Origin of the sequence: Dinoroseobacter shibae DFL 12 = DSM 16493, from assembly GCF_000018145.1 — a bacterium.
GTDB lineage: Bacteria > Pseudomonadota > Alphaproteobacteria > Rhodobacterales > Rhodobacteraceae > Dinoroseobacter > Dinoroseobacter shibae.
The window spans coordinates 544,802-601,512 of the sequence record NC_009952.1 but is presented as its reverse complement, the minus strand read 5'-3'; the positions used below and the strand labels follow the sequence as shown (position 1 = coordinate 601,512).

Sequence of the window (56,711 nt, the reverse complement as noted above, 5' to 3'; positions counted from 1 at the left end):
TTCGCAGGTACTAATCTGGTGATGATGTTCATTGACCGGATGCTGCACCAAAACGCAGAAGGAGACCCGAAGAATGGCGGCGCTTACCGGATGATGGCGCTTATAGTTCCGGGCAAAGATGCCGCAACTGGGGAAAAATCGACCTTTATCGCACGTTTATATAGCCCGGGCGAGGGGGCGGACCCCTATAAGACGGCTGTGCAATCAACCATCCGTCATGACGTCAGTCTGCGCGGCACTGGCACGGAACCGCTTTCTGGCCGCCACGTCTGGCAGGTCGAACAAGGCGGCGGAATGCTTGAAATTTCCTTTGACTATGCAGGCGGCGTGCCCTCGCGAAAGGTTGGGGAGAGTGTCCTTTCAACCCCGTTGGATCCGACAGTGAAACGGATCTACCGCTACGATCAACTTACAGACGTTGTGTTGAGCGGATCCAAAGGCATCGACCGAGTGAACAACGTGACGGTCCGGGTCGAAATTCCTGAGTTGGCGGAGATGTTTGACCGCTCGGAGGCGCTTATCGGCCTCGCGGATCGGCCTTTCTACACCCGCACGACGTGGAAGCCATAAGCTAAAATGCATTCTGGCGGGCTTAAATTGTTGATTCTGGCCCTCGTTGAGAGGCCAGATTGATTTCACACTTCAATCATCGATTAGGGAGAAGACAATGAAACTGAAACACACACTCGCGGCCGTCTGTGCGGCAACGTGCCTGACCACTGCACCAGCGTTTGCGGACGGGCATGGCAACATCCAGGAAATGAAACTCGAAGTGGTGGGCACCTGGGGCTTCCTTGAGAACTGGAAGGTGTTCGAAGAACGCTTCTGGACCGAAGTGATCCCCGAGGCCTCCGGCGGCAAGATCACCGCGAACGCCAAACCCTATACCGAGCTGGGCCTGAAGGGTTACGAGGTCATGGCCGGCGTTCGTAAGGGCGCCTATGATGTGGTGCATGCGCTGACCAGTTATTCCAGCCAGGCCAGCCCTGCGCTGGAAGGCATCGACCTGTCGGGCATCATTCAAGACTGGGACACGTATCGCCAGGCGGTCGAGGCCTATCGCCCGATCATTGAGCGCGAAGTGCGCGAGAAATACAACGCGCAGATCGTCAACATCTATCCGTTTCCGACCCAGCAGCTCTGGTGCAATCTCGGCGACCGGTCGATCACCAATGTCTCTCTGGCCGACCTCGCGGGAAAAAAGATCCGCACCTACAGCCGGACTCAGGGCGACTTCGTAGAAGGCCTGGGCGCCTCGTCGATCACGCTGGCACTGGCGGAGGTGGTGCCAGCACTGGAGAAGGGCGTCGCCGACTGTGGCGTGACTGGCACGATGCCTGCCTATAACGGCAAGTGGTCGCAAGTGGTTACGCACAACGTACGCGTTCGCCTTGGCTTTGCCGCGACCTTCACGGCGATCAATCTCGACACCTGGGAGAGCATGAACGCGGACACCCAGAACCTCATTCTCACCGAGGCTAAAAAATTCGAGGACGAGATTTGGGAGTTCGAGCAGACACTTGACCAGGCGGGTATGGACTGCAACGCACAAGGCCCCTGCGATCGCGGTCAGCCCGGCAACATGACACCGATCGAGCCTGATGCCGAAGATCAGGCTCTTCTGAAGAAGATCGCGGCTGAAACGGTTGTCCCCCGATGGGCCGAACGGTGCGGAAGCGCGTGCGCAGCTGAGTGGAACGCCACAGTCGGCAAGCTGATCGGCATCACCGCACCCACAGACGGCTCGTAATCAGAGACAGGACCGCGGCGGGAACACCTCGCCGCGGTTCCGATTGGCATTAGGGAGGAACGCCATGCTCGACCGTATTCAATCCGGACTGGAAGGCACCGCGCGAGGGGCAGCGATCATCGGCGGAGCCGCCATGTGTGCCGCCGCTTTCATGGTCACGATGGATGTGATTTCGCGCAAGGTCTTTGGTGTGACAATGCGCGGCTCAGACGAGATCACCGGCTATATCTTCGCCGCCTCGACCACTTGGGCCTATGCCTATGCGATGCTGACACGCTCTAACATCCGGATAGACGTGGCCTATGTCGCGCTGAACACGAAGGCACGGGCCTTGCTCGATCTACTCGCGCTCGGCCTTCTGACCCTTTACATCTTCCTGCTGGCCCGCAGCGCCTGGAGCGTGGTCGAGGAAAGCTGGACGTTCAATTACACAGCACAGACACCGCTTGCGACGCCGCTCTGGCTCCCGCAAAGCTTCTGGTTCGCCGGCCTCGCCTTCATGCTGCTGTGCTTAGCGTTTCTCAGTTTGCGATGCCTCTGGTGTCTGGCCAAAGCCGACTGGCAGGGCATCGGCGCCCTCGCGGGGGTGAAAAGCCTCGATCAGGAAATCGAAGAAGAGACCCACGTCTAACGGGCGCTTTGGGGAGGACACAGCCATGCAAACACTTATCTTGATCATTCTCGTTGGCCTCGTCGTTGCCGCCGTTCCGATTGCCGCCGTTCTTGGCATCCTCGGTCTTGCGCTGGATGAGGTCTTTACGAACGGGCGCCGCGCCCTGATGATGGGCGATTTCATCTGGGAGCAGAGCATCGAATACATTCTGGTCGCGGTTCCGATGTTCATCCTGCTGGGGGAAATTATCCTGCGTGCCGGGATAGCCACGCGGATGTACACTGCGGTCGCCAAATGGCTTAGCTGGCTTCCTGGCGGGCTGATGCACGCCAATGTTGGTTCGTGCGCGGTGTTCGCCGCAACATCCGGTTCCAGTGTGGCCACCGTGGCCACAGTTGGCACGGTCGCCTATCCCGAAATCGAGAAGCGGCAATACAATGAGCCGCTGTTTCTGGGAACCCTTGCCGCCGGGGGCACCCTCGGCATCCTGATCCCGCCTTCGATCGCGCTGATCCTTTATGGTCTCCTGACCGATACCTCCGTACCGGAACTGTACCTCGCTGGCGTCATCCCAGGAGCGATGCTGGCCTTGTTTTTCATGCTGGTTGTTATCTTTGCCTGTTTTATGCGGCCCGGGTGGGGGGGATCACCGGTCGAGACGAGTTGGCGCGACAGGCTTGAGGCGTTGCCAGATCTCCTGCCGCCTCTTGTTTTGTTTGCCGTGGTGGTAGGGTCGATCTATACCGGTCTCGCAACGCCGACCGAGGCGGCCTCCATTGGCGTCGTCTGCGCCATCGGTATTGCGGCCTGGTTCAGGGCGCTCAGTGTGCGCATGCTGATCGAAGCGTTCGAGAGCACAATGTGCTCGACTGCAATGGTGATGATAATCATCCTCGCGGCAGTCTTCCTGAACTTCGTTCTCGGATTCATGGGCGTTACGCAAGCGATCATCGACGGGATCGACGCGCTTGGTTGGACGCCGATGCAGACGATGATGGTCATCATCGTGTTCTACCTCCTTCTGGGCATGTTCATGGAAACGCTGTCCATGATGCTCACGACGATCCCGGTGGTCTTTCCCATCGTGGCGCATATGGGATTTGACCCAGTCTGGTTTGGGATCATGATCACCGTTTTGATGGAGGCTGCGCTGATTACGCCACCTATCGGGCTCAATCTCTACGTGGTCCACGGCACACGAACTCGTGGCGGCAAGTTCAACGACGTGAGCTACGGCGCGCTGCCCTTCCTAATTGCCATGCTCGCATTGATCGGCTTCTTACTGACCTTCCCCGATTTGGCCACCTGGCTGCCGAACCAAGTCTACTAATCCCATAAAAGGCCTGACCCATGACGCAAGCTTGTCTCGCCCATCTCCAAGATCCCTCGCCACCGAAACGACCTCTCCCCCCAGGTGCCACGGATTGCCATTCCCACGTCATCGTGCCCGAAGCCGACCATCCATTTGTCGCCAACCGGTCCTACACACCGCCACCCGCAACATTAGCGCAATACAAAGCCCTGCATGCACGCCTCGGGATTGAGCGCGCCGTAATCGTCCAGCCGTCAGTTTATGGCACGGACAACAGCGTGACGCTTGAAGCTATCGCGGGCTATGGTCCCGGATGCCGCGGCATCGCCGTCGTTGACGCCGATGTTTCGATGCGGGACCTTCAGGCGATGAACGCCGCCGGGATTCGTGGCGCTCGGATCAACATGCTCTTTTCCGGGGGGATCGGCCTGGACGATCTAGAACCATTGGCCCGTCGCATCGCCGATCTCGACTGGCACTTCCAGCTCCTGATCGATGGGCCGACCTTAGCCGATCTCGAAGCGCGGCTCGCCAATCTGCCAGTGCCTGTCGTGATCGACCACATGGGTCATATGCAGACCCACGACGGCCTCGACCAACCGGGATTTCGTGCGCTGCGCCGGTTGGTGGTCCGTGGGAACACTTGGGTCAAACTTTCGGGAAACTACCGAATGTCATCGCAAAGGCCACGATTCGAAGACGTCGTGCCTTTTGCCCAAGCGCTGATTTCCGACAATTCCGAACATATGGTGTGGGGCACCGATTGGCCGCATCCTGCCATGCTGGATTTCATGCCCGACGATGGGTCATTAGTTGATGCGTTGGACGCCTACGTCACATCTCAAGATCAGAAACAACGCATTCTGGTGGATAATCCTGCGACACTTTATGGGTTTTGATCGCGTTCCGCGATTAACATCGAGGGCTTTTATCCTTGCAAGTGGAAGAAGAAAGCAACCTTGATCGCGCACAGAAGCGCGTCAAACATGGTAGGCAACAGGATGATGGAGTCCTGGTGATCCGCACAGTCGCCATGCCGGCCGACACAAACCCGGCTGGCGACATTTTCGGTGGCTGGTTGATGTCGCAGATGGACCTGGCCGCCGGAAACATGGCGGGGCGCGTATCGCAGGGTCGTGGGGCGACGGTCGCAGTTGAAGCCATGCAATTCTCGCGTCCTGTCAATGTGGGCGACGAAGTCACTATCTATGCGAGCCTCGTTCGTATGGGGCGCACGTCGATGCGCATACACGTGGATGTCTGGGCCAGACCTCGTTTCAGCAATGCTTCGGTAAAGGTCACCAGTGCGGATTTCGTTTTCGTGGCGCTGGACGAGGATGGAAAGCCGCGCGATATCCCTACGTGAGTACGAGCTTGGCTGAGAGTGTTAATTTGCCTTTGGCTTGGTTACTGCGACAACCATGCGGGCGTTGTCTTCATGTAGATCTGAAAAAGCGCGCCGAGTAAAATTCCAAATCATAGTTCTTTCTGTTGGGAGCAAACTTGATTTGAGTGGACCCGCCCAAAACCCTGTTCGTTCGGACTGCCTGTAGAGTGCTAGGTTGCCGAGCATGGCTGAAAACCTGACTATTGATGGCATCGAATATGTCCCCTGGAGGATTGGACAGACTGTTCCGGCCAACCGAGGTTGTAGCTGCTGGAGCTGAGCAATCCGTGTGCAATCCAAGTCGAAGGTCCGCAACACGCACCAAAGCGGTCTCTTGCGCGGCCTCAGCGAAGTGTCACTTTGTCCGCAGTTCAGACATCCAACACCGCACATACCGAGCACGCGCAGCGAACGTTTCCTTCGAGGGGCCGCAGCGCAGCACCGTGAAGCGGTGGTCAACCGCAGGTCCGGCCCACCCCCTCCCCCCTTCCCCCTCCCCCACCGGCCTGCCATAGAAGGCCCATGTCCGCGTCCCAGCTTTCTCCCGGTCTTGAGGCCTTCCTCACCATGGCGCGCGCGACCGTGGCCGAGTTTCCCGCGCCCTTCGCAGCCCTGGCGGCGGAGGTGGCCATCGTCGTCGAGGACTGGCCGCAGGACTGGATGCTGGACGATCTCGGCATCGACGATCCGCTGGACCTGACGGGGCTCTATGAGGGCATTCCGCTCACCGAGAAGTCGAGTTTCGATCAGCCGATGCAGCCCGACACGGTCTGGCTCTTTCGCGAGCCGATCCTCGCCGAATGGCGGGAGCGGGACGGGGTCAGCCTGCGCGACCTCGTGGCCCATGTCACTGTGCACGAGTTCGCCCATCATTTCGGCTGGTCCGACGACGACATCGCCGCCATCGACCGCTGGTGGGAGTAGCCCCGGCGCGCGTGGCTCCGGGCCGCCAGGCAGGGCCGGGACCGGGCGCCCGTTGCGTCCGGCCCGTTGCGACCGTGCGAAGGTGCCCGACACTTGCCCGACACATGGCAGACAGCTATCCGACACGGGGCCGACCGGGGTCGGGCGGCCTTCCGGCGGGCCTCTCCGGCCCCGCGCGGGGCCTCAGTGGTTGCGGGTCGCCGAGGTGTCGCGCCAGCGGTTCACGATGGGATAGCGCCGGTCGAGCCAGAACGCCCGCTTGGTCAGACGCGCCCCGGGGGCAGACTGGAACCTCTTGTATTCGCTGATGAAAATCAGATGCTCGATCTTCTTGACGGTGTCCAGGTCGAACCCGTCGGCGACCAGTTCGGCCACCGATGCCTCCCGGTCGATCAGCCCTTCGAGGATCGCGTCCAGCACGCCGTAGGGCGGCAGGCTGTCCTCGTCCTTCTGGTCCGCGCGCAACTCCGCCGAGGGGGGCTTTTCGATCACACGATCTGGTATCAGCTCCCCCTCCGGCCCCAACATCCAGGGGCGGTGGGTCTCGTTGCGCCAGCGGCACGTCTCGAACACCCGGGTCTTGTAGAGATCCTTGATCGGGTTGTAACCCCCTGCCATATCACCATAAATCGTGGCATACCCCACGGCGACCTCGGACTTGTTGCCCGTGGTCAGCAGCATCTCGCCGAACTTGTTGCTCAGCGCCATCAAAAGCACGCCGCGCAACCGCGATTGCACATTTTCCTCGGCAATCCCCGACGGTGTTCCATTGAAAAACGGGGCCAGCACTTCGGTCACGGCCGCCCGCGGACCAGTGATCGGCAGGGTGTCGATCCGGCAGCCGAGGTTGCGGGCTACGGCCTCGGCATCTTCCAGCGACTCCTGCGAGGTGTATTCCGACGGCAGCATGACACAGCGCACGTTTTGCGGACCGATCGCATCCGCCGCGATCGCCGCGACGATCGCACTGTCGATTCCGCCGGAGAGCCCCAGGAGCACCTTGCCGAACCCCGATTTGCGCAGGTAATCGCGCAGGGATTCCACCATGACACGGTAGTCCGCCTCCCACTCGTCGGGGAGCGGGTCCTTGCGCGCGTCCTCGATCCGCCAGCCCTCCGCCGTTTGGGTCAGGTCGAGATGGGCGATCACCTCTTCCATCGCGGGCAGTTGCATCGCCAACGCCCCGTGGGTGTTCAGGGCAAAGCTGGCGCCATCGAACATCTGGTCGTCCTGCCCGCCGACCATGTTGAGGTAGATCAGCGGCAGACCGGTCTCGATCACGCGCGCCACCATCAGGTTCAGGCGCGTGTCGTGCTTGCCCCGGTGATAGGGGGAGCCGTTGGGCACGAACAGGATCTCGGCTGCGGATTCGGCCAGGGTTTCGGCCACGTCCGGATACCACGCGTCCTCGCAAATCGGCGTTCCGATGCGCAGAGGGCCGATCCGGTACGGCCCGCTGACGGGTCCAGCGGTGAACAGGCGTTCTTCGTCGAACACGTCGCTATTGGGCAGGTGATGCTTAAGCACCCGCGCCTTGACCGCGCCGCCCTCGAGGATGGCGTAGCTGTTGTAGAGCTTGCCGCCTTGAACCAGCGGGCACCCGATGCCCAGCGCAGGCCCGTCCGCGCAATCCCGGGCCAGCCCCTGCAACACCCGTTCGGCGTCCGCGGCGAAGGCCGGGCGCATGACGAGGTCCTGTGTCTGGTAGCCGGTCAGGAACATCTCCGGCAGCGCCACGAACTGCGCGCCGGCCAACTTGCCCTCCTGCCAGGCTCGCAGGGCCTTCTGAGCGTTCTCGCTCAGCGCCCCAAGGGTCGGGTTCAACTGCCCAAGGGTCAGGCGGAACGTGTCGGACATCAACGGGGCCTCGTATGTCGGAGCGGCTTCTGCCCTCGGTTTTAGCAGGTCTCACGCTGCGGGAAAGGGGAGGCGAACAGGCCCGCTTTGCGACCGGATCGCATGGACCGGCTGACGCGCTATTGCCCCGCTTTGTCTCGTGATCTAGCGTTGGGAGCAAAGAAGGCAGGTGTCCGCGAAACCGGCGGCGCCAACCCGGCGAAACCGGTGGCGGAGGGTCAAGATCGTGCAACTCGGAAATGCAGGACGTGTCATGCGAAGCGTGGCTGTGGTCACCCTGTTCGTTGCGGCAGGATCCGTGCAGGCGCAGGACGCGCAGGTGGTCAAGCAATTCGACGATGGCGGCATCTACGAAGGCAGCTTCGTCGACGGGTTGCAGGACGGGGTGGGCACCTACACCCTGCCCAACGGCTATGTCTACACGGGCGAGTGGGAACGGGGCGAGATCAAGGGCCAGGGCGAGGCGCGCTTTCCCAACGGATCGGTCTATGTGGGCACATTCGCCAAGGGCAAACCCGAAGGCCAGGGCCGGATCACCTATGCCGACGGGTCGACCTATGAAGGCGCCTGGGTGGACGGCAGACGGACTGGCACCGGCACGGCCAGCTATGCGGATGGGTCGATCTATGTCGGTGACTTCCTGAACGGACGGCAGCACGGCCAGGGGCGGATGGAAACCGCCAGCGGCTATGTCTATGACGGGGATTGGGCCGATGGGGAGATGACCGGCCGCGCCGTGATCACCTATGCGGATGGCGCGGTCTACGAGGGAGAGGTGGTGAACGGGGTCCGCACCGGCACCGGATCGGTGACGACGCCCGATGGCCTCGCCTATACCGGGTCCTGGCGCAACGGGCAGTTCGACGGCGAAGGTCGGCTGGTCCAGCCCAATGGCGACATCTACGAAGGCACGCTTTCGGAGGGGAAACTGCAGGGATCGGGCGTCATGCTCTATGCCAATGGCTGGCGTTACGAAGGCACGTTCGACCGCGACATGCGCCACGGCCAAGGCGTTTTCGAAGGGCCGGACGGCTACCGCTACGAAGGCACCTGGATCGAGGGGCGCATCGAGGGGGACGGCACGGTCACCTATCCCGACGGCTCGCGCTACGTGGGCAGTTTCGTGGATGAAAAGCCCGAGGGCGTCGGCGAGATCACCTACCCTGACGGGTCGACCTACACCGGCACCTGGGTGGCGGGTGTGATCGAAGGCGAAGGCATCGCGCGCTATGCCAATGGCATCGTCTACGAGGGCGCGTTCCGCAATGCGCTGTCCGATGGCACCGGGACGATCACCTATCCCAACGGATACAGCTATACCGGCTCCTGGGTTGCGGGTGAAAAGCAGGGGCAAGGTACGGCCACCTACCCGGATGGCTCTGTCTACCAGGGCGAATTCGTCGGCGGGGTGCGCGAAGGCGAGGGCGTTGTCGCCCTGGCCGACGGGTTCCGGTACGAAGGCAGCTGGCAGGGCGGCGAGATCAACGGATTCGGGCGCGCGACCTATGCCAATGGCGACGTGTATGAAGGGTTTTTCGAGAACGGAAAACGGGTGGGTCAAGGCACCCTGCGCTATTTCAGCGGACAGGTGGAAACCGGCGAGTGGCGCAACGGCGTTCTGGTCCAGCCCGCGGCGGAACCCGCGCCCGCATCCGAGTAGGTGGCGGTCGCCCGGCGCGTTGAACCCGCCCACCGGGCCCTGAGAGCTAGATCCGCGCCCCGTCCGCAAGCCGCGCCATGAGCGCGTCGCCTTCTTTCAGAATGGTCTTGCGGCGATCCTCTTCCATGCGGTCGAAGGTCCGGTACATCTGCGCCACGCGGGGGTTCTTTTCGAACCGGTCCCGGTGGCGCATCAGGAAATGCCAGTACAAAAGGTTGAACGGGCACGCCCCTTCGCCGGTCTTCTGCTTCACCTTGTAGGCGCAGCCTTTGCAATAATCCGACATCCGGTCGATATAGGCCCCGCTGGAGACATAGGGCTTGGAGCCCAGGAGCCCGCCATCGGCGAACTGGCTCATGCCGATGACATTGGGGGCCTCCACCCATTCATAGGCATCGGCATAGACCGCCAGGTACCATTCATGCACCTGCGCCGGCGCCACCCCGGCCAGCAGCGCGAAATTGCCCGTCACCATCAGCCGCTGGATATGGTGGGCATAGGCCTCGTCCCGGGTCTGGCCAACCGCCTTGGCCACGCAACGCATATCGGTCTCGCCGGTCCAGAAGAAATCCGGCAGGTCCGCGTCATGGCCCAGCGCGTTGCGCGCCGTGTAGTCCGGCCCTTCGCGGAAGTAGATCCCGCGCATGTATTCCCGCCAGCCGATAATCTGGCGGATGAACCCCTCCACCGCGTTGAGCGGCGCGTGGCCCGCGCGCCAGGCGGCCTCCGCCGCATCGCAGACCTCGCGCCAGTCCAGCAGCCCCGCGTTGATGTAGACCGACAGGATCGAGTGATAGAGGAACCGGTTGTCCGCCAGCATCGCGTCCTGGTAGTCGCCGAAGCGGGGCAAGGCATGGTCGATGAAATGGGTCATCGCCTCGCGGGCCTGGTGGGGATCCGTGGCGAACCAGAAGGGGCGCAGGGTGCCGAAATTGTTGCCGAACCGGCGCTCGACCAGGTCGAGCACCTCTTCGACCACCTCGTCCGGGGTGAATTTCAATGGACCTTCGAACGAGATGTCTTCGGGCGCCGGTTTGCGATTGTCGTGGTCGAAATTCCACTTGCCGCCTGCGGGTTTGTCCCCGTCCATCAGATAGCCGGTCTCGCGACGCATCTCGCGATAGAAGTATTCCATCCGCAGTTGCTTGCGACCCTCGGCCCAGGTCTCGAACCGCTCGTGGGAGGCGAGGAAGCGCGTATCCGGCATTTGCAGGACCGGGATCGGGCAATCCTCCAGCGCCGAGATCAGCCGCCACTCGCCAGGCTCGGTCGCGATCACTTCGGTGGCGTCGTGCGCCGCGGCCCGGCGCAGAAGCTCGCCCGGGATCGAGCCGCTGTTCTCGGGGTCGTCGAGCCTGGTGTAGGCCACGCGCCAGCCGTCTGCCGCGCGCTTTGCGGCGAACTTGCGCATGGCGGCGAAGATGAAGGCGATCTTCTTGGGATGATGGGGGACATAGCGGGCCTCGTGGGCGACTTCGGCCATGACGATCACGTCGCGCGCCTTGTCGGCCTCCTGCAGGGCTGCGATGTCCGGCGACAGCTGGTCGCCGAGAACGAGGATCAGGCGCGTCACCAGGGCACCTCCTTGCCGGCCCAGTCGAAAAATCCGCCGGTCTGCGCGGCGGTGACGCCGTCCATGACCCGCACGAGGTTGGCCGCGGCCTCCGCGGGTGCCACGGCGGGGTGTCGTCCGAGGTATTTCGCGGTGAACGGCGTGGCGACCGTGCCGGGATGCAGAGCAATGACGGCCGCCTGCTTGTGGGTGCGGGAAATCTCGATCGCCGCCGTATGGACGATCTGGTTCACCGCAGCCTTGGCGGCCCGGTAACTGTACCAACCGCCGAGCCGGTTGTCGCCGATCGAACCGACCCGCGCCGACAGCACGGCGAAGACGCAGGGGGTATCCTTGGGCAACAGCCGCTGCGCGTGCCGAAGCACCAGTGCCGGCCCCATCGCATTCAGGGCGAACTGATCCAGGAGACCCTGCGGCGAGAGGTCGCGCAGGGACTTTTCCGGTGCCGCCCCGCCGATCTCGAGCGCGCCGGTGGCGACCACGACCCGCGCGAAAGGACCCTCCAGACGGCTCAGATGGGCGTTGACCGAGTCCTCGTCCGTGATGTCGAACCCGTCGACGCTCCGCGACAGGCCCTTGATTTCGTGTGTTTTTGTTAGCTCCGCAACCAGCGCGGCACCAATGCCGCCGGAACTGCCGAGCACGAGGGCGCGAGGGGCCATGGCTTCTCTCCTTCACAGGAGGGTGACACTTAGGTCGCAGCGGCAATCTGCCGAGGCTTTTTATTAACCTTTTCGCGGTAGCGTTTTTGCAAGGCTGAGGGAGGCGACATAGAGTGAGTTTGACCTATGACCAGACTGCTATTGGCCGCGCTTTTGACCGCGCTGCTCGGGGGCCCGGCCTCCGCGATTGAACTGCACCTGCTGCGGAGCTTTCCCGCAGATGGCCCCTCCGGTCTCGCCTATGACCGGGATGCCTGCGCCCTCTGGGTTGCGAATGAAACCGGCACCGTCCGCATGATCGATCTGTGGGGCAACGAGGTGCGCAGTTTCCAGGCCCCCCTGCACCGTGTGGATGCGGTTGCCGTCGAAGGGGATCACCTGCTGATTTCGGACGGATCGGGCATGTACCAACGGGTCTCGCGGGACGGCGAGGCGCTTGGGGAGGCGTTCCGCCTCTCGGTCAACCTGCGCGATACGGACGGGCTTTACGTGGACAACGCGACCTCCGATTTCTGGGTGGCCGATGACACTGCGGCCGAGGTCGTGCAGATCCGCCAGGATGGCACGACCGTGCGTCGCCTGATCGGGTACATGCAGACACCGCAACTGATGGAGCCGCAGGGCATCACCCAGGATCCCGTCCATGGCACGATCCTCGTGGTCGATGACGCCGACGCCTCCGACAGCCTGTTCGAGTTTTCCGCCGATGGCGTGTTGCGCTCGGTCACCTCGCTGGCGTTTGCGGGGATGGATGCCGAGGGCATCACCGTGAACGCCGAAGGCAGCCAGATTTTCGTCGCCTTCGACGAAGGCGGCATGATCGCCGTGTTCGACTACATCCCCACCCAGCTGGACGTCGCCGGAGAGCCGCTGCCCTCCGCCTGCCTGATTTCGAGCTTGGAATTCGGCGCGCCGCCCGTATAAAGGGGCTATGACGCCACACGTGTTCTCATCCACGACTCCGCCGCGCGCTGGCCACAGCGCGCGCGGTGCTGCGCGTCTCCTGCTTCTTAGCCGCCTCTGAGCGTGCCGTCCGGCGCGACCGCTCAGAGGTAATCCTGCGCCATTTCGCGACAGACAGCTGAGAGCTTACCAGAGAGACATCCCATGACAGACAAAACCGATCAGGACCGCGTGTTGATCTTCGACACGACCTTGCGCGACGGCGAGCAGAGCCCGGGCGCAACCATGACCCATGACGAGAAGCTGGAGATTGCCGCGCTGCTCGACGAGATGGGCGTCGACATCATCGAGGCCGGGTTCCCCATCGCGTCGGACGGGGATTTCGCCGCCGTCAGCGAGATCGCCAAGAATTCCGTGAATTCGGTGATCTGCGGGCTTGCGCGGGCCAACTTCAAGGATATCGACCGCTGCTGGGAGGCGGTGCGCCATGCTCGGCAACCGCGCATTCACACCTTCATCGGCACTTCGCCCCTGCACCGCGCGATTCCGAACCTGACCATGGACGAGATGGCGGACCGCATCCATGACACGGTGACCCATGCGCGCAATCTGTGCGACAACGTGCAGTGGTCGCCGATGGATGCGACACGCACGGAATACGACTATCTCTGCCGGGTCATCGAGATCGCCATCAAGGCAGGCGCCACCACGATCAACATCCCCGACACGGTCGGCTATACCGCCCCGCGCGAGAGCGCCGATCTGATCGCGCGCCTGATCGCCGATGTGCCGGGTGCCGAAGACGTCACTTTCGCCACCCACTGCCACAACGACCTCGGGATGGCGACGGCCAATGCGCTGGCGGCCGTCGATGCCGGGGCGCGCCAGGTCGAATGCACGATCAACGGGTTGGGGGAGCGCGCGGGCAACACGGCGCTGGAAGAGGTTGTCATGGCCCTGCGCGTCCGGAACGACATCATGCCGTACCAGACCCGCATCGACACCCGCAAGATCATGAACATCTCGCGCCGGGTCGCGGCGGTCTCGGGCTTCGCCGTGCAGTTCAACAAGGCCATCGTCGGCAAAAATGCCTTTGCGCACGAGTCGGGCATCCACCAGGACGGGATGTTGAAGAACGCCGAGACCTTCGAGATCATGCGCCCGGAGGATATCGGTCTGAGCGAGACCAACCTAGTGATGGGCAAGCATTCGGGCCGCGCGGCATTGCGCGCCAAGCTCAAGGACCTCGGCTACGAGTTGGCCGACAATCAGCTCAAGGACGTGTTCGTCCGGTTCAAGGCCCTCGCCGACCGCAAAAAGGAGATCTACGACGAGGATCTCGTCGCGCTGATGTCCGAATCCAGCAGCGATCCGGCGCGGGAGCGGCTGTCGGTGAAATTTCTGCGCGTGATCTGCGGCACCGAAGCGCCGCAATCAGCGGACCTGACCCTGTCCATCGACGGGGTGGACAAGCAGGTGACCGCCCAGGGCGATGGCCCCGTGGATGCCACGTTCAACGCGGTCAAGGCGCTGTTTCCCCATACGGCGCGGCTGCAACTCTACCAGGTGCATGCGGTGACCGAGGGGACCGACGCCCAGGCCACCGTGACCGTTCGCATGGAAGAAGACGGGCGCATTGTGTCCGGCCAGGCGGCCGACACGGACACGGTCGTCGCCTCGGCCAAGGCCTATGTCGCCGCGCTCAACCGGTTGATCCTGCGACGCGAGAAGTCGCCTCTGGGCAGTGATCGCAAGGAAGTGTCCTACAAGGACGTGAGCTGAAAACCGACCTCGGCAGAGGGGTGCGAGGCGTCCTTTCCCGGGCGCCTCGGTCCTGCGCAAGCCCAATCGGGCTTTCTTGTGCCCCAGTCGAGAGATCCTCGGGACCGCCAACGCCACGGAGCCAGCGGAAAGCTGCCCGTGCCATCCGGAAATGGGTCTTTACCCTGTGGGGTGCAGGGTTCATTAAGACTTGCACCTCGGCGCGGTCGAGTCTGTGCCAACGATTCTACTCATGAGGACTGCGAGCAATGGCAGGTGGCTTTTCGCTCTTCTCCACGGACATGGCGATCGACCTCGGGACAGCGAACACCCTTGTCTACGTCAAGGGGCGCGGCATCATCTTGAACGAGCCCTCCGTGGTCGCGTACCATGTCAAGGACGGCAAGAAGCAGGTTCTGGCCGTGGGCGAGGACGCCAAGCTGATGCTCGGGCGCACGCCGGGTTCCATCGAGGCGATCCGCCCGATGCGCGAAGGCGTCATCGCGGATTTCGATGTCGCCGAGGAGATGATCAAGCATTTCATTCGCAAGGTCCATCGGCGGACGCTGTTTTCGAAACCGAAGATCATCGTCTGCGTCCCCCATGGGGCAACCCCGGTTGAAAAGCGGGCCATTCGGGACTCCGTGCTCAAAGCCGGGGCGCGGCGTGCCGGTCTGATCGCCGAGCCCATTGCCGCGGCAATCGGGGCGGGGATGCCGATCACGGATCCCACGGGGTCCATGGTCGTCGATATCGGCGGCGGCACCACCGAGGTTGCCGTGCTGTCGCTGGGCGATATCGTCTATGCGCGCTCCGTGCGCGTGGGCGGCGACCGGATGGACGAGGCGATCATCTCGTATTTGCGGCGGCAGCAGAACCTTCTGATCGGCGAGGCGACGGCGGAGCGGATCAAAACCTCGATCGGGACGTCACGGATGCCCGATGACGGGCGCGGCGCGACGATCCATATCCGGGGGCGCGACCTGCTCAACGGTGTGCCGAAGGAGGCCGAGTTGAACCAGGCCCAGGTGGCCGAGGCACTCGCGGAGCCAGTGCAGCAGATCTGCGAGGCGGTGATGACCGCGCTGGAGGCGACACCGCCGGATCTGGCGGCGGACATCGTGGATCGCGGCGTGATGCTGACGGGGGGCGGCGCGCTGCTGGGTGAGTTGGACCTCGCCTTGCGCGAACAGACGGGCTTGCCCATTTCTATTGCCGACGAGTCGCTCAATTGTGTAGCCTTGGGCACGGGCAAGGCGCTGGAATACGAAAAGCAACTGCGCCACGCGATCGACTACGAAAGCTGAACTGTCCCCTCTCACGGGCGCGCTGAGGAGAGACCTTGGCAAGGCATCGCAACGAAGACGACATCTATTTCAAGCCGATCCGCCGGGTGCTGATCGGGTGTCTCGTCGTGGTATTGCTCGGCCTGTTCGCATTCTGGCGGATCGACAGCCCACGCGTCGAGCAAATGCGGATGAGCGTGATAGAGCGCGTGGTGCCCAACCTCGACTGGGTGATGGCGCCGATCACCGCTGTGTCGCGCATGGCAGAAGACTTCCAGTCCTACGCGCGTCTGTTCGAGCAGAACGAAGAGTTGCGCCGCGAATTGCAGCAGATGAAGGCCTGGCGCGAAGCCGCCCTGCAACTGGAGCAGGAGAACGCGCAGCTTCTCGGGCTGAACAATGTCCGGATCGAGCCGGAGCTGACCTTCATCACCGGCGTTGTGACGGCCGATAGCGGCTCGCCGTTCCGGCGTTCCGTGCTGCTTAACGTCGGCTCCGAAGACGGGGTGCAAGATGGATGGGCCACGATGGACGGTCTCGGCCTCGTCGGCCGCATCGCGGGAACGGCGCCGTCGGTGGCCAGGGTGCTGTTGCTGACAGACCCGTCGAGCCGGGTGCCCGTGATCCTGCAGCCCTCGGGGCAGCGCGCGATGCTGGTGGGCGACAACTCCGCAGCCCCCTTGATCGACTTCATCGAAGCGCCCGAGCAGGTGCGCGCCGGCGACCGGGTCGTGACATCCGGGGATGGCGGGGTCTTTCCCGCCGAGTTGCTGGCGGGCCAGGTCGCCATCGGTCCGGATCGCCGGTTCCGCCTGCGCCTCGCGGCGGATTACGAGCGACTGAAGTTTCTGCGCGTCCTGCGCGGCCAGCCGACCCCGGCCCTGCCCGAGGCCGCCCCGATCGACGGGATCGACACGCCACCCATCGCTGCCCTGGAGGAACGCGCCGATGGGTAGCGCGTTCGAGCCGAAGCTGTGGGTGCTGCGCGTGGTCTTCCTGGCCCTTGTGGCGGCCGTCCTGATCGTTGCGCTGTTACCGCTGAGCGTGGCGGCGCCGCGGATCCCTGGGCCGGACGTGGTGCTTTGCGTTATCCTGGCCTGGGTCCTGCGGCGCCCCGATGTCCTTCCGGTCACGCTGATCGTGGCGGTGGTGCTGGTGGAGGATTTCTTGTTCCAACGCCCCCCCGGCCTTTGGACGCTTCTTGTGCTGGTCGGCTCCGAGGTGATGCGCCGCCAAGCCTACCGGGAGGGCGAGACCCCGATCGCCGTCGAGTTCGGCCTGGTCGCAGCCACACTCACGGCGATGACCGTGGCCGAGCGCGTCCTGCTGGCGATTGCGCTTGTGCCGCAACCGGCGTTCAGCGCGCAGATGCTCCACCTTCTGTCGACGCTCGCGATCTATCCGGTGGTGGTTCTGGCGAGTGTCTATCTGTGCGGCGTGCGCCCCCGCCCGACCGATGGTCCGCGCATTCTCGGGATGCGGGTATGAAACGGGCCGACAAGGACATGAAGCTCAGCGCGCGCACGATCACCCGCCGGGGGCTGATTGTCGGCGGGCTGCAACTGGGCGTTCTGGGTGCCCTCGCGGTTCGCATGCGCGAGTTGCAGGTGAAGGAAGCCGAACAGTACAAATTCCTGGCCGAAGAGAACCGGATCAATATCCGCCTTCTGCCCCCGGCGCGTGGGCTTATCTATGACCGTGACGGGGTTCTGCTGGCGGGCAATGCGCCGAATTACCGGGTCGTGATCGTGCGCGAGGACGCAGGCGACGTGGATGCGGTCCTGAGAACACTGACGGATATCGTCCCGCTTCCCGAAGAGGACCTGGCGCGCGCGCGGCGGGAAATGGGCCGTCGGTCGCCGTTTGTGCCGGTGACGATTTCCGACCGGCTGACATGGGAGCAATTCTCCGAGATCAGCATCAACGCCCCGGCCCTGCCCGGCATCGTGACCGAGGTGGGGCTGTCGCGCTACTATCCGCTGGACCAGGATTTCGCCCATTCCATCGGCTATGTCGGCCCAGTCAGCGATTTCGATCTCGAACGGCTCAACGATGACGATCCGCTGTTGCAGATCCCCCGCTTCCAGATCGGCAAGACCGGGGTGGAGGCCAAGTTCGAACAGGCGCTACGCGGCTCGGCCGGCAGCAGCCAGATCGAGGTGAACGCCGCGGGCCGGGTGATGCGAGAATTGCGCCGGGACGAGGGTCAACCGGGCGCCAATCTGCAACTCACACTCGACCACGCGCTGCAGAACTACACCGAAGCCCGACTGGCCGGGGAAAGCGCGGCCGTGGTGGTGATGGATATCGAGGATGGCGATATCCGCGCCATCGCCTCGGCACCCAGTTTCGATCCGAACAAGTTCGTACGGGGGATATCCAGCGCCGATTACAGAGCCCTGCTGGAGGATGAATACCGTCCCCTGGCCGACAAGACGGTGCAGGGCACCTATCCACCCGGTTCGACTTTCAAGATGTTGACGGCGCTGGCCGCGCTGGAAGCAGGGGTGATCGACCCGGGCGAGCGGGTCTGGTGCCCCGGGCATTACAAGCTGGGCACGCGCCGATTCCATTGCTGGAAACGCGGCGGCCATGGCTGGATGAACCTGGTCGACAGCCTGCGGGAGAGCTGCGACGTCTATTACTATGACATCAGCCAGAAGGTCGGCGTCGACAAGATCGCCGAGATGGCGCGCCGCTTTGGCCTCGGCACCCGGTTCGATGTGCCCATGTCGGCGGTGGCCGAGGGCCTGATGCCCAACCGCGCCTGGAAGGCCGCGAACCGGGGCGAGGCGTGGCAGGTGGGCGATACGCTGAATGCGTCCATCGGGCAGGGTTTCGTTCTTGCCTCACCGCTGCAACTGGCCGTGATGACAGCGCGGCTCGCAACCGGGCGCGAGATCATGCCGCGCCTGATCCGGGCTGTGAACGACCGGCCCGTGGCACGGCCCGACCCCGCGCCACTCGGCATTCGCCGCGCGCATCTGGAGGTGATCCAGCGCGCGCTCTACGAGGTGACGAACCTGCGCAGCGGTACGGCCTATGGCTCGCGCATCGCGGAGAGCACCTATCGGCTCGCCGGAAAGACTGGCACCAGCCAGGTCCGCAACATCACCGTCGAAGAACGCGCCCGCGGCGTGTTTCGCAACGAAGACCTGCCGTGGAACCGGCGCGATCATGCCTTGTTCGTGGGCTATGCCCCCTTCGATGCCCCGCGCTATGCCGTCTCGGTCGTTGTCGAGCATGGCGGCGGTGGCTCCAAGGCCGCGGCCCCGATCGCGCGGGACGTCCTGCTACAGGCGCTTTATGGCGGCCTGCCCCCGCTCAGCGCCTATCCCGCCCATCAGCGCAACATGATCGACGAGCGGCAACGCGCACTGGAGTTGCGCCCGCGCCAGGAGCCCGAGCAGGGCCGCAGCCGCGCATGAGCTATCTCGAGTCACAGATTCAGCGGGTCCCCACCGGGCTCGCCAAGGTGCTGCACCTCAACTGGGGGCTCATTCTGCTGATCGTCGCGGTGGCCAGCTTCGGGTTCCTGATGCTCTATTCCGTGGCGGGCGGATCCATGACCCCGTGGGTCGAGCCGCAGATGAAGCGGTTTGCCCTCGGATTGGCGATCATGTTCGTGGTCGCCTTCACGCCGATCTATGTCTGGCGCAACCTTTCGGTGCTGGCCTATATCGTGTCGCTCGTCCTGCTGCTGGCGGTGGAATTCTTTGGCGTGGTCGGCATGGGCGCCCAGCGCTGGATCGATCTCGGCTTCATGCGCCTGCAGCCTTCGGAACTGATGAAGATCACTCTGATCATGCTGCTGGCTGCCTATTACGACGTGCTGGATCTGAAGAAGACCTCCCACCCGTTCTGGGTGCTTGTCCCCGTGCTGCTGATCATGATCCCTGTTGCCCTGGTGCTCCGCCAGCCGGATCTCGGCACTTCGATCCTGCTGATGGCCGGGGGCGGGGTTGTGATGTTCGTCGCGGGGGTTCACTGGCTTTACTTCGCGGTGGTGATCCTGGGCGGCATTGCTCTGGTCGCGGCGGTTTTGATGTCGCGCGGAACCGACTGGCAGCTGTTGCAGGACTACCAGTATCGGCGCATCGACACCTTCCTGAACCCCGAAAACGACCCTCTTGGCGCGGGCTATCACATCACCCAATCCAAGATCGCCCTCGGGTCCGGCGGCGTGACGGGCAAGGGGTTCATGGAAGGCACTCAGAGCCGTCTGAACTTCCTGCCCGAGAAGCACACCGATTTCATCTTCACGACACTGGCCGAGGAGTTCGGCTTCATCGGCGGCATCTCCCTGCTGGCACTTTACGGTCTGATCGTACTCTTTTGTCTTGTGTCCGCGATGCGGACCAAGGACCGGTTCTCCAGCCTGTTGATCATCGGTGTGGCCGCGACCTTCTTCTTCTTTTTCTCCGTGAACATGGCGATGGTGATGGGGTTGGCCCCGGTGGTCGGCGTGCCCCTGCCGCTGGTCAGCTTCGGTGGCTCTGCGATGCTGGTGCTGCTGGTCGGTTTTGGCCTGGTCCAGAGCGCTCATGTCCACCGCCCCAGGTAAGGATATCGAATGCCCCGCATCCTCTTCGCCGCGCAGGACGCACGGTGGGACCAATACCAAGCCCCGCTGACAGCTGCCCTGGAAGAGGTCGGTCTGACGGCACGGCTCGACTGCGATACCAGTGATCCGGCGACGGTGGATTACATGATCTATGCCCCGGGCGGACCGGTGCAGGATTTCACGCCTTTCACGGGCCTGAAACTGGTTCAGAACCTCTGGGCCGGGGTGGAAGGGATCGTGGGCAACGACACCCTGCGCGTGCCTCTGACCCGCATGGTGGATACCGGGCTGACCGAGGGAATGGTGGAATGGTGCGTCGGCCATGTGCTGCGCCATCACCTCGGCATCGACCGGATGCTGGCCACCCAGAACGGGGATTGGCGGCATTTCGACTTCATCCCGCCGCTTGCACGGGACCGCAAGGTGACGGTCGTTGGGCTCGGCGCGTTGGGGGCCGCGGTCAGCGAGGCGCTCGTGGCCCTGAATTTCCAGGTGCGCGGCTATGCGCGGCGCCCCAAGGACATCCCGGGCGTCGAGAGCTTCTCAGGCGACGCGTTGCATGCAGCCCTCGTTGGGGCAGAAGTCGTCATCCTGCTGGTGCCGCATACGCCCGCGACCGAGGGCATCCTCGATGCGGGGGCGCTGGCCTGCCTGGCGGAGGGTGCGGTGGTGCTCAACCCCGGACGCGGCGGTTTGGTGGATGATGCAGCGCTGCTGGCCGCGCTCGACAGCGGGCAGGTCGGTCATGCGACCCTGGACACCTTCCGCACCGAACCGTTGCCGCCGGATGACCCGTACTGGTCCCATCCGAAGGTCACCGTCACGCCCCATATCGCGTCCGAGACGCGTCCGGAAACCGCAGCCCGGGTGGTGGTCGAGAACATCAGGCGGGGCGAAGCCGGCGAGCCGTTCCTGCATCTGGTGGACCGGCAGGCGGGCTACTGATCCGGCCGCGCGCCAAACGCGTCAGCGCGGCGGCTATTTCAGTTTCGGCGGGCGGTCGGGGTCCATGCCCGGTGCAGAGGGGCCGCTGAACGCCTCGGGCTCGGACAGGTCGAACCGCAGCCCGTGGCGTGCCAACGCCCCTGCCAGCGGGTCGCTGTCCCGCAGAAAGCCGACATCGAGCGCCCCGGCTTCGATCCCGGAAAAGACCAGCGCTTCGCGCACGGCCGCCGCCAGGGCGGGCTCTGCCCCGGGCACCGTGCCCAGAAAGCCCAGAAGATGCCCGCGGCGTCCATCCTCATAGGCGACACCGGCGAGGTAAGCCCGACGCGCCAGTCCCGATGCCGTGGCCAGCTTGGCATCGAGGGCGGTCAGCACCGCTTCGGGCAGCCCGCGCGGGGGCGTGATTTCCGCCGGTTTCGCAGCCAGCTCTTCAGGGGAGACCCCGAGCGTTTCGGCCAGCCAGGTTACACCCTCCGGCGGCAGCAGCATTGCCGATGGCGCGACCTCCAGGTTCAGACCCAGCCCCAGCCCCTGCGCGGCCAGGAGTTGCACCACACTCCGACCGGACAGCCCCGCATAGGCGGCGGGCCCTTCGGCAAATCGGGTCAAACGCTCTTCGCGGTCGAAGGCCAGCACATAGCGGTGCTCTTCCACCGGAAAGACCCGGGGGGTGATGCGGTCGCCCTCGGCCTCGCCCTCCAGCAACAAGAACAGCTCCGCGTCCGCGAGACGGTCATAGAAACGCAGCCGCGCGGCATCATCCTGCGGATCGGCTTCCATTGCCGCATGCGCGGTATCGAGTGGGCTTGTTTCCGTCATGTCTCCACCTGCTTCAACACCTCGCCGAGGCGCGCCCGCAGGGCAGGCAGACATTCCGCTTCGAACCAAGGGTTACGGTTGAGCCATGCGGTATTGCGCCACGACGGGTGCGGCAAGGGGAAAACATCGGGCGCGTAGTCGCGCCAGCGGCGCACGGTCTCGGTCACCCCCGCCCTTGCCTCTGGCCCGAGATGCCATTTCTGCGCATACCCCCCGATGAGCAGGGTCAGCGCGATCTGCGGTAAGCCCGCCAGAATGGGCGCGCGCCAGGTCTGTGCGCAGATCCTGGGCGGCGGCAGGTCGCTGCCCTTGGCATCGTAACCGGGAAAGCAGAAGCCCATGGGCACGATCGCGAACAGGTTCTTGTCATAAAAGGTGTCCTCGTTCACCCCCAGCCACGCGCGCAGGCGGACACCGGACGGGTCGGTAAACGGACGCGCGGCCTTGTGCGCGCGCATCCCCGGCGCCTGGCTCGCGATCAGCACCCGTGCGGTCGGGCGGAACCACACCACCGGCCGGGGCCGATGCGCCGAGGCCGTGGTCGCAAAACGGCTCGCGCAGAGCGTGCAGGCCGCCAGGTCTTTGGCAAGAGCGTGATCGGACATGACCGCACCCTGCGACAGGTCGCCGAAAGACCCAAGAGGGAGCTTGCAAAAAACTATATTTCTATAATCATAGAAATATGGAAACGAAAACCGACTCACGCGCCCAAGCGGCGGCTGCCTTTGCCGCCCTTGGTGCCCCCCAGCGCCTCGGCGTGCTCGAAGTGCTGGTGCGCGCAGGTCCCGAAGGGCTGCCCATCGGTGTTCTCGGGGCACGGGCCGGTGTCAGCGGATCGACCCTGACACATCATGTCAAAACCCTCGTGCAGGCTGGTCTCGTCCAGCAGACCCGCGAGGGTCGGATCATCCGCTGCACCGTCGTCTATGACCGGGTGACGGGCCTTTCCGACTACCTTCTGGCGCAATGCTGCGCCGATACGCCCACAGGACACGACCATGGCCGAGACCTCCACACAGCCTCCTGACCTCGGCCACGCCAAACGGCGCCGCCTGCCCCGCCCCGATGCGGCCCTCACCGCCATCGCCGTTATCCTGGTCGCGGTTGCGGTCCTCGACACGGCCGCCCTGCGCCCGGTCATCGAGAACACGCTCGGGTCCTTTGGGCATACGCTGATCTTCATCCTGTTCGCGATCGGCACTGTCGCCTATCTGCGCGCCGCAGGGGCCACGACCCTGCTGGCCAAGGTTTTTCAAGGCAACGAGACCCGCATGATCGTGCTGGCCGCCGCCTTCGGCGGGCTCTCGCCCTTTTGTTCCTGCGAAGTGATCCCGTTCATCGCCGCCCTGCTCGCCGTCGGCGCGCCGCTGAGCGCGGTGATGGCGTTCTGGCTGGCGTCGCCGCTCATGGACCCGGCCATGTTCTTCATCACCTCCGGTGCTCTGGGCCTCGATTTCGCCTTGGGCAAAACGGTCGCGGCCATCGGGCTGGGGATGATGGGCGGCTTTTCCGTGCGCGCCCTTGCCGGGACAGCCCTCTACGCCGACCCTTTGAAATCTGCGCCGAAGTCCGGGTGTTGCGGCTGTGGCCCGACGCCTTTCGATGGGCGGCCGGTCTGGGCGTTCTGGCGCGAAGCCCCGAGGCGTCGCGAGTTTCGCGACGTCGCGGTCCACAACCTTCTGTTTCTCGGAAAATGGCTGCTGCTGGCCTATGTGCTGGAATCGCTCATGCTGCGCTACGTGCCCGCAGACCTGATTGCGAGCGCCATGGGCGGGGACGGCATAGGCCCGATCCTGATCGCCAGCATCGTGGGCGCGCCGCTTTACCTCAACGGATACGCGGCTGTCCCGCTGATTGCGGGTCTTCTGGAACAGGGCATGTCCCCGGGTGCGGCAATGTCCTTCGTGATTGCGGGCGGCGTCAGTTGCATTCCGGCCGCCGTTGCGGTCTGGGCGTTGGTGAAACCGAGGGTTTTCGCGTCGTATCTGGGGTTTTCCCTGACCGGCGCGATCCTCGCCGGGCTTGCCTGGAACATGATTGCGTGACCGGTACCGTGAGTGAGGGCGCTTGCCACACTCCGGATCTGCTCTCATCAGCGGCCAGGCCGTATACCGGCCTGGATCAATCCACTTTATCAATACGATTGATCAAGATCGTCATGGGTGTTGTGTATGTCGTTAACTTGTCGAAGTTATCCGTTAGGCATTCACGGCGTTCGGGAGCAGTCGATTGATCGAGTTCGATCAGGTCAGCAAGTCCTTTTGGACCGGTAAATCGCGCAAGGTCATCCTCGACCGGGCATCCTTTCGCGTGGAGGAAGGGCGCTCCATGGGCATTCTGGCCAAGAACGGCACCGGCAAGACCACGCTGATCAACATGATGGCCGGGCTGGAGCAACCGGACGAAGGCCAGATCACCCGCAAGGGGCGAATCTCTTTTCCCCTGGGGTTCATGGGGGGTGTTTCCGGCAAGCATACCGGGCGCGAAAACGCCCGTTACATTGCCAAACTCTACCACCTGGATGCCGATTTCGTGGAAGCCTTCTGCCGCTACGTTGCGGGTATAGAAGAGTATTTCGACATGCCCGTTGGAACCTACAGCGCCGGGATGCGTCAACGGTTCTGCTTTTCGCTCATGCTGGCTCTGGACTTCGACTTCTACCTGATCGACGAAGGCATGCCCGCGGCCACGGATGTCGGGTTCAACAAACGCGCAGGAATGATCATGAAGCAGCGCCTGGAACGGGCCACGGTGGTGATCGTCTCCCACGATGCGAAGACTATCGAGAAGTTCTGTCGGTCCGCGGCGGTGCTGCAGAATGGGCAGCTCCACATGTTTGACACGCTAGAAGAAGCAAAGAGGCTCTATGACTACCAAGGCGAGAGCTAAGAAGTACCGGATTCGGCGCCGCGATGTCGCAGACAGCCTCGCCCTTCCGGCGGGGGATCTGGTGCTGCCGGACCCGGATGCCGAATTACAGGCAGACAACGCGATGGAACAGGCGATGCGGTCCGCGGCTTCTCCTGAAAAGCCCCCTGCCCCTTCCAGGACCGAGAAAGCCCCCGCGCCCGAAAAGCCAACGATGCAAGCGGCGGCCAATGCCGCTGCACAAAGGACTGCTAAACCGCGCATGGCCAAAGCGCGGCACATGCGCAAAGGCTCCAAACCCGATCCCGACAGTGATGCCGCGATACTCGCCGAAGGTCTGACGGGCCGGCAATTGCGTATTGCCCGTCGGGTCGCAAATCGGCACGGGCTCGATCCGGCGTCGGACATCGAAGCGGTCCGAATGCTGCGCAAGAAGGGCATTGACCCTTTCACCCGGGAGACGATCCTCGATCTGGTATCGGACAAATCGCGCAAGAACCTGCCGCAAACGGTCCCACAACCCCAAGTCGCCTCTCCGGAGGTCACGACCGAAGCGGACATCGCGCGGGAAGTGCGCAAGATCCAACAGGATATCGCACGGCGGCGGCGGTTGAAGATGACGCTTCTGGTGGCGCGTTTGGCCTTCTTCGTACTGCTGCCCACTGCGCTTGCGGGCTACTACTTCTTCCGCATGGCCACGCCCATGTTCGCCACCCATTCGGAGTTCGTGATCCAGCAGGCGGAGTCCCAAGCCGGGCCTGGTGGTCTTGGGGGCATGTTCTCCGGCACGATGCTGGCGACGACCCAGGACGCTGTGGCGGTCCAGTCCTACCTCACGTCCCGCGAGGCGATGCTGCGTCTCGATGCGGATCTCGGTTTTCGCGATCACTTCTCATCACCGGAAATCGACGCATTACAGAGGCTGGATGCGGACGCCACATACGAAGATGCCTACGACATCTACCGAAAACGGGTAAAGATCAGCTTTGATCCAACCGAGGGGATCGTGCGGATGGAAGTGGCTGCCGCCGACCCCCAGACGAGCAAGGCCTTTTCCGAGGCGCTGCTCTCTTATGCGGAACAGCAGGTTGATGACCTGACCCAACGCCTGCGCGCAGACCAGATGCGCGGCGCACGGGAGAGTTTCGACGACGCCGAAACGATGGTACAGGCCGCCCAGACCCGGGTCCTCGACCTCCAGCAGGCGCGCGGTGTCTTGAGCGCGGACCTCGAAGTGTCGAGCCTGATGTCCCAGATTTCGACACTTGAGGTAGAACTCAACACCGAAAAACTGCGCTTGCAGGAGCTCCTTGTGAACGCGCAGCCCAATCAAAGCCGCGTCGCGATCCTGGAGGGCAATATCGCAAGGCTGACCCGCCTGATCGAGGATCTGCGTGGCCAGATGACCGAAGGCGGCAGTTCCGGGGCGTCCCTGGCGCGGATCTCCGGAGAGCTTGTGATTGCCCAGGCAGATCTCGAAACGCGGCAGCTTATGCTCAGCCAGGCTCTGCAGCAGCTCGAGACAGCCCGTATTGAGGCCAACAGGCAAGTGAGGTATCTGTCCACGAGTGTCAGTCCGATCGCGCCGGATGAAGCCAGCTATCCGCGAGCATTCGAGAACACCTTTCTCGCGTTTCTCGTATTTGCAGGCATCTACCTGATGATCTCTCTGACGGCGTCGATCCTTCGGGAACAGGTATCCAGCTAGGCCAGAGAACTCCGACATGAAAACACTCCAGATCGGCGAATTGCGCGTCGGCAACGATCAACCGCTGACGCTGATCGCGGGCCCGTGCCAGCTCGAGAGTTTCGAACAGGGGCTTGAGATTGGCGCTGCGCTGAAGGAGGCATGCGATCGCTCCGGCGCGCAGTTCATTTTCAAGGCCTCTTACGACAAGGCGAACCGGACATCCGCCGGGGGCGTGCGGGGCATGGGCATGGCCGCGGGGCTCGATGCCCTCGGGCGGCTGCGGGAAACGCTCGGGGTGCCCGTGCTGACCGATGTCCATGCCGCAGAGCATTGCGCGCCCGCGGCGGAGGCTGTCGATATCCTCCAGATCCCGGCCTTTCTGTGCCGCCAGACTGACCTTTTGATCGCAGCCGGCGAAACCGGGGCCGTGGTAAACGTCAAGAAGGGGCAATTCCTCGCACCCTGGGACATGCCCCATGTGATCGGAAAAATCGAAAGCACCGGGAACACCCGTATCATGCTGACGGAACGCGGGGCCTCTTTCGGCTACAATACCCTCGTCGCCGACATGCGCAGCCTGCCCACCATGATGAAGACAGGATACCCGGTCGTCATGGACGCCACCCACTCGGTCCAGCAGCCCGGCGGCCTCGGTGGCGCCTCGGGCGGACAACGGGAGTTCGCACCGGTCATGGCCCGGGCTGCGGTCTCGCTTGGTATCGCCGCGGTGTTTATCGAAACCCACCCCGCGCCGGACACAGCCCCGTCCGATGGACCGAACATGATTCCCCTCGCCCAGATGCAGGACCTCATCGGCGACCTGATGGCGTTCGATGCCTTGGCGAAGACCAACCCGATCCGGTTGTAGCCCTGCCCGGCCCGTGTTGGACCAGACGGAACAGCGCCCGACACTCTGCCAAGGCACCCCCGGCAAACTGCAGAAAAACCTGCAAACAGGCCTTGCGCAAAACCTGAAGGAGTCGTATTCCGACGCGCACTGTTGGGGTGTAGCCAAGCGGTAAGGCAGCGGTTTTTGGTACCGTGTACCGTAGGTTCGAATCCTACCACCCCAGCCACTTCTTTCCTGATATTGCGACGGTGTTTTCCGGAGCGGGTTTTGTGGCGTGTCATCTTGGGGTTCATCGCCATGGCAAAAGCTGTTGGGCTTGCGATCTTGTCCCAGATCTGCAGCACGACAGAGCTCTGCATCTCGGCACACAGCACCCACCCCGAGGGTTGGTCCTGCTCGATCATGAGCGGGCCTCCGGGGGCGCGGGACTGGTGTCTCGCGCCCCATATTGACCAGCCGTCAGGCCGAAACAGCGTCCGGCACAGCTACAATCGCGATCATCTCCACGCGCATGCCGGGGCGGGCCAGACCGGTGCCGCCGGTCGCGCGCGCGGGCGGAACATCGGCCTGCAGCCAATCGTCCCAGACGGCATTCATGCCCTGGAAGTCCGCCATATCGGCCAACCACACCTGCACCGAGGCAATGTCGGATTTGGTCGCGCCAAGCTCGGCGACAACAGCATCCAGTTTCGCCAGCACCTGACGGGTCTGCGTTTCGATGTCGGCGCTCAGGTCGTCGGGCACCTGACCTGCGAGAAAGGCGATATTGCCGATGGTCACGGCCTGGCTCATGCGGGCGCCGGGTTTGAGGCGGGAAAGGGTCATGACGTGTCCTTCGTTAGTCGTTGTCACTGAGGGTTGATCCTGCGCCTGCTCGCGACGCTTCGGTTGCGGGCACGGTGGTCCGCATGGCGAGCGTATTCAGCGCCGCGACAGTGTCGGCAGTGGTGTGCGCCTTGGGCTTCGTGGTGGCGCAAGGATGATGGTATCGCGCCGCGCGTGCGGTCAGGGCGAGGTCCAGTTCCAAGACACTGAGCGCTCGGGCAGCGCGCTGCAACCACACATCCTGGTCGTCTATGCACACCCTCCCCGTCTCCCATGTCAGGGTGAGGGCAAGGTGGTTGTCATGCGCGAGAACTGCCAGGAACGGGACCAGCAGAAGGGGTGCGCTGACCGGACCAAGGGTGAGTGTTCGCCCGGAAGAGGGACCTTCGGGGAGGGTTGCGTAATCGCACAAGGTCGCGCCTAGAATGATCGGGCAGTTGGGCTGCCTGGCCGCGTTGCGCCACAGACCGGGTGTCACGGACGGGCACAGTTCGGACCACGCCCGGCCATCGGAACGCTCCAGATGCGCGCGCAGATGGGACGGACCATCGATGCCGCGGGACACCAGCCACGCGACGGCAAACCCGGCCTCTTCAGCCATGCCCCAACTCATGCCGGCGCCGCGCGCAGCCTTGGTGCACAGGGATGCCGCCTCATTGCATGACAAAGGAGCTGCCTGCGCGTCCCTGAAGACCGGTGTAGTCTCGCCACGTGTCTGATCGTGCGGCTCCGTGTCCATGCTCATACCGAGGCCTCCATCTTGATCTCGTCAGGGAAGGGCGCCCCGGCAAACAGGTTGATGCGCACCCAGCGATCCGACCGGGGGTCGAACTGGCTAGCCCCGAAGAAGGCCAGCTTGCAGCGCAGAAGGTCAATTGGCAGCATGTCAGCCGCGATCAGATTGTCCTGAACCTCGGCATAGGGGTGGTGCTGGGCCACCTGCGCGCGGCGCACCGCATATCGATGTTCAGGGTGGGCCAGCATCAGCGCGGCAACGGGTTGCGCGGCGTCAAAACCCAGAACGGTCGCGTGAAGCTCGGACATCAGGCGAGCGATGCACAAGGGCTGTTCCAACGTCGCGCCATCCTCGGTCGCGCGCTCGCCGAGACGGGGTTCCAGCTTTTCCTCGGAGACATACCAGAACCGCGCGATGTTCTCGGGCGTGGTGAAGTCGATCTTCAATGCCCAGGCGTAGTCGGTCTCAAGGACATGCCTCAGCTCGGCCACCGGCATGGCGCCATTGATGCGGAAACTGGCCGCTTCATCAGCGCCCATCGTCTCCGCCAGATCATCGATCAGCGCACCATGGGGCTCCAGCATAAGCGACACCAGTGCCTCCTGCCCTTCATGGGTCAGGGTGTTCTCGCCCCAGGTCCACAAGGCATCCCACGGGGCGGCCCCCGTCCAGTCCCACGTTGCGAGCGCCTCGGCCAGCACGGTCAAGTCGCGGCGCAGATCGTGGAGCTTACGCACCTGAACGGGGTGCTCGGAATGCCAGACCTCGGCGTTGGTGACCGCCGCCTCCAAGGCTGTGCCCAGATCGGAAACGGCTTGCGGCGTCGCGCTTGGTTGCGCGCGGACGCGGGCCAAAGCCTCCTCGCGGGCCACCATCCAGTTGTTGAGCAGGACCGGGTGCCGCACTATAAACGGCGCCATCCCAAGCCCGGTGGAGTTGCCCACCCCAAGGCTGCGCCGTGTGGCTCGGTCAAGTTTCACAGCGGTGTCGCCACCTTTGGCAGCAGCGATATGCTCGACGATATCGATGGTGAAGGCCCGGATCAGCCACACTGTCAGCATTTCAACCTGAAACGGAGCGGCAAGCTCGGGGCGAGTCGCGATGTCTTCACGGTCCGAGGCCCCGAATTTGCCCGAGCCATAGACGGCCGTCGTGCGCACCAGGTACCCCACAGCCTGAATTTCGGCCGGGTCAGGCTGGCGGCCTTGCGACAGGGTAGTGACGACATGCTCGAACAGCCGGACGGAGCGGTTTGCGCGAGCCAGCGTCAGCTCCTTGGGGCTGATCCGGCCAGCTTCCTGATAGGGCACGTTCGCGGACAGGCGCGCGATATCTTCGGGCGTGGGATCGCCGTCGAACAGGGTAAAGGTCGCGTCCCAAGCTGTCGCGATCACCCGGTCCGACCGCAGCTCCGGTGGCAGGTCATGGGCAAAGGCCACAAGGCTGTAGGTCCGCTCAGCGTTTCGGACACGGTAGACACCGATCCCAACGCCTTTGGCATCCACGTCCCAGACCGGGCGGTCGATCTGCCAGTCCTGCTGCGCCATCCTGCGCAACAGGACCCTTAGAAACGACAGCCGCGTGGGATGGGAACTGCCCATCCGGGCAAGGCGCATGACCTCGGACGCGGGGCGCAAGAAACGTCTTGTTTCCGCCGCCGTGTTCGGTGTGTTCGCAGACATCGCAAATCCCCCCAGGAGCGCAGTTTCACAAGCGGTGGCGCGCAAGCTCTGCGCACCACCATCTGTATCAGGCGTGCTTCGCCTCGGGCGTGCGCCCCAGCATCCACGTAATACGCAGCGCGTCCCACAGGGAAGGTAGCAGGATCAGCGATACCGGCACCGCCGTCACCACGATGAAGCTCTGGAGCTTGCCAATGCCTCCTTCTCCGGTGGAAATCAGGATCAGCGCCATCACCCCCATGGCCAGACCCCAAAAGGCGCGCATGGCAGTCGAGGGCTCTCCGTCGGTCATGGTCGACGAGATCACGTAGCTCATCGAGTCGCTCGTCGTGGCGACAAAGCACATGGTCAGGACAAGAAACAGTACAGACAGGATCAGTCCCATGGGCATGGCCTGGGTGATCGCAAGCAGGCCTGCGGGCAGGTTGAACCCTTCGAACGGGCCAGAGACGACGCCCGGCTCGGCGATCTCGAAGAAGATGCCGGACCCGCCGATAATCGTGAACCAGAAGTTCGTGATCAGGGGCGCTGCAATAGACAGGGTGATGATGATTTGCCGGATCGAACGGCCGCGGCTGATACGTGCGATGAACACGGCCATCAAGGGACCGTAGCCCATGAACCAGCCCCAGAAGAACACGGTCCACCATCCCAGCCATCCGGCATCGCCAAACAGGCCCGCATCGCCGCGATACATCGCCATGTCAAAGAAATGCGTGGCATAGACCTGCATTCCACCGAAGAAGCCCGCAAAGATGTTCATCGTGGGACCGGCGACCAGCATGAAGATCAGCAGTACCACCGCGAGAAGCACGTTGATCTGCGACAGGATCTTGATGCCTTTCGCCAGCCCCGTGATCGCGGACACGGTGTAAAGTCCCACAAGCGCCAGGATCGCGATGGCTTGGGTGGCGAAGGTGTCCGGGATGCCCGTCAAATCGTTGAGCCCGTAAGACATCTGCAACCCGAGAAACCCGATCGGGCCGACGGTGCCTGCGACCACGGCAATGATGCAGGACGCATCCGCAATCAGGCCAATTGGACCGCTCAGCGCGCGGTCACCCAACAGCGGATACAGTAGAGTACGCGGTGCCAGAGGCAGCCCTTTGTCGTAGTGGTAGTGCATCAACATGACCGTGGTCAGCGAGCCCAGGATCGCCCAGGCCAGAAACCCCCAATGCAGGAAGCTTTGTGCGAGGGCGGCATGGGCTTGCGCCTGCACGTCACCACTCAGGTCGCCAAAGACCGGCGGTGTGGACAGAAAATGCGCAATCGGCTCGCCCGCGGCCCAGAAAACGCCACCGCCCGCAAGCAGGGTGCACATGATCATCGCGGCCCAGCTGAAAGTGCCGAATTCCGGCGTGCTCAGCCCGCCCATCAGAGTCCTCGATCCGGGCAGAAAGCACAGGACCAACCCGATCAGGAAGGTGGCGAGCAGCAAAACCTGCCAATACAAGCCGAAATACTTGGCCGAAAAGGCAAAGCTTGTGTCCACGAGGGCCGATAGCCCTTCGATGTCGAAGAGTGCATAGGCGCAAAACAGGGCGATGAACCCGCCCGTGACGGCAAACAGCGCCTTGTCCGCGCCCTTGGGCGCAAGGCCCGGTGTCCGTGTCGTGTCGCTCATCTCTCAAGTCCTCCCATAAGCGATGGCACGCGGCCTATTCGGCGGCGTCTTGTTTGGTCGTGGGGGCGTCCTGACGCCCGAAACTGCGCGCGAAAAAGGCGTGCCAGTTGTCGCCCATGATCCCGTCCGTGGTGGCCTCATCCAGTCCGGCGGCGCGCAGGCCCGCCCGAATGCCCGCCAGATCGCGGTTGTCGCGGAACCAGTTGGGCATCGACGGGAAACCCGCATTGGCCGCGCTGCCCTCGCCGTAGTCGATGGCCTTGGTCCAGCGGCCCACACGCATCCATTCCACGATGCTGTCGGGCTGGTCCTGGCACAGGTCCGTGCCGATACCGACATTCTGCGGACCCATCAGATCCACGGCCAAGGCAGCCATGTCGCACCACGATTGCAGCGTGCAATCGCCCCCATCCTTGAGGTGATGCGGATAGACCGACAGCCCCAAGAACCCGCCGCTTTGCCCAAGTGCCCGCAGCAGGTCGTCGGACTTGTTGCGCCGGGCTTTGTGCCAGCTTGCCGGGTTGGCATGGCTGATCGTGACGGGCCGCGTGGACTGCGCAATCGCCTCGAAGGTCGACCGCTCGCCGGAATGGCTCATGTCCACCACCAGGCCCACGCGGTTCATTTCCGCGACGACCTGACGCCCCATCCGGGTCAGCCCGGTATCCTCGTCCTCGTAACAGCCCGACGCCAGAAGCGACTGGTTGTTGTAGGTAAGCTGCATGAACCGCAGGCCCAGCGTGTGCAGAACCTCGACCAGACCGATGTCGTCCTCGATGCAGGACGGGTTTTGGGAGCCGAAGAAGATCGCGGTGCGGCCCGTCTCTCGCGCGCGGCACACATCGTCTGCGGTGCGCCCCTGAAAGATCAGGTCGGGGAACTGTTCAAACCAACGGTTCCACTGCTCGATCACCAGCACGGTTTCTCGAAACGTCTCGTGGTAGGTGATCGTCACATGGACCGCATCCACGCCACCCGCGCGCATCTGGCGAAAGATCTTCTCCGACCAGTTGGCGTATTGCAGACCGTCAATCAGATAGCTCATGCGGGCGCTCCGGCGGCGACATAGGCGGTCTTGACCGTGGTGTAGAATTCGGCGGCATAGCTGCCCTGCTCGCGCGGCCCGAAACTGGACGCACCGCGTCCGCCAAAGGGCACGTGGTAGTCCGTGCCTGCGGTCGGCAGGTTCACCATGACGCATCCGGCGCGCATGTGCGCGCGGAAGTGGCTGGCGCGGGCCAGCGAGGTCGTCATTATCCCGGCGGTCAGACCGAACTGCGTGTCGTTGGCGCGGGCCAGGGCCTCGTCGTAGCTATCCACGCGTTGCACTGCGGTGATCGGCGCGAACATCTCCTCACGGTTGATCCGCATATCATTGGCCGTGCCTGCAAAAACCGCCGGGGCCATGAAGTAGCCATCGGTCGCCATTTCCAGCCGGTCGCCTCCACAGAGCAGTTCCGCGCCCTCGTCCTTGCCAACGCCGATATACTCCATGTTCTGGTTCAGCTGGCTTTCGCTGACCACTGGACCCAATTGCGTGCCGTCCTCAAGCGCGTGACCCACTTTCATGGCCCGCGCCGCTGCGACCAGTTTTTCGACGAAAGCATCATGAACGGCGCTGTGTACGATCAGGCGGCTCGCAGCGGTGCATTTCTGACCCGTGCCCCCGAATGCGGAACTCGCGGCATGGGCCACGGCCAGATCGAGATCGCAATCGTCCATCACGATCAGGGGGTTCTTCGACCCCATCTCCATCTGCACCTTTGTCATGTTCTGCACTGCGGCCGCAGCAATGCCGCGCCCCACGGGGACCGAGCCGGTGAAGCTTATGGCGTCCACCTCGGCGCTTTCCACAAGACGTTGGCCCACGTCACGGCCCGGCCCCGCGACCAGGTTGAACAGCCCCTTGGGAATGTCCTGGCGCGCGATGATCTCGGTCAGGGCAATGGCGCTTGCGGGCGTAACATTCGCGGGCTTCCAGACGACCGCATTGCCGAAAGCCAGTGCAGGCGCAATTTTCCACGCGGGCGTGGCCACGGGAAAGTTCCAGGGTGAAATGATCGCCACCACACCCACGGCTTCGCGGCGCACGTCGATCTCGATCCCAGGGCGCACGCTTTCGGCGAGATCCCCGTGCTGGCGCAGCGCTTCGGCGGCAAAATAGGTAAAGAACTGCCCGGCACGGTAGACCTCGCCCTTGCCTTCGGCCAGCGGCTTGCCCTCTTCACGCGACAACAGGCGACCGATTTCGTCAGAACGCGCCATCAACTCGGTGCCGATGGCCATCAGAACGTCGTGACGTTTCTGAATGCCGGCGGCCCACCAGGCGGGCTGTGCCCGGCGTGCGGCGGCGAGGGCGGTGTCCAACTGGCCCGCATCCGCCTGCGCATACATACCGATCAGGTCAGTGGTGTCGGACGGATTGCGGTTCTCGATCTGGGCGGTACCCTCGGTCCAGGCACCGTCGATATAGAGTTGCGTACGATCCGTCATGGCTCTCTCCTGTTTGCTTGATTGCTCCCTAGACGATTGCGCTTAATTCAGTCAGTCTGAAAAAATTGGAGAAATCTTCAGGTATGCTGAATGCCTATCAAGCTCGAAATGCTGAGAACCTTCTCGGTGGTGGCGACGCAAGGAACACTGGCAGGCGCGGCCGCGGTTTTGGGACGCTCGCCCTCCGCGGTGTCGATGATGTTGGCGCAGCTTGAGGACGACATAGGCGCGCCTTTGTTCGAGACTGACCGCAAAAGCCGTCTGACACCCCTGGGACAGCTTGTGCTTGAAGAAAGCCAGCGCGCCACGGATGTCTTCGACCGCAGTGTCGCTGCCATTCGCCGTCACGCCATGTCCGCGGGCGGGATCGTGCGCATCGCGGCGGTGCCTTCCGCCACAGTGGCGCTTTTGCCGGATGTGATCGAAGCTTTCCGCAAAGCACACCCTGATGTGCGCATCGAGATCAGCGACGTCGATAGCGCCGCCGTGCGCGCACGCATCCAGCGCGACGCGGCCGATATTGGGATCGTTTCGGCACAGCCTCGCGACACACCGGAGGGCACGCGCATTCGCTCGGATGATTTGGGGATCGTTTGTGTCGAAGGAGGGGCCATACACCTCGCGCACATGAATACTCAGGGCATGTCGGGATGGGATTTGTTGAAACGGGAGCCTCTGATTTCGAATCCGCTGTGCGAACTGGTCGATGATCCTCTGGTTGCGGAGATGAGGATCGCCAGCACTTTGGAGGCGCGGAACACCACGGCGATCCTGTCGTTTGTCAAACGTGGATTCGGGGCAAGCATCCTGCCCTTCGATGCCGTGCGCAATCAGCCCGACGGTGTGGAGTTCTTCGTCCCTGCCCACTCCACCAGTCAGCGTGAACTGCGCAAGATCAGGCAGGATAACGGCCGGATGCGGGGTCCAGTTGCCGCGTTCTGGGACCTGCTGAAAGACTAACGGTCAAAGGCGAGCCCCGATGCAACAAATCGAAAACGGCATCCGGTTGGACGACAAGCTAATCCTCAAAGATGACAACCTCGGCGCCCATGCCACCAATCTGAGATCGAGAAATGCGCCGAAGCAGACAGCACTAAGCTTTGATTGCTGTACGCTTCTGCAATGGCCCACCCCCGAGCATGACCAGCCTTGCAATTCCCGATAAGTTCTGTCAGGATTAATTTGCCCAGCCAAGCCTCGATCTGAGCCCGGCTCCATTGTGATCGTTGCAACGGTGCGCATCTCTTCGCGCATTGCAACAAAGGAGGCTGGACATGCTTTTACATCTATTCCTTTCCAACCCGTTCCGCGCCGCCTGGAACGCTCCGCAACAGCCTGGCCTTGCGCCCATCCGAAGCGGAGCCGTTATCGATGTTTGACCACCAAGGCCCGCGCACGACCGAAAGCTGCTGCGGCAGGAGAAACGACCCCATGTCGGTGCGCATCGAAAAGGCCGGCCTGGAGCCCCGCGATCAGGTCGTTCTTCAGACCGCGCGCTACTTTTTCGAGAGCTTTGCAAACCCCGAACACCAGAGCTGGTTGCTTGGGTTCAAATGCCCGACCCTGACCTATGGCGAGATCGACGGGGTCCGCGTCGCGAGCCTTGTGCTCGGTGCGGTGCAGGCGATGCGACAGGCGCGCCAATCCTGTTTCCGGTTCAACAATCCCCATTGCGCAAACTGCGCGCGGCTTCTGTCGGAACATGAGGGGTTGTTCATGCGCAGCTTCATCGCCCTGCGGGAGGGGCGGCGCCCCGTGGCATTCTCCTACGCGATGCTGCTTTGCGAAACCAACCCGGTGGACACGTTCCTGGCCGCGCAAACACGACTGATCAACGCAACCGACGCGCTGGAAATGCAGCCCATGTCCTGAACGCGCAGTCGCATCGTGATTGCGCCCCAATCCAACGCCCCCAGCAGCCAGTTTCGGGAGACTGCCATGTTAGATGCAAAAGAGATCCGGGAGGCGCGCACCCACAAGGCCGGGCGCGCGCGCGACATAGCCCAGGCGCTCGGGCTGCCGGAGGCCGCGCTGGTCGCGGCGCAGGTCGGGCATGATGCCGTGGCGCTGCGCCCGCATCCAAACGACCTGATCCCGGCCCTCGGGGCCCTCGGCCCGATGATGGCGCTCACGCGCAACGACGCCTGCGTCATCGAAAAGGATGGGGAATATACCGACTACCACGGGGGCGATCACGCGACGATGACCCTCAACGAGGGGATCGATTTGCGGATGTTTCCGCGCCACTGGGTGCATGCCTTCGCGGTCTCCGAGCAGGTCAAGAGCGGTCTGCGCCACAGCGTGCAGGTGTTCGACGCCGCAGGCGATGCGGTGCACAAGGCCTATCTGCGCGACGGCGCGGACATGGCGGCCTGGACACGGCTGCAATCGGACCTCGCCCTGCCCGCGCAAACCGACACCTTGGCCCTGAAGGATCGGGAGCCGCCCGAGGGCGCGCGGATCAATCTCGACAAGCGCGACATCCTGCTCAAGGAGTGGGCACGGCTCACCGACACTCACCAATTCCTGCGCCTCTGCGCCAAGCTGAAAATGAACCGGTTGGGCGCCTATCGGATTGCGGAACCCCCCTTCGTGCGGCCGCTTGCGCCTTCGGCAGTGGACACGATGTTGCGCGCGATACAGGTTGCGGGATTCGAGATCATGCTGTTCGTCGGCAATCGCGGCTGCATCGAAATCCACACCGGCCCCCTTCGGCGGATAGAGCCGATGGGCCCCTGGGTGAACGTGCTGGACCCGGACTTCAACCTCCATCTGCGCGGCGACAAGGTCGCGGAGGTCTGGCAGGTCGAAAAGCCGACACAACGCGGCCCGGCTGTCTCGGTCGAGGCGTTCGACGCCGACGGTGTCCTGATCCTTCAGGCGTTCGGCGTTCCGAAGGAAGGCAAGGATACCCGCACCGCGTTCACCGAGATCGTCAACGGCTTGCCGACACAGGAGACCACGGCATGATGTTTCGACTTGCCCTGATCCTGTTTCTCGTGACCGGTCCGGTGCTTGCCTCGGACCGGGTTCTGGCCATCGGCGGGGCGATCACGGAGATTGTCTATGCCTTGGGCGAAGACGCGCGGCTTGTGGGCCGGGACACCACGTCGGTCTTCCCCCCCGAGGCCGAAGCGTTGCCGGATGTCGGTTACATGCGCGCATTGTCGCCGGAGGGCGTGCTGAGCCTCGCGCCGGATCTGATCATCGCCGACGAGGGCGCCGGCCCTGCCGAGGCGCTCGATGTTCTGACCTCCGCGAGGGTTCCGATCGTCATGGTCCCGAACCAGCCCGATGCAGAGGGCCTGGTGAGCAAGATCATGACCATCAGCGACGCGCTTGGCGTCCCGGAGCGGGGGGCGGAGCTTGCCGAGGCTGTCAAGAGCGACCTGGAGAAGGCGCGCGCCCGCGTTGCGGAACTTTCCGACGGGGATGATCCCAAGCGCGTGCTGTTCATCCTGTCGACCCAAGGGGGGCGGATCCTCGCATCGGGCACAGACACCGCCGCAGCGGCGATGATCACCCTGGCCGGCGGCGTCAATGCCAATACCGGTTTCGAAGGCTACAAGCCCCTGAACGACGAGGCCGTTACCGCACTGGCACCCGACCTGATCCTGATGATGGACCGGGGCGGAGATCACGATGTTGCGGTGGACGAACTTCTGGCCATGCCCGCGCTGGCCAGCACACCGGCCGCGCAGAACCGTGCGGTGGTCCGGATGGATGGCCTGTTCCTGCTCGGGTTCGGCCCACGAACAGCACAGGCGGTCCGCGACTTGTCCCTTGCGCTCTATGGCAACTGATCTGAGCCATCAGGCCGGAACCGCCGCGGGCGCCGAGGGGGGGCGGTATGCCCGCGCGATGCGACTGCATCTGTGGCTCTGGATATTTCTGCTTGCCGTATCTGCGTTCTCTTTGGGGATCGGGGCGGCGGGGGCACAGGTGCGTGCCGCGGTCGCAGACTGGATCCGCACCGGCACACTGGATGCGGGGGCGCAGGTGATCCTGTTCGACATCCGCCTGCCGCGACTGGCACTCGGGTTGCTGGTCGGCGCCGCCCTTGCGGTGGCGGGGGCCGTGATGCAGGGACTGTTCCGCAACCCGCTGGCCGATCCCGGCATCGTTGGGGTCAGCGCCGGCGCCGGTCTGGGCGCGATTCTGGCGATCGTGCTCGGTGCGGCCCTTCCGGCCTTTTTCATCGATGCCTTGGGCAATTACCTGATCCCGCTGGCGGCCTTCGCCGGGGGCTGGGGCAGCACGATCCTGCTTTACAAGGTTTCGACCAGGCGCGGGCGGACGTCGGTCGCGACCATGCTCCTGGCCGGGATCGCCCTGGCCGCCTTGACCGGGGCGCTGTCCGGGATCCTGGTCTACATCGCCGATGACAGGCAGTTGCGGGATTTGACCTTCTGGGGGCTGGGCTCCCTGGCCGGGGCGACTTGGACCAAGGTGCTGATCGCGGGCCCCTTGATCGCGGTGGCGTTCCTGTCGGCGCCCTTGCTGGCACGGGGATTGAACGGAATGGCCTTGGGCGAGGCCGCGGCGGCCCATATGGGCGTGGCGCTGGAACGGCTCAAAACCGGCGCCATCCTGATCGTGGCCAGCGCCACGGGCGCGGCTGTCGCGGTGTCGGGCGGCATCGGGTTCGTGGGCATCGTGGTGCCCCATCTGTTGCGCATCGCAGTCGGACCGGATCACCGGACGCTGTTGCCGAATGCGGCGCTCTTGGGCGCGAGCCTTCTGGTGCTGGCCGACTGCATCAGCCGAACCATCATCGCACCTGCGGAATTGCCCATTGGCATCGTCACCGCGGTTCTGGGCGCGCCGGTATTCTTGTGGATCCTGCTGCGCGCGCGGGGGGTCGTGGACCTGTGAGCCTGCATGCGCGAAATATCACCGTCAGGCTGGGTCGCCGGGATGTCCTGTCGGGCGTCGATTTCACCGCGCAACCCGGGGCGCTGACGGCGATCGTCGGGCCCAACGGCTCGGGCAAGACCACCCTGCTGCGCGCGCTGGTGGGCGAGATCGGCGCTTCGGGCGACGTGCGCCTGAACGGACTGCAGACCGCGTCGGCCAAACCCTGGGCGCTGGCGGCGATGCGCGGGGTGCTGCCGCAGGCGGCCTCGCTCGCCTTTCCCTTCACCGTTATCGAAGTGATTACCATGGGGCTGGAGGCGGGGCGTCATGCGGCGCGGCGTACCCTGCCCTTGCAGGCCCTGCAAAAGGTCGGCCTGAGCGGGTACGAAGACCGCTACTACCAGGAACTTTCGGGCGGCGAGCAGCAGCGGGTCCAACTGGCCCGCGTGCTCTGCCAAGTTTGGGAGCCGGTCTCGGCCGAGGGCCCGTGCTGGCTTTTTCTGGACGAGCCTGTGTCGAGCCTCGATATCGGGCATCAGCTCGGTATCATGCGGATTGCGGCGGACTACGCGGCGCGCGGCGGCGGCGTGATCGCCGTGATGCATGACCTGAACCTGACGGCGATGTTCGCCGATCAGGTCGCCCTTCTCAAAGGCGGCGCGATCCGGGCCGTCGGCACCCCGCGACAGGTGCTGACCGACACCAACCTGTCCGAAGCCTATGACTGCGCGGTGCGGGTCAACACGCCCCCCGCGGCCGATCATACATTCATCCTGCCGCACGCCGCGCAAATGTAGCCCCACAATGGGTGGGGCCACGCGCCGCAACGCCCGCCCCCTGGCTCAGAAGGTCCAGGTCAGGAACACGTCAACCGACCGCTTCTGTCCCTCGATCTGGTCGATCGGATCATAGGTCGTGTTCAACAGGTTGTTCAGCGCAACCGTCAGCGACGCGTTCTCGCTGATGTTGACGAAGGCATCGACCTCCAGCAAGCCGAACCCGTCGCCGGACCGCACCACTGCGCCGGTCTCGTCCCGCAAGGTGGCAGAGGTTTCACCCCGCACATGCGCGTCCAGCACCCCGGTCATCCCGAACCAGTCAAAATCGTATTTCACACCGACGCGACCGAACAGTTCGGGCGTGCCTGAATCCTTGGTCTTGAACCCGTTGCCGAAATCGAATTCCCGCCGCACATAGGTCAGCGAGGCGTAGGGCGACCAATTGCTTGCCCCAATCCGGGTTTCGGCCAGAACCTCAAGCCCGAAGGCCTCGGCTGCAGCGATGTTGGTATAGCTCAGCGTGCCGCCACCTGCCCCTGTCAACTCGATGTAGTCGGAGCTGTCGGTATAGAAGAACGTGGCATCGATGGTTGCGCCCGCCCCGTCATAGCGCGCGCCCAGCTCCAGCGTGGTGGCAGTCTCCGGCTCCAGATCGGGATTGCCGATGACCGTTTGGCCGCCTGCGGAAGTTTCGAGGAAAAGCTGGCCCAGCGACGGATAACTGTAGCCTTGCGAGATATTCAGGCGCAGCGCCGTCTCGGGATTCGGGGTCCAGACCAGTCCGGCGGAGCCGAGAAACCTGTCGTCGTCATTGGACCGCGGGGCACTGCGCGTGCTGCGGATAAGCTCTGCATCCACCGCGTAATACCGCCCGCCCAGAAAGCCCGTGACCGTGTCGGAGAGATCGAATTCCTGCAAGGCGTAGAGGGAAGTGGTCTTGATGCTCGCATCTTCCTCGCGGCTATCGACACTCACAACCGGCGGTCCCGGCGGGCCGGGAGGCGGGTTTGCCGTGACAATCGAACTGCGCGCGGTGTCGAGACGGTCGTCTTCATACTCGAACCCGACAAAGCTGCGCCCGATGTCGAAAATCGACAACTCGGCTGTCACATTCAGCCCCCAGGTCCTGCCCTCGTCATCGCTCAGGCCCTGAATGTTCGTCGGCGCATTCGGCACGAACGGCGGCACACCAGTATTCACATCGTTTTCGAAAACCCGGTCGACGGTCTGATAATAGACATCCGCGTTCAGCTTCGGCATCCAGGGCGCGAGGTCCGTCCCTTCATAGAAAGCCGAGTATTTCGTGAGATCCCGATTGGGCAAGGTGATCGTGAAATCGGGATCGTCGGTGAAGACATCCGCCGATTGATCGTAACGCTGGGCTTTGAACATCACGTATTGGTTCGGATCGATCTGGTATCCCAGGTGCACGGCGAGGCTGTCACTGGCACTTTCCGAAGGCACCAGCGTGCGATCGGGCGTCTCGCGGTCCCCGAAATCGGCCGTTCCGGCCGTAATCCGGTAATCGAAGGCCCCGATGGTGCCCCCGACCGAGCCACTGGCGCGGTAGCCATCCGAGCCGCCGAAATAGCCCGCGCCGAACGTGACCTCTGCCGCGGTGTCGGGCGCGCCGCGTTTGGTCACGATGTTGACCACCCCGCCAATGGCGCGCGAGCCCGAGACCACCGACGACGCCCCCCGGATCACCTCGATCCGCTCGATGTTGAGCGGATCCACCAGCACAGGCTGCCCATAGGTCGTGTGGTCGGTCAGGGCTTGCCCATCGACCTTGATCAGAACCCGGCGCTCCGCCTCGCCCCGGATCTGAATACGCTGGATGCCCTGTTCGCCGATGATGACGCCCGGGACGCTTTCGAGGTAACTGCCGATCTTCTCAGGCGCGATGCGGCGCAACTGACCGTCATCGATCACGGTCACACTGGATGGGCTTTCGAAGACAGAGGTCGGCAAACCGGTGCCCAGGACGGTGATGGCTTCCAGGGCTGTGGCGTCCTGCGCGGCGCTGATCCGCGCAGATAGCCCAGTGGCGGTTACGAGAACAGTCGTGATGGTAAGTGCCTGTTTTAGCATGATCAGGTCCTTTGGAGTATTCGGAGCGGACTGCTGCTGGGCGCGAAACCTTGCTGAGCCTGAGGATTAAGAATCAGGGCATGGGGCGCCCGACCTTCGCGCCAAGCCAACGCTGGCGGTCACGTCGTGCGCGCCTGTGTGCGAAGCTCGCCTGCCACCCATGGGCGCGATGAACTCGAATTTGCAGATCATGGTCATTCTCGCGCCGCCTTTCGTTGGCCTTGGCCCTGCGGGTCAAAACATCCATGCGTGGCGAGACGCGCACCCTGGCCAAGGTCGGCAGGTACGGCATCATTGCTGCGATTGACATTTCCGATAAAAACAGTAAGAAATCAGCTTAGCAAGTGTTAACGCAGACTTTCCGGAGCGCACCGCACAGCGGGGTCACAAGGTCCTGCACTGTGACGCCCCACACCACCACGCAAGCCCTGACCCGTCCTGGATGCGGTCACCGCCAGCATATCGCACACACCTTTTCGAGGGTTGCATGATGGCGCGAATACCTCCCTTCCCGACGTGGGTCGCATGGCTCACAGCTCACCCCACCATCGCACGATGGGTTCTGGCAGCCCCGGTTGCGATATGCTCCACGTTGTTTGTCATGCTCATGCTTCCGCAGGTGTTTCCACCCGGAATGAATGGCGGGGCATTTCTGCTCTTACCCTTCGCATTGGTTTTCATGCTCTGGGCGGCCGTTTCGGTCGTACCGGCGATCGCAGGGCCAATGGGCCTGAGCATTGGGGTCGTGTTGGGATTGGCGTTGGTCGAAATGGCCTTCCTCGTCAGCGTTTTTCAGTGACGCCTGCAAAGCACGCCCCGGACCCGCTCGCCGCTCAAGGCCCTCAACCACACTGCCGAAAGACATTCGCATGATCGATCTCGCCTCGCTTGCCCTGCTCGACCTCAGCGCGCTTCAGAGCTTCATGGCGCAGGGGGGGCCGGCCATCTGGGTCATTGCTGGCCTGTCGGTCATCACGCTGACCGTCATACTCTGGAAGCTGTGGCGTTTCGCTCGGATCGGGGCGTGGTCTGGACAGCGCGCCGACCGCGCCGTGCAGCATTGGGTAAAGGGCGACATGGGTGCTGCGCACCGGGCTTTGAGCGGGCAACAGGGGGTGCGGGCCAGACTGGTGGCGCGCGCCCTTGCGGCCCTGGACGATCCTGGCCTGTCTTTCGAGGGCGCAAAGGAGGAAACCTACCGCATCGCCCAGCGCGAGCTTGCGCAGTCACGCGCCGGGCTGCGGGTTCTGGAGTTGATCGCGACGATCGCACCGCTCATCGGCTTGCTGGGTACGGTGCTGGGAATGATCGCCGCATTTCAGGCCTTGCAAGACGCAGGCGCGCGCGCAGACCCCGGCACGCTGGCCGGTGGCATTTGGGAGGCGCTGCTGACGACGGCGGCGGGCATGGCTGTCGCCATCCCTGCCTCGATGGCGCTGAGTTATTTCGAAAGTGTCGTGGACCGGATCAGGCAAGATATGGAGGATCTCGCGACCCGGATCTTCATTCGCGCCGAAACCCGGGAGCTGACACCGAAACCGCTCCAGCGGGCCGCCGAGTGACCAGCTTTCGCCTCGATCCCACCCGGCCGCGTCGGCGGCCGAGCCTGACACCGATGATCGACGTGGTTTTCCTGCTGCTCGTGTTTTTCATGCTGGCGGCACGGTTCGGCTCGGACACGGGCCTGTCGCTGACACTGGCCGGCGGCAACAGCGGGGCGTATTCCGGCCCACCACGGGTGATTGACGTGCTGCCGGAGGGACAGCGTCTGAACGGTGTGGCACTGGACGAGGACGCCCTCCGCGCCACGCTTGCCGACCTGACCGCATCACCAGACGACCTGATCATCCTGCGGAGCCGGGACGACGCGGTTCTGCAACGGCTGGTCGATCTGGTCGCGACACTGGAAGCCGCGGGATACACACGCTTCGCAATCCTGGAGTAGTCCCGTGCGCATTCCACCGCCCCCGAAACCTCTGCGCAACGAGAGCATCATCCCGATGATCAACGTGGTGTTCCTGCTGCTGATCTTTTTTCTGATCACCGCCGAGATCCGCCCCGCGGATCCGATCGAGGTCGTGTTGCCCAGCACCGAAGACCAGGAGTTGGCATCCGAAACGCCGGTGCGGCTGTTTCTTTCGGCCGATGGCCTGATTGCCTTCGACGCGTTCACCGGCGAAACCGCGCTGGCCGCAGCCCTGGAAGAATATGGGCCCGAGCCGGGCGTTCCCTTGCAGATCCGCGCCGATTACCGGGTCCCGGGCACCGCGCTTGCAGCTTTGCTGCGCCGTCTGGCCGAGGCCGGGATTCGCGACGTCGAGTTGACCACGGCGCCGTCGTGACCATGGTGCGTCAGCTCGAACTGCCCGCGTTTGTGATGCTCGCAACCGTCCTGCATTTGGGCTTGTTTCTGACGCTGCCCGAGGGCGCGGCCGGAGATGCCGGCGCAGGCGGCGATGTCGCGATCAGCCTGACCGCCATATCGGGAGACCTCGACGCACTCGTCGAGGCGTTCGAGACACCGCCCGAAGCTTTGACCCGCGCACCGCAGATGGACCCGACGCCACTGGCCCCGGATCAGCCGCCCGAGGCCATCAGCCCCGCCACGCCCGCAGCGCCCCCGCCCGAGCCGCCGCGGACCCTGAGCGCCCCATCCGAGACGCCACCCCTGCGCCTCGATACGGCGCCTCCCACCCCAGCGGACCTGCCTCGGCCGGACGCGCTTGCGGATCTTCCACCGCCCGCCCTGCCGTCACTGGATATGCCGCAGGCAATACCGACGCCCAGGGTGGCAGAGCCGGACCCTGCACCCGCACCTGCGCCGCCTGCAGCGCAGATGCCTCCCCCCGACCCTGCCACACCGCCGCCCCCGCCTGCGCCGCCTGCCCCGCCGGAGCCCGCGGTCGCGCAAGCCCAGCTGCCCGAGGCCGCCAAGTCACCGCCCGCGCCACGGCCAGAGCGCGCACAAGCGCCAAAAGCAGAAACAGCGGCTGCGCCGCAACCCGCCGCGCCGCCGCAGAAAGCCCAAAGGGCGAAAGGTGACGGCGATGCGGCAGCGGCCGGTCGCGGAACGCAGACCGACATATCCAGCCTCAGCCCCGGTGTCCGCGAGCGCCTCATGACACGCTGGGGCAGTCAGATCCGGGCCCGAGTCGAACGGCGCAAACCCTCGGGAACACGAGACCGCGGCACGGCCGTCGTTCGATTGGTGGTGTCGACCGAAGGTCAGCTGGTTGCCGTCAGTCTGGCGCAAAGTTCAGGCGTGGCCGCGATAGACGCCGCCGCGATCAGCGCGGTCCAGCGCGCAGGCAGGTTCCCCAAGGCGCCCAGGGACCTCGATGGCACGCAACATGCCTTCACCTTGCCCATTCGGTTCGGAAGGTAGCAGGGCCGCCGGTCCAGGCGCGCGGCCCCAAGCGCCGGGAACACCGGCGCGCTCAGACCGAGATCAGATGATTGTCCCAGCGCAGCGCCGTTTGGGCCGTGCGCACGGGCGCTCGGTTGGCAAGCGCCACCAACTGCCCGACCCCCGAGGTGGCCAGAAAACCTGTGCCCGCCTTGACCACACCACAGACATCCGTCAGCTCATACGCCTCCAGAAACGTGAGGCTCCGCGCGTCATGGCATTGCAGGGTGTTGCCCCGCGGCGAGGTCACGGCGATCGTTGCCCCGTCCCGCGAGATAGCGATGCTGCCCACATAGCCGGCAAGCGCTCGCATTTCAGGCGCGGGGGCATGCACCAGGCGCGGCTCCGATCCCCGACGATGCAGACCGGCGAGTGCGGCGACCGGACCATCACCCTGCCATTGCATGCCAAACGCCACCGCGCCGTCAGGGGCTACGGCAAGATGGCGGATGGAATTCCGGTGCAGTTCCGGGGGAAGCTCTGCGATCTCGATAATCCGGCCCTGATCGAGATATGCAAGGTTGGGCCGCATGGTCGGGATATTGAGCTTGGCGCGGCCGCTGTCGGGGTGGGTATCGATCCCGCCATTGGCAACAATAAGCGTATCGGTGCCCGGCAAACGCTCAATATCATGGGGGCCGATACCGCCGCTGTCCCATTCGCCCAGGCGGATGTAACCTCTTGTCACGTCCCAGAGCCCGACACGCCCGCGCCCGGCCTCGTAGTCATTCTCGGTCGTATAGAGCAAGCTGCCATCGGCACTGAAGGTCCCGTGACCATAGAAATGCCGCCCCTCGGGGGTCTGTAGCATCGCCTTCTGCGCGCCGGAAACACAGTCGAGAACCAATGCGAACCGACCCGGACGGCGGGCAAAGGCAACGGCTTCCGGGCGGCTCGGATGTGCCGCTGCCGCGTGGCCGCGGGCGGGCAAGGGCACCTCGAACCGGACCCGCAACGCCGCATCGATCCCACACAGCACATAGCGGCCATCGGAGGTGACTGCCGCAGAAAGAAATGCCGGGGACCCCGCATCGGCCCATGTCAGCGCAGGTGTCAGACCCGCCGAAAGCAGGCCGCCCAGAAAGGCACGTCTCCCAGACAAACCACCGGCCATGTCAGTCCCCGTCCAGGGCGTTGAACCCGGCGTAGACCCCGATCTTCGGGCCAAGTCGGTCAGACACCGTGCTACGGATTTCGTTGACCGATTGCTGGATCACTTCGACTTTGAGGCGCGTTTGCGGCGCCGTCACACTGGCAAAGATGGGATCATCCAGCGCCTTCAGCCGCGACTGTGCACGGGCGAACTGGTCCCCAAGCCGCTCTCTCAAAGCGGCGTTGCCGGTGGCAAGACGCAGCGCCAGATCCTCGACCGACGCAAGACTGATGGCCACATGGCGCGCCGACCGACCGGACCGGCGCGCCTCGGCCCGCATCGGGCGGGGGCGCTCGAACGTACCGAGGGGGCGCCCGAGGCGGGTGTCGGCGGTGAATTGCAGGCCCGTGGTCACCGCTTTGAACATCTCCTGCAAGGCTTCCTGTTCGGTGCGATACACCCCATCGGCTCGCGGGGTGCGCAACAGGTCTGCGTACCGGGTTTCCCAATCTGCCAGAATTGCGGCGGCGGTTGCGGCAATATCGGCCGTTATCGTCCGAACGAGAGTGCATCGAAAATCGGCATTGCCGACGGTGCTCAGCCCGGGGTCATAGAGCAGGAATTCCAGTGCGTAGAACCCCCGCGCAGCGATCGAGACGTCGGAATAGGTCTCGCCCCCCTGCGCGACCGGATCCTCCGTGGCGATCAGATCGCTCAGCACGCGCGGGGTTGCGCCGCGACTGTCGGGCCAGAATGCCAGGGCAAAGGCGCGGTCGTCCACTTCGGTCGGGCCGAAGCGCAGATGGCTGGCCGCGATCCAGGCATCGAATGCCGCGCCATAGGCCGCGCGCAATTCCGGCGCGTCCGCGCGACACTCCTGCGCGGCGGCATGCGACAAGTCAGCAGATGTCTCTGACAGCATCGCGAAGCGTGGTAGGATATGGTCGCTGACAATTCCGTCGATATCCGGGGCATTATCGTCCGCAAACGCCAGAACCGGGGCACAAGTCAGAAGGAAAGTCACAAGGAGATGCTTCATAGGCTTTCCAAAAACGCGATAAGAGCCTCGCGGTCTTCGGTAGACATAGCCACGACCGCATCGCGATGGGGTTGCGCCTCCCCCCCGTGCCACAGGACGGCCTCCAGCAGGGACCGCGCGCGTCCGTCATGCAGGAAATAGGTATGGCCGCTGACCGTCTCGGTCAGACCGATCCCCCAGAGCGGCGGCGTGCGCCATTCGCGCCCCGTGGCACGGGCCTCGGGGCGGTTGTCCGCCAGCCCCGGCCCCATGTCGTGCAGCAACATGTCCGTATAGGGCCAGATCAACTGGAAGCTCTGCTCGGGCCGGTCAGCCAGCCGGTGTGTCACGAAACTGGGTGTGTGACAGGAAACGCAACCGGTGTTGTAAAACACCTCCTTGCCGCGCAGCACCTCGGGGGTGTCCACGTTGCGCCGGGCCGGAACGCCGAGGTTGCGGCTGTAGAAAGCGACAAGATCCATCCCCAAGGCATCGATTTCCGTCCCCCGCGCATCGCCATCGCCGTGAACGGCGGTTTGGCACGCGGCCTGGGCGGGCGTGCATTCCCCGGCGCCAGCCGGAAAGAGCGGATTGGAGATGCCAATATCACCTGCAAAGGCACCCGCCGATTGCTGCATGACGGTGGGATTGCCCGCCTTGAGCCCAAAACGCCCGAGCATGGGCTGGTCATATTCGAACGACCAGACGATGTTGGGGCGCCCGGAAATACCGTCGCCGTCCAGATCCTCGGGATCCGCACGGGCCAGGATATCGGCCGCTGGGATCGCCTCCAGCAGGCCCAGACCGATCATCTGCGGGGCGACGCGGGGCGACAGCATCGCCTCCGGATGCAGCGGGCCATAACCCAGGTTGGCCGCGGTGTAGGTCGGGTGGCGCAACGACACCTCGGTGCCGTCCGCGAGCACGACGATGTCCTCAGTATAACGCACGTCCAGCCGGTATTCCGCCGCGTGGCCCTGGACCGCGAAATCCTGCAACTGGGTGCCGTAGGTCGGGTCCGGCAGGGTCGCGATATACCCTTGGATCTCGGGTATCCCCGCATCCACAGGCCCGGGAATCGACACCCGCAGAAACATCGAGATTGCATTATCGTCGGCGTTCTCCGGCGGATGGCCACGCCCGTCCTTGATGTGGCAGCGCTGGCATGAGCGCGCATTGAAGATCGGGCCCAACCCGTCAGACGCGAGCGTGGAGGCGGGCGACGAAACCCACAGCTTCCGGAACAGCCCATTGCCCAGCTTGAAGGTCATTTCATCTTCGAAGCTGATATTGCCGGAAGGCAGCGAGAAGGCGTTCGGGTTGTCCAGCGCCCGCACCGTAGCCGCCCCGGCGGAGCGCTCCTCGAACTTCGCCGCGGCGCTGAAATCCTCGGTCAGCGCCGTGACAGCCGCGATCCGCGCCGCCTCCTCCGCGGTTCTGGGCACGACGTTCAAATGGGGATCACCGAGACTGGCGAAGGGGCTGTCGGCCCATGCGGCGGGCACGGCAGCAAAGATATACAGGAGCGCAGGGATGTGGCGGGTGAGCATGGCGGCAACTCGGCGCGGTATGGAGGGAAAAGGCAGGCCTCCGCAGAGGCCTGCCGTGAGCTTGATGCGGCGCGCGCGCAAGGCCGCACGGACCGCGCGTGGATCACTCGAACACAGCGCTCGGGTTGTCGAGGCTGTCGGAGCCTTCGATCTCGATCCCTTCGGCATTCAACACGGCGATGACCCGCTCGATCGACCTTGTCTGATCCACGAGTCCGTTCACCCCGCCCATGATCAACGCCTCGCCCGCGGCATTGCCTTGCTCCAGCATCTGGTCATAGGCAAACCCGGCTTCGGCGGCGGTCTTGATCCGTCCCAATTGCATCACGGCCATGGCCAGCTTGCCCTGCATCTCGGCATCGAGTGCCGGATCGGCCGCCACCACCAGATCGGACAGGGCCGGCCCCGAGACCAGCGTGCCATCGACGCGGACATACTCTCCGAGATAGACGTTCTGGATGCCGATGCCGTTATAGAAGTGATCGTTATGGGTATTGTCGGCAAAGCAGGAATGTTCCTCTTCGGGATCGTTCAGCATGACGCCAAGCCGCATCCGCTCCCCCGCCGTTTCGCCATATGAAAGCGACCCCATGCCCGTCAAGATCGCGGCGATCCCGGCCTCCGCATCGGCGGTCAGTTCAGCCCGCGCGGCCCCGTCATCGGCCCATTGTGCCACCATCCATTCCAGATCGGATACCAGAAGGTCGGTCGCCGCCTTCAGGAACGCCCCGCGTCGGTCGCAGTTGCCATTGGTGCAATCGTCCCCCGGAGCATAATCGGTCCAGGGCCGGTCGCCTGGCCCGGCACCGTGACCGTTCAGATCCTGTCCCCAGAGCAGGAATTCGATGGCGTGATACCCGGTGGCCACGTTTGCCTCGACCCCGTCCGCCTCGTGCAGCGTTTCTTCCAGAAGAGCCGGCGTGATCTCGGTCGCGTCAACCTCCGCGCCCGACAGCGTGAAAGTCGGGCTTGCAATCACATTGAGGGAGGCAAACGCGTTCTCGTCGGTCGGCCCGCCGTAAGAGGCGTCCACATAGTCGATCAGCCCCTCATCCAGCGGCCAGGCGTTCACCTTGCCTTCCCAATCATCGACGATGGCGTTTCCGAACCGGTAAACCTCGGACTGTTGATAGGGGACGCGCGCAGCAAGCCACGCCGCACGCGCAGCGGTCAGAGCCTCGGCAGAAGGCGTCGAAACGAGGGCGTCGACCGCCGCTTGCAGTCGCTGTGCAGTGATCAGGCTGTCTTCGTACTTGGCCACGGCCATGTCCGCGTAGTGATCCAGAACCTCTGCGGGTTCTGTGGCGAAGGCAGGCGTCGCAAGCACCAGCGCGAGCGCTGTGGAAAGGTGGGGCAGTCGTGTCATCGGGGCTGTTCCTGTATGTGGAGAGATCGTGAAATCGAAAAAAGGGCTGTTGCGCGCCCTAAGGCGCCGGATCAAAAGTCACATTCGAATTGTCGGATCTGTAGCGATCGGCGATCCATTCCGCAGACGTCTCGTCCGTCTCGGCAGAAGCCATGAGCGCCTCCAGCGGATCGGTGTCTGCAAGACGTCGTGCCTGCGCGGTGGATGATTGGCTTGTATTTGGGTGCAACTTCCAGGCCCTGTTTTGTGTCATGCGTCGGGCTTCCCCGACCAAGGGACGGAGTGGCTGGAACTGACGGAAAGTTGAGTTAATCAGTCGGAAAAGTCAACCCGACTGGTTTTGTCAAGAACTCGTCGGGCCGTTTTGTCGCGACTTGCTCGTTCAGGGCAAATCGCTGCACGCGCGTGACTTGGCGCCGGCGAGTTGGTTCGATCTTGCTCTAACCTCAGGTGCCATGTCGGCGTGACCGGATTGGGAGCCATTTCAGACAAGTGTGAACTGCGAAGTGAAACAGGGAAGGACTGCTCGAACAGTCCACAACCCAGGCCTGCAAATCGAAGGGGATCGAACAACCGGCGTGGGGATTGATCAGGGCTTCCTTCGTCCGGTGGCAGAGTATCTCCCACCGCGCCCTCATGCCCGCCGGCGCAGTAGCCAGACAAAGAACGCGCCTCCGATCAGACCGGTGACGATTCCAATGGGTATGTCCTCAGGCGCCATTACGGTGCGGGCCGCGATGTCGGCCCAAACAAGAAAGATCGCGCCGACGAGCGCGGAAGCTGGCAGCACGCGGGCGTAATCGCCACCGACCAGCATCCGGACGATATGTGGGATCATCAGTCCGACGAAGCCGATGATGCCCGAGAAGGCGACCATGCACCCCGTCAGCAGCGCGCCCACGACAAAAACCGACAGTCGAAAGCGGGCGATGGGTATGCCAAGGGTCGAAGCCGTCTCGTCGCCAATCGTCATGGCATTGAGCCGACTGGCATTCGCGAGAAACCAGAGCCCGCAACCGACAAGGATCACCGCCGGAAAGAGCAGCTGGTCCCACTGCGCAAGGCCGAGACCGCCAAGCATCCAGAAAACGACAGTATGGGTCGCGCGCGGGTCGCCAATGAAGATCAGGATATTCGCGCAGGACATGACGATGAAGGACACGGCCACGCCCGCCAGAACGAGTCGGTCGGCACCCGTCGCCTGCGCGAAGCTGGTCACGCCAAGGACAAGCAGCGTGGCGGCCAACGCCCCCGCAAAGGCCAAGAGCGGAACGGTCAGCAGGCCGAGGAACAGCCCGGTGTGCAACAGCGCAAGGATCGCTCCGAATGCCGCACCTGACGAAATGCCGAGCAGATGCGGGTCCGCCAGCGGGTTGCGGGTGACCGATTGCAGGCTGGCCCCGACCAGCGCCAGCCCCGCCCCTACCATTGCCGCGAGAAGCGCACGCGGAAGGCGGATCTCCCAGACGATTGCAGCCTGTCCGGTTGTCCAGTCGGGCGTCAGCAGCCCCGGCAAAATCCGATCCGCCATGATGCCCCAAACCGTGCCAAGCGGCACGGCGACCGCGCCCAAGCTGACCGCGACGGAGATCGAGAGCAGCAGCACCGCAACCCCCGCCACCGTCAGCGACGGCATCACGAAGGCCCGGCGTGCGGGCGCTCCAACCCGGGTCTCGGTCATTCTGCGCGGAACGCTTCGGCGAGCGTCCTCACTGCGCCGATGTTGCGCGGGCCGGGCGTCGCCTCGACGTATTCGAGCGTGACGAACCGGTCATTCCTGACCGCAGACAAGTCAGCGAAAGCGGGGTTTTGCATCATGAAATCGCGCTTCTGCGCCGCCGTGACGTCGCCATAGTTCACGATCACGATGACCTCGGGGTCGCGTTCCACCACCGCCTCCCAGCCGACGGTCGTCCAGCTCTTTTCGACGTCGTCCATGATGTTGGTTCCGCCCGCGGCCTGGATCAGGGCATTCGGCATGGCGTAGCGGCCGGCAGTGAAGGGCATGTCCTCGCCACTGTCATAAACGAAAACGCGGGGGGCGTTCTCCAGAGGTGTCATTTCGGCAAGGATCGCATCGAGTTCCGCGCGGTAGCCCGCCACCAGCGCCTCGGCGCGTTCCGCGACGCCGAAGATACGTCCGAGGTTCAGGAGATCGGCGTACATGTCATCCATCCGCGCGGGGGGCTTGTCCATGATATGGGTGCAGCTTTCGGTCAGCTCGTAAACCTGGATGCCAAAGGGCGCGAGTGTGTCAGGCGTCACCTCGCCGCCGACCCGCATGCCGTAGTTCCAGCCCGCGAAGTAGAAATCCGCACCCGCGCCGATGAGGACTTCCTTGGATGGGTATTTCTCGGAAAGTTCCGGCAACTCCCCAACATCCGCGCGCATGGCTTCGTCGAGCTTGTTCCAACCATTGATGCCGGTGAAGCCGACCATTCGCTCTGTCAGCCCAAGCACGAGCATCATTTCGGTCAGATTGACATCATTGGACACGGCCGCCTTGGGAGGGGCGTCGAACGTAACCTCGCGATCGCAGCTCTGGACGGTGACAGGATGCGCAAAAGCCGGGCCGGCAAACGCGAGAAGGGCGAGGGAAAGCAGGGGTCGCATGTTGGATCCTTGGGATTAGAGATGGAACGTCAGGTGAGGGTCGCCGCTGGGCGCAAGGGTCTGGCGCGAGACGCGGACACCGAAGGCGCGCGCGATCAGATCTTCGCTCAACACCTCGCCCGGCGGGCCGCAAGCCAGAGCCTGGCCGTCCGAGAGAACCAACACCTCATCTGTGTGGGTCGCGGCCAGATTGATGTCATGGAGCGAGGTGACGATGGTCGGACCCAGGGTGCCGATCAGGTCCAACACTTCCAGTTGATGGCGGATATCGAGGTGATTGGTCGGTTCGTCCAGAACAAGCAGCCGTGGCTCCTGCGCCAGTGCGCGCGCGACCATGACACGCTGACGTTCCCCGCCCGACAGTGTTCCGAACATGCGATCGGCAAAGGCCGCAAGGTCCAGCCTGGCGAGGGCGGCGCGCACGATCCGGGCATCGCTGTCCCCAGCCGAGGCCAGGCCACTGCGATGTGGTGTTCGGCCAAGGGCCACGATCTCGCGCACGGTCAACGCGAAGTCGGTGGGCTGCTCCTGCAATACTACAGCGATCGAGCGGGCCACCTCGCGGGCTGAGATCGACCAGATGTCCACTCCGTCCAGCAGCACTCTTCCGCCGGCAGGGCGGAGATAGCGATAGAGCAAACGCAGCAGTGTGGACTTGCCCGCGCCGTTCGCTCCGACGACGCCGAGTATACGGCCAGGGGCCAGCGCGAAGGAGGTCGGGTGCAGGACGGACGCGCCACGCTTCGGAGCCCAGCTCAGATCCTCGACCAGCAGAGCGGCGGCCGTCACTGGACCGGCCCCGCCTCGGCGACGATCAGTGCAGCCGGCACGCGGGCCAATGTCGTGCGCTGCAGCTTGCCCGGCCGCGTGGTCGAGGAGCACCAACCGTCGTCCAGGTCGCGATACTGCCGTGCGAAGGCAACGAGATCTTCGATGTCCTGCCCCGGCTCGATGTCACCGAACAGGTACGTCGCCTTGGCGGATGCGTGGTAAGCGACAGTGCAGGGTCTATCGCAGCCGGCCATACAGGCCACACCCGAAATCTCAAAATCGTTCGACAGGAGACCTCCGGCCGCTTTGAGCGCCGCGCGCAAGCGGTCGATCAGCTCAAGGCCAGGGCGGCAGTCGCGGCCCTTGTGTCGGCACGACGTGCAGATCGTGATCCTGTGGGAATGATATCCGGTTGCGTCCATGTCGCCCTCCGCGAATACGCGAGAGCGGACATCGGACATGCAAACCGGAGCGGAACGCGCCCGTATGAAACATCATGACCTCCTGCCCAGACACCCCGCCTGGTCGAGTTGCATTTGGCGCCGAAAGCGCACCATCGATGGCAGGTCTCCTGACTCGCGGGTCACGGCTTCCCCGAACCTTCCCGGACCGCATCGGTCCAGTGGTGTCCACGGGGTCGCTCACCGCTCACAGTTGCGGGGGCAGTCACGGGTTTGGTGCCTGATGGCTACGCCTCACCGTGTTCCCTTTTCATCCCTTCACCCTCGCGGGTTTCGGGAACCATCGATCAGAGCATCGCTTGAATACCAATCCTGGTCAAGAACAAGCGCGGATCAGGACCCAGTTGGCCAACACAAGCCAGCGACAGGTTCGATGCGTTCCCTAGAGCTTCGTTGTGTTTGACTGATCACCGCGCGTAGCGCGCCGCTGTCAGCCCCTCCATCGAGATTTCAGGCGGTTTTCCCATGACCACATCGGCAACGGCCCGGCCCGAGCCACAAGCCATGGTCCAGCCCAGCGTCCCATGCCCGGTGTTCAGGAACAGGTTTTCGTAACGCGTCGGGCCGAGAACCGGCGTGCCATCGGGCGTCATCGGGCGCAAACCCGTCCAACCTTCGGCACGAGAGAGATCGCCGCCCTTGGGAAACAGATCGCCAATCACATGCCGTACCGTGTCGGTGGCATGCGGGCCCAGGCGATTGGAATAGCCCACGATCTCGGCTTGCCCCGCCACGCGGATACGATCGCCCAAGCGGGTGATCGCGACCTTGTGCGTCTCGTCCATGATCGTCGATTGCGGGGCGAACGCGTCGTTCGTGACGGGGAGCGTGACGGAATAGCCCTTGACCGGATAGACCGGCAGCCTGATCCCGATGGGGTTCAGAACGTTCACGGCGTAACTGCCCATGGCACACACATAGGCGTCCCCGGAAATACGCCCGGCAATTTCCGTGTCCACACCCGAGATCTTGCCATTCTCGACGGCGATGGCCTTGATGGTTTGGCCGTACTGGAACTCAACGCCCATTTCGATGCACTTGTCGGTCAAGGCAATCGTGAACATGCGGCAATCGCCGGTGCGGTCCGAAGTCAGGCGTAATCCGCCGACGAATTTTCCGCGGACTTCCGCCAAGGCCGGTTCTACTTCTATACAGGCATCGCGCCCGAGCACCTCGTATGGCGAGCCGTACTCGGCCAAGACCGCTTGATCGGCCTTGGATGCTTTCATCTGTTTGGCGGTGCGGAAAAGTTGCAGCGTGCCCATCTGGCGTCCGTCGTATTCGATACCGGTGTCGGCGATCAGATCCGGCATGACATCGCGCGAATAACTGGACACACGCACCATGCGCCCCTTGTTGATCGCGTAGCTTTCGGCGTTGCAGTTGCGCAGCATCTGCAGACACCATTTCCACATGGTCGGGCTCAGGAGCGGCATGATGAACAACGGACGACGTTTCATGAACATCCATTTGACCGCCTTGAGCGGAATACCCGGCGCCGCCCAAGGCGAGCTCATCCCGTAGCTCAACTGCCCCGCGTTGGCGTAACTCGTCTCCAGGCCCGGACCGGTCTGACGGTCAATGACCACGACCTTTACGCCTTGCTTGGCCAGGTAATATGCGGTGGTGACGCCGATGACGCCCGCGCCCATGATAACGACTTTCATGACAAGCCACTTTCCTTGATCAGGTTTGTCACGATCGAGACCCAACCTGCCGTTAATTCTCTTGCTGATGAGCGCCACCTTACAGGAAGGGCGCCGGTCAAACCGGGGAAATCGCGATGCGCGGCGTCACCGGGTCGCTGCGGGTTGTTCCACCTGAATGATGGTCAGCATCCGTCGCTGGTTTCCCCTTGTCTCCCAGTGGAAACTGGCGCCTTCCGCCAAGCCCAGCAGGGCGACACCGATCGGCGTCGT

General features: G+C 63.8%; 54 protein-coding genes, 1 tRNA gene and 1 riboswitch (2 of these 56 running past the window's edge). Of the genes, 33 read left to right on the top strand and 22 right to left on the bottom strand.

All coding sequences use genetic code 11. From position 1 onward, the window contains the following. The 7 genes from DSHI_RS03090 to DSHI_RS03060 all read left to right on the top strand — a co-directional run. Positions 1-570, top strand: partial view of a hypothetical protein gene (locus DSHI_RS03090; RefSeq protein WP_012177286.1) — the 3' portion only. Its footprint begins 201 nt before the window's first position; the window shows 570 of its 771 coding nt (coding positions 202-771); its start codon lies off the left edge, out of view; the stop codon is at positions 568-570. A gap of 97 nt (positions 571-667) precedes the next feature. Further along, on the top strand, positions 668-1,750 hold the full coding sequence (locus DSHI_RS03085) for a TRAP transporter substrate-binding protein (RefSeq protein ID WP_012177285.1): 1,083 nt from the start codon (positions 668-670) through the stop codon (positions 1,748-1,750). Between the two features lie 64 nt (positions 1,751-1,814). After that, positions 1,815-2,381 carry a TRAP transporter small permease subunit gene (locus DSHI_RS03080; protein ID WP_012177284.1) on the top strand — a complete coding sequence of 189 codons (567 nt, stop codon included), beginning with the start codon at positions 1,815-1,817 and terminating at the stop codon, positions 2,379-2,381. 25 nt (positions 2,382-2,406) lie between these two features. Beyond that, positions 2,407-3,693 carry a TRAP transporter large permease gene (locus tag DSHI_RS03075; protein WP_012177283.1) on the top strand — a complete coding sequence of 429 codons (1,287 nt, stop codon included), beginning with the start codon at positions 2,407-2,409 and terminating at the stop codon, positions 3,691-3,693. A gap of 20 nt (positions 3,694-3,713) precedes the next feature. Beyond that, entirely contained in the window at positions 3,714-4,574 is an 861-nt protein-coding gene (locus tag DSHI_RS03070) for an amidohydrolase family protein (RefSeq protein ID WP_012177282.1), read from the top strand. A 35-nt stretch (positions 4,575-4,609) separates the two neighbouring features. After that, positions 4,610-5,041 carry an acyl-CoA thioesterase gene (locus DSHI_RS03065; RefSeq protein WP_012177281.1) on the top strand — a complete coding sequence of 144 codons (432 nt, stop codon included), beginning with the start codon at positions 4,610-4,612 and terminating at the stop codon, positions 5,039-5,041. A 543-nt stretch (positions 5,042-5,584) separates the two neighbouring features. Beyond that, positions 5,585-5,986 carry a metallopeptidase family protein gene (locus DSHI_RS03060; RefSeq protein WP_012177280.1) on the top strand — a complete coding sequence of 134 codons (402 nt, stop codon included), beginning with the start codon at positions 5,585-5,587 and terminating at the stop codon, positions 5,984-5,986. Positions 5,987-6,169: 183 nt separating this feature from the next. Here DSHI_RS03060 and DSHI_RS03055 read toward each other — a convergent pair whose 3' ends face one another. Continuing rightward, a complete protein-coding gene (locus tag DSHI_RS03055) occupies positions 6,170-7,843 on the bottom strand; it encodes an NAD+ synthase (RefSeq protein WP_012177279.1) in 1,674 nt (557 codons plus the stop codon). 253 nt (positions 7,844-8,096) lie between these two features. Between DSHI_RS03055 and DSHI_RS03050 the strand changes: the two genes are divergently transcribed. After that, positions 8,097-9,503, top strand: a complete 1,407-nt coding sequence (locus tag DSHI_RS03050) for an MORN repeat-containing protein (RefSeq protein WP_012177278.1) — start codon at positions 8,097-8,099, stop codon at positions 9,501-9,503. Between the two features lie 46 nt (positions 9,504-9,549). Here DSHI_RS03050 and DSHI_RS03045 read toward each other — a convergent pair whose 3' ends face one another. Continuing rightward, entirely contained in the window at positions 9,550-11,079 is a 1,530-nt protein-coding gene (locus tag DSHI_RS03045; protein ID WP_044028287.1) for a cryptochrome/photolyase family protein, read from the bottom strand. Next, on the bottom strand, positions 11,073-11,738 hold the full coding sequence (locus DSHI_RS03040; protein ID WP_012177276.1) for an SDR family oxidoreductase: 666 nt from the start codon (positions 11,736-11,738) through the stop codon (positions 11,073-11,075). The genes DSHI_RS03045 and DSHI_RS03040 overlap by 7 nt, the downstream gene beginning before the upstream one ends. Positions 11,739-11,864: 126 nt before the next feature. Here DSHI_RS03040 and DSHI_RS03035 point away from each other — a divergent pair, with 126 nt between their 5' ends. The 8 genes from DSHI_RS03035 (at position 11,865) to DSHI_RS03000 (ending at position 21,197) form a co-directional block, all read left to right on the top strand. After that, the gene (locus DSHI_RS03035; RefSeq protein WP_012177275.1) at positions 11,865-12,662 is read left to right on the top strand and encodes an SMP-30/gluconolactonase/LRE family protein; all 798 of its coding nucleotides are present in this window, start codon (positions 11,865-11,867) and stop codon (positions 12,660-12,662) included. Between the two features lie 183 nt (positions 12,663-12,845). Further along, positions 12,846-14,423 (top strand): 2-isopropylmalate synthase, encoded by a 1,578-nt coding sequence (locus tag DSHI_RS03030; protein WP_012177274.1) that lies wholly within the window; start codon positions 12,846-12,848, stop codon positions 14,421-14,423. Positions 14,424-14,671: 248 nt separating this feature from the next. Then, positions 14,672-15,709, top strand: coding sequence for a rod shape-determining protein (locus DSHI_RS03025; RefSeq protein WP_012177273.1), 1,038 nt, complete (start codon positions 14,672-14,674; stop codon positions 15,707-15,709). Between the two features lie 35 nt (positions 15,710-15,744). Next, positions 15,745-16,644 carry a rod shape-determining protein MreC gene (gene mreC, locus DSHI_RS03020; RefSeq protein ID WP_012177272.1) on the top strand — a complete coding sequence of 300 codons (900 nt, stop codon included), beginning with the start codon at positions 15,745-15,747 and terminating at the stop codon, positions 16,642-16,644. Beyond that, positions 16,637-17,176 (top strand): hypothetical protein, encoded by a 540-nt coding sequence (locus tag DSHI_RS03015; protein ID WP_012177271.1) that lies wholly within the window; start codon positions 16,637-16,639, stop codon positions 17,174-17,176. The genes mreC and DSHI_RS03015 overlap by 8 nt, the downstream gene beginning before the upstream one ends. After that, positions 17,173-19,116, top strand: coding sequence for a penicillin-binding protein 2 (gene mrdA, locus DSHI_RS03010; protein ID WP_012177270.1), 1,944 nt, complete (start codon positions 17,173-17,175; stop codon positions 19,114-19,116). The genes DSHI_RS03015 and mrdA overlap by 4 nt, the downstream gene beginning before the upstream one ends. Then, positions 19,113-20,252, top strand: coding sequence for a rod shape-determining protein RodA (gene rodA, locus DSHI_RS03005; RefSeq protein ID WP_012177269.1), 1,140 nt, complete (start codon positions 19,113-19,115; stop codon positions 20,250-20,252). Before mrdA ends, rodA begins: the two co-directional genes overlap by 4 nt. Positions 20,253-20,261: 9 nt before the next feature. Further along, complete coding sequence (locus tag DSHI_RS03000) at positions 20,262-21,197, top strand: 2-hydroxyacid dehydrogenase (RefSeq protein WP_012177268.1); 936 nt, start codon at positions 20,262-20,264, stop codon at positions 21,195-21,197. Between the two features lie 33 nt (positions 21,198-21,230). On the opposite strand, the gene DSHI_RS02995 is transcribed toward DSHI_RS03000, so the two are convergent. Both DSHI_RS02995 and DSHI_RS02990 read right to left on the bottom strand, forming a co-directional pair. Beyond that, positions 21,231-22,016, bottom strand: coding sequence for an SseB family protein (locus DSHI_RS02995; protein ID WP_012177267.1), 786 nt, complete (start codon positions 22,014-22,016; stop codon positions 21,231-21,233). Then, entirely contained in the window at positions 22,013-22,621 is a 609-nt protein-coding gene (locus DSHI_RS02990) for a uracil-DNA glycosylase family protein (protein ID WP_012177266.1), read from the bottom strand. The genes DSHI_RS02995 and DSHI_RS02990 overlap by 4 nt, the downstream gene beginning before the upstream one ends. A 77-nt stretch (positions 22,622-22,698) precedes the next feature. On the opposite strand from DSHI_RS02990, the gene DSHI_RS21625 reads away from it, so the two are divergent. The 6 genes from DSHI_RS21625 (at position 22,699) to DSHI_RS02960 (ending at position 27,650) form a co-directional block, all read left to right on the top strand. Next, positions 22,699-23,043 (top strand): ArsR/SmtB family transcription factor, encoded by a 345-nt coding sequence (locus tag DSHI_RS21625; protein ID WP_012177265.1) that lies wholly within the window; start codon positions 22,699-22,701, stop codon positions 23,041-23,043. Further along, positions 23,015-24,061, top strand: coding sequence for a permease (locus DSHI_RS02980; RefSeq protein ID WP_012177264.1), 1,047 nt, complete (start codon positions 23,015-23,017; stop codon positions 24,059-24,061). The genes DSHI_RS21625 and DSHI_RS02980 overlap by 29 nt, the downstream gene beginning before the upstream one ends. Before the next feature lie 184 nt (positions 24,062-24,245). Next, positions 24,246-24,905: an ABC transporter ATP-binding protein gene (locus DSHI_RS02975; protein ID WP_012177263.1), complete on the top strand. Its 660-nt coding sequence runs from the start codon at positions 24,246-24,248 to the stop codon at positions 24,903-24,905. Positions 24,906-24,966: 61 nt separating this feature from the next. Then, positions 24,967-26,592: a KpsE/RkpR family capsule polysaccharide export protein gene (locus tag DSHI_RS02970; protein WP_342626454.1), complete on the top strand. Its 1,626-nt coding sequence runs from the start codon at positions 24,967-24,969 to the stop codon at positions 26,590-26,592. Positions 26,593-26,608: 16 nt separating this feature from the next. Further along, entirely contained in the window at positions 26,609-27,442 is an 834-nt protein-coding gene (gene kdsA, locus DSHI_RS02965) for a 3-deoxy-8-phosphooctulonate synthase (protein ID WP_012177261.1), read from the top strand. A gap of 133 nt (positions 27,443-27,575) precedes the next feature. Then, positions 27,576-27,650: transfer RNA gene (locus DSHI_RS02960), tRNA-Gln, on the top strand. A gap of 233 nt (positions 27,651-27,883) precedes the next feature. On the opposite strand, the gene DSHI_RS02955 is transcribed toward DSHI_RS02960, so the two are convergent. The 6 genes from DSHI_RS02955 to DSHI_RS02930 all read right to left on the bottom strand — a co-directional run bounded on the left by DSHI_RS02955 (position 27,884) and on the right by DSHI_RS02930 (position 34,787). Next, the gene (locus DSHI_RS02955) at positions 27,884-28,249 is read right to left on the bottom strand and encodes a RidA family protein (protein ID WP_012177260.1); all 366 of its coding nucleotides are present in this window, start codon (positions 28,247-28,249) and stop codon (positions 27,884-27,886) included. 13 nt (positions 28,250-28,262) lie between these two features. Continuing rightward, positions 28,263-28,994, bottom strand: coding sequence for a DUF3726 domain-containing protein (locus tag DSHI_RS02950; protein ID WP_012177259.1), 732 nt, complete (start codon positions 28,992-28,994; stop codon positions 28,263-28,265). Continuing rightward, positions 28,991-30,667 (bottom strand): hypothetical protein, encoded by a 1,677-nt coding sequence (locus tag DSHI_RS02945; protein ID WP_012177258.1) that lies wholly within the window; start codon positions 30,665-30,667, stop codon positions 28,991-28,993. The genes DSHI_RS02950 and DSHI_RS02945 overlap by 4 nt, the downstream gene beginning before the upstream one ends. A gap of 67 nt (positions 30,668-30,734) precedes the next feature. Beyond that, positions 30,735-32,294, bottom strand: coding sequence for a BCCT family transporter (locus DSHI_RS02940; RefSeq protein WP_012177257.1), 1,560 nt, complete (start codon positions 32,292-32,294; stop codon positions 30,735-30,737). 34 nt (positions 32,295-32,328) lie between these two features. Next, on the bottom strand, positions 32,329-33,339 hold the full coding sequence (locus tag DSHI_RS02935) for a membrane dipeptidase (protein ID WP_012177256.1): 1,011 nt from the start codon (positions 33,337-33,339) through the stop codon (positions 32,329-32,331). Next, positions 33,336-34,787, bottom strand: a complete 1,452-nt coding sequence (locus tag DSHI_RS02930) for an aldehyde dehydrogenase family protein (protein ID WP_012177255.1) — start codon at positions 34,785-34,787, stop codon at positions 33,336-33,338. The genes DSHI_RS02935 and DSHI_RS02930 overlap by 4 nt, the downstream gene beginning before the upstream one ends. A gap of 90 nt (positions 34,788-34,877) precedes the next feature. Here DSHI_RS02930 and DSHI_RS02925 point away from each other — a divergent pair, with 90 nt between their 5' ends. From DSHI_RS02925 to DSHI_RS02900, 6 genes are all read left to right on the top strand, one after another. After that, complete coding sequence (locus tag DSHI_RS02925) at positions 34,878-35,747, top strand: LysR family transcriptional regulator (protein ID WP_012177254.1); 870 nt, start codon at positions 34,878-34,880, stop codon at positions 35,745-35,747. Positions 35,748-36,218: 471 nt separating this feature from the next. Beyond that, entirely contained in the window at positions 36,219-36,659 is a 441-nt protein-coding gene (locus DSHI_RS02920; RefSeq protein WP_050757794.1) for a hypothetical protein, read from the top strand. A gap of 66 nt (positions 36,660-36,725) precedes the next feature. Beyond that, complete coding sequence (locus tag DSHI_RS02915; protein WP_012177252.1) at positions 36,726-37,757, top strand: hemin-degrading factor; 1,032 nt, start codon at positions 36,726-36,728, stop codon at positions 37,755-37,757. Then, positions 37,754-38,590, top strand: coding sequence for a heme/hemin ABC transporter substrate-binding protein (locus tag DSHI_RS02910; RefSeq protein WP_012177251.1), 837 nt, complete (start codon positions 37,754-37,756; stop codon positions 38,588-38,590). The genes DSHI_RS02915 and DSHI_RS02910 overlap by 4 nt, the downstream gene beginning before the upstream one ends. Then, on the top strand, positions 38,580-39,662 hold the full coding sequence (locus DSHI_RS02905) for a FecCD family ABC transporter permease (RefSeq protein WP_012177250.1): 1,083 nt from the start codon (positions 38,580-38,582) through the stop codon (positions 39,660-39,662). Before DSHI_RS02910 ends, DSHI_RS02905 begins: the two co-directional genes overlap by 11 nt. After that, positions 39,659-40,441 (top strand): heme ABC transporter ATP-binding protein, encoded by a 783-nt coding sequence (locus tag DSHI_RS02900; protein WP_012177249.1) that lies wholly within the window; start codon positions 39,659-39,661, stop codon positions 40,439-40,441. The genes DSHI_RS02905 and DSHI_RS02900 overlap by 4 nt, the downstream gene beginning before the upstream one ends. A 45-nt stretch (positions 40,442-40,486) precedes the next feature. Here the strand turns inward: DSHI_RS02900 and DSHI_RS02895 are convergent, their stop codons facing one another. Then, positions 40,487-42,514 (bottom strand): TonB-dependent receptor, encoded by a 2,028-nt coding sequence (locus DSHI_RS02895; RefSeq protein WP_012177248.1) that lies wholly within the window; start codon positions 42,512-42,514, stop codon positions 40,487-40,489. Positions 42,515-43,115: 601 nt separating this feature from the next. Here DSHI_RS02895 and DSHI_RS22215 point away from each other — a divergent pair. The 5 genes from DSHI_RS22215 to DSHI_RS21260 all read left to right on the top strand — a co-directional run bounded on the left by DSHI_RS22215 (position 43,116) and on the right by DSHI_RS21260 (position 45,899). Then, on the top strand, positions 43,116-43,313 hold the full coding sequence (locus DSHI_RS22215) for a hypothetical protein (RefSeq protein WP_157865226.1): 198 nt from the start codon (positions 43,116-43,118) through the stop codon (positions 43,311-43,313). Positions 43,314-43,383: 70 nt separating this feature from the next. Continuing rightward, positions 43,384-44,076, top strand: coding sequence for a MotA/TolQ/ExbB proton channel family protein (locus tag DSHI_RS02885; RefSeq protein ID WP_012177247.1), 693 nt, complete (start codon positions 43,384-43,386; stop codon positions 44,074-44,076). After that, positions 44,073-44,459, top strand: coding sequence for an ExbD/TolR family protein (locus tag DSHI_RS02880; RefSeq protein ID WP_044027604.1), 387 nt, complete (start codon positions 44,073-44,075; stop codon positions 44,457-44,459). Before DSHI_RS02885 ends, DSHI_RS02880 begins: the two co-directional genes overlap by 4 nt. 4 nt (positions 44,460-44,463) lie before the next feature. Further along, complete coding sequence (locus DSHI_RS02875) at positions 44,464-44,856, top strand: ExbD/TolR family protein (RefSeq protein ID WP_012177246.1); 393 nt, start codon at positions 44,464-44,466, stop codon at positions 44,854-44,856. Positions 44,857-44,858: 2 nt separating this feature from the next. After that, positions 44,859-45,899 (top strand): energy transducer TonB family protein, encoded by a 1,041-nt coding sequence (locus tag DSHI_RS21260; RefSeq protein WP_050757788.1) that lies wholly within the window; start codon positions 44,859-44,861, stop codon positions 45,897-45,899. 52 nt (positions 45,900-45,951) lie between these two features. Here DSHI_RS21260 and DSHI_RS02865 read toward each other — a convergent pair whose 3' ends face one another. From DSHI_RS02865 to rnk, 10 genes are all read right to left on the bottom strand, one after another. Further along, positions 45,952-47,034, bottom strand: a complete 1,083-nt coding sequence (locus DSHI_RS02865) for a DUF1513 domain-containing protein (protein WP_012177244.1) — start codon at positions 47,032-47,034, stop codon at positions 45,952-45,954. 1 nt (position 47,035) lies between these two features. Continuing rightward, positions 47,036-48,052, bottom strand: coding sequence for an imelysin family protein (locus DSHI_RS02860; RefSeq protein ID WP_012177243.1), 1,017 nt, complete (start codon positions 48,050-48,052; stop codon positions 47,036-47,038). Beyond that, a complete protein-coding gene (locus tag DSHI_RS02855; RefSeq protein WP_012177242.1) occupies positions 48,049-49,581 on the bottom strand; it encodes a di-heme oxidoreductase family protein in 1,533 nt (510 codons plus the stop codon). The genes DSHI_RS02860 and DSHI_RS02855 overlap by 4 nt, the downstream gene beginning before the upstream one ends. A gap of 103 nt (positions 49,582-49,684) precedes the next feature. Next, on the bottom strand, positions 49,685-50,947 hold the full coding sequence (locus DSHI_RS02850; protein ID WP_012177241.1) for an imelysin family protein: 1,263 nt from the start codon (positions 50,945-50,947) through the stop codon (positions 49,685-49,687). A 634-nt stretch (positions 50,948-51,581) separates the two neighbouring features. Beyond that, on the bottom strand, positions 51,582-52,583 hold the full coding sequence (locus tag DSHI_RS02845; RefSeq protein ID WP_422703362.1) for a FecCD family ABC transporter permease: 1,002 nt from the start codon (positions 52,581-52,583) through the stop codon (positions 51,582-51,584). Positions 52,584-52,624: 41 nt separating this feature from the next. Continuing rightward, positions 52,625-53,560: an ABC transporter substrate-binding protein gene (locus tag DSHI_RS02840; RefSeq protein ID WP_012177239.1), complete on the bottom strand. Its 936-nt coding sequence runs from the start codon at positions 53,558-53,560 to the stop codon at positions 52,625-52,627. Positions 53,561-53,575: 15 nt separating this feature from the next. After that, a complete protein-coding gene (locus DSHI_RS02835; RefSeq protein ID WP_012177238.1) occupies positions 53,576-54,349 on the bottom strand; it encodes an ABC transporter ATP-binding protein in 774 nt (257 codons plus the stop codon). Beyond that, a complete protein-coding gene (locus tag DSHI_RS02830) occupies positions 54,346-54,753 on the bottom strand; it encodes a DUF1636 family protein (RefSeq protein ID WP_012177237.1) in 408 nt (135 codons plus the stop codon). Before DSHI_RS02830 ends, DSHI_RS02835 begins: the two co-directional genes overlap by 4 nt. A gap of 122 nt (positions 54,754-54,875) precedes the next feature. Then, positions 54,876-55,092, bottom strand: a riboswitch (cobalamin riboswitch). Positions 55,093-55,199: 107 nt separating this feature from the next. Next, a complete protein-coding gene (locus DSHI_RS02825) occupies positions 55,200-56,459 on the bottom strand; it encodes a D-amino acid dehydrogenase (RefSeq protein WP_012177236.1) in 1,260 nt (419 codons plus the stop codon). Positions 56,460-56,585: 126 nt separating this feature from the next. Next, a protein-coding gene (gene rnk, locus DSHI_RS02820) for a nucleoside diphosphate kinase regulator (RefSeq protein ID WP_012177235.1) crosses the window boundary here: on the bottom strand, positions 56,586-56,711 show its 3' end. 306 nt of this gene lie beyond the right edge of the window; 126 of the gene's 432 nt are visible here — the last part of the coding sequence; its start codon lies off the right edge, out of view; it ends in the stop codon at positions 56,586-56,588.

Excerpts from the sequence above, each read along its gene's own strand:
- DSHI_RS03085 (WP_012177285.1), top strand. The coding sequence starts at position 668 with ATGAAACTGAAACACACACTCGCGGCCGTCTGTGCGGCAACGTGCCTG.
- DSHI_RS03080 (WP_012177284.1), top strand. The coding sequence starts at position 1,815 with ATGCTCGACCGTATTCAATCCGGACTGGAAGGCACCGCGCGAGGGGCA.
- DSHI_RS03075 (WP_012177283.1), top strand. The coding sequence starts at position 2,407 with ATGCAAACACTTATCTTGATCATTCTCGTTGGCCTCGTCGTTGCCGCC.
- DSHI_RS03070 (WP_012177282.1), top strand. The coding sequence starts at position 3,714 with ATGACGCAAGCTTGTCTCGCCCATCTCCAAGATCCCTCGCCACCGAAA.
- DSHI_RS03060 (WP_012177280.1), top strand. The coding sequence starts at position 5,585 with ATGTCCGCGTCCCAGCTTTCTCCCGGTCTTGAGGCCTTCCTCACCATG.
- DSHI_RS03055 (WP_012177279.1), bottom strand. The coding sequence starts at position 7,843 with ATGTCCGACACGTTCCGCCTGACCCTTGGGCAGTTGAACCCGACCCTT.
- DSHI_RS03050 (WP_012177278.1), top strand. The coding sequence starts at position 8,097 with ATGCGAAGCGTGGCTGTGGTCACCCTGTTCGTTGCGGCAGGATCCGTG.
- DSHI_RS03040 (WP_012177276.1), bottom strand. The coding sequence starts at position 11,738 with ATGGCCCCTCGCGCCCTCGTGCTCGGCAGTTCCGGCGGCATTGGTGCC.
- DSHI_RS03035 (WP_012177275.1), top strand. The coding sequence starts at position 11,865 with ATGACCAGACTGCTATTGGCCGCGCTTTTGACCGCGCTGCTCGGGGGC.
- DSHI_RS03030 (WP_012177274.1), top strand. The coding sequence starts at position 12,846 with ATGACAGACAAAACCGATCAGGACCGCGTGTTGATCTTCGACACGACC.
- DSHI_RS03025 (WP_012177273.1), top strand. The coding sequence starts at position 14,672 with ATGGCAGGTGGCTTTTCGCTCTTCTCCACGGACATGGCGATCGACCTC.
- DSHI_RS03015 (WP_012177271.1), top strand. The coding sequence starts at position 16,637 with ATGGGTAGCGCGTTCGAGCCGAAGCTGTGGGTGCTGCGCGTGGTCTTC.
- mrdA (WP_012177270.1), top strand. The coding sequence starts at position 17,173 with ATGAAACGGGCCGACAAGGACATGAAGCTCAGCGCGCGCACGATCACC.
- rodA (WP_012177269.1), top strand. The coding sequence starts at position 19,113 with ATGAGCTATCTCGAGTCACAGATTCAGCGGGTCCCCACCGGGCTCGCC.
- DSHI_RS03000 (WP_012177268.1), top strand. The coding sequence starts at position 20,262 with ATGCCCCGCATCCTCTTCGCCGCGCAGGACGCACGGTGGGACCAATAC.
- DSHI_RS02995 (WP_012177267.1), bottom strand. The coding sequence starts at position 22,016 with ATGACGGAAACAAGCCCACTCGATACCGCGCATGCGGCAATGGAAGCC.
- DSHI_RS02990 (WP_012177266.1), bottom strand. The coding sequence starts at position 22,621 with ATGTCCGATCACGCTCTTGCCAAAGACCTGGCGGCCTGCACGCTCTGC.
- DSHI_RS21625 (WP_012177265.1), top strand. The coding sequence starts at position 22,699 with ATGGAAACGAAAACCGACTCACGCGCCCAAGCGGCGGCTGCCTTTGCC.
- DSHI_RS02980 (WP_012177264.1), top strand. The coding sequence starts at position 23,015 with ATGGCCGAGACCTCCACACAGCCTCCTGACCTCGGCCACGCCAAACGG.
- kdsA (WP_012177261.1), top strand. The coding sequence starts at position 26,609 with ATGAAAACACTCCAGATCGGCGAATTGCGCGTCGGCAACGATCAACCG.
- DSHI_RS02955 (WP_012177260.1), bottom strand. The coding sequence starts at position 28,249 with ATGACCCTTTCCCGCCTCAAACCCGGCGCCCGCATGAGCCAGGCCGTG.
- DSHI_RS02950 (WP_012177259.1), bottom strand. The coding sequence starts at position 28,994 with ATGAGCATGGACACGGAGCCGCACGATCAGACACGTGGCGAGACTACA.
- DSHI_RS02945 (WP_012177258.1), bottom strand. The coding sequence starts at position 30,667 with ATGTCTGCGAACACACCGAACACGGCGGCGGAAACAAGACGTTTCTTG.
- DSHI_RS02940 (WP_012177257.1), bottom strand. The coding sequence starts at position 32,294 with ATGAGCGACACGACACGGACACCGGGCCTTGCGCCCAAGGGCGCGGAC.
- DSHI_RS02935 (WP_012177256.1), bottom strand. The coding sequence starts at position 33,339 with ATGAGCTATCTGATTGACGGTCTGCAATACGCCAACTGGTCGGAGAAG.
- DSHI_RS02930 (WP_012177255.1), bottom strand. The coding sequence starts at position 34,787 with ATGACGGATCGTACGCAACTCTATATCGACGGTGCCTGGACCGAGGGT.
- DSHI_RS02925 (WP_012177254.1), top strand. The coding sequence starts at position 34,878 with ATGCCTATCAAGCTCGAAATGCTGAGAACCTTCTCGGTGGTGGCGACG.
- DSHI_RS02920 (WP_050757794.1), top strand. The coding sequence starts at position 36,219 with ATGTCGGTGCGCATCGAAAAGGCCGGCCTGGAGCCCCGCGATCAGGTC.
- DSHI_RS02915 (WP_012177252.1), top strand. The coding sequence starts at position 36,726 with ATGTTAGATGCAAAAGAGATCCGGGAGGCGCGCACCCACAAGGCCGGG.
- DSHI_RS02910 (WP_012177251.1), top strand. The coding sequence starts at position 37,754 with ATGATGTTTCGACTTGCCCTGATCCTGTTTCTCGTGACCGGTCCGGTG.
- DSHI_RS02905 (WP_012177250.1), top strand. The coding sequence starts at position 38,580 with ATGGCAACTGATCTGAGCCATCAGGCCGGAACCGCCGCGGGCGCCGAG.
- DSHI_RS02895 (WP_012177248.1), bottom strand. The coding sequence starts at position 42,514 with ATGCTAAAACAGGCACTTACCATCACGACTGTTCTCGTAACCGCCACT.
- DSHI_RS22215 (WP_157865226.1), top strand. The coding sequence starts at position 43,116 with ATGCTCATGCTTCCGCAGGTGTTTCCACCCGGAATGAATGGCGGGGCA.
- DSHI_RS02885 (WP_012177247.1), top strand. The coding sequence starts at position 43,384 with ATGATCGATCTCGCCTCGCTTGCCCTGCTCGACCTCAGCGCGCTTCAG.
- DSHI_RS21260 (WP_050757788.1), top strand. The coding sequence starts at position 44,859 with ATGGTGCGTCAGCTCGAACTGCCCGCGTTTGTGATGCTCGCAACCGTC.
- DSHI_RS02865 (WP_012177244.1), bottom strand. The coding sequence starts at position 47,034 with ATGGCCGGTGGTTTGTCTGGGAGACGTGCCTTTCTGGGCGGCCTGCTT.
- DSHI_RS02860 (WP_012177243.1), bottom strand. The coding sequence starts at position 48,052 with ATGAAGCATCTCCTTGTGACTTTCCTTCTGACTTGTGCCCCGGTTCTG.
- DSHI_RS02855 (WP_012177242.1), bottom strand. The coding sequence starts at position 49,581 with ATGCTCACCCGCCACATCCCTGCGCTCCTGTATATCTTTGCTGCCGTG.
- DSHI_RS02850 (WP_012177241.1), bottom strand. The coding sequence starts at position 50,947 with ATGACACGACTGCCCCACCTTTCCACAGCGCTCGCGCTGGTGCTTGCG.
- DSHI_RS02845 (WP_422703362.1), bottom strand. The coding sequence starts at position 52,583 with ATGCCGTCGCTGACGGTGGCGGGGGTTGCGGTGCTGCTGCTCTCGATC.
- DSHI_RS02840 (WP_012177239.1), bottom strand. The coding sequence starts at position 53,560 with ATGCGACCCCTGCTTTCCCTCGCCCTTCTCGCGTTTGCCGGCCCGGCT.
- DSHI_RS02830 (WP_012177237.1), bottom strand. The coding sequence starts at position 54,753 with ATGGACGCAACCGGATATCATTCCCACAGGATCACGATCTGCACGTCG.
- DSHI_RS02825 (WP_012177236.1), bottom strand. The coding sequence starts at position 56,459 with ATGAAAGTCGTTATCATGGGCGCGGGCGTCATCGGCGTCACCACCGCA.